38 protein-coding genes (1 of these 38 running past the window's edge) are annotated in these 57671 nt (G+C 72.0%); 11 read left to right on the top strand and 27 right to left on the bottom strand.

What is annotated here, in order from left to right; translation table 11 throughout:
- The first annotated feature begins 7 nt into the window (after positions 1 to 7).
- The 5 genes from ACTJKJ_RS13525 to ACTJKJ_RS13545 all read left to right on the top strand — a co-directional run bounded on the left by ACTJKJ_RS13525 (position 8) and on the right by ACTJKJ_RS13545 (position 4395).
- Positions 8 to 712 (top strand): alpha/beta fold hydrolase, encoded by a 705-nt coding sequence (locus ACTJKJ_RS13525; protein WP_440820763.1) that lies wholly within the window; start codon positions 8 to 10, stop codon positions 710 to 712.
- A gap of 468 nt (positions 713 to 1180) precedes the next feature.
- Positions 1181 to 1861 (top strand): choice-of-anchor J domain-containing protein, encoded by a 681-nt coding sequence (locus tag ACTJKJ_RS13530; protein WP_440820764.1) that lies wholly within the window; start codon positions 1181 to 1183, stop codon positions 1859 to 1861.
- A gap of 61 nt (positions 1862 to 1922) precedes the next feature.
- Positions 1923 to 2378 carry a post-PEP-CTERM-1 domain-containing protein gene (locus ACTJKJ_RS13535; RefSeq protein ID WP_091724695.1) on the top strand — a complete coding sequence of 152 codons (456 nt, stop codon included), beginning with the start codon at positions 1923 to 1925 and terminating at the stop codon, positions 2376 to 2378.
- Positions 2379 to 2381: 3 nt separating this feature from the next.
- Positions 2382 to 3869 (top strand): PA domain-containing protein, encoded by a 1488-nt coding sequence (locus ACTJKJ_RS13540; protein ID WP_091724694.1) that lies wholly within the window; start codon positions 2382 to 2384, stop codon positions 3867 to 3869.
- 250 nt (positions 3870 to 4119) lie between these two features.
- Positions 4120 to 4395: an HU family DNA-binding protein gene (locus ACTJKJ_RS13545; protein WP_091724693.1), complete on the top strand. Its 276-nt coding sequence runs from the start codon at positions 4120 to 4122 to the stop codon at positions 4393 to 4395.
- A gap of 184 nt (positions 4396 to 4579) precedes the next feature.
- Here the strand turns inward: ACTJKJ_RS13545 and ACTJKJ_RS13550 are convergent, their stop codons facing one another.
- Both ACTJKJ_RS13550 and hmpA read right to left on the bottom strand, forming a co-directional pair.
- Positions 4580 to 5413: an enoyl-CoA hydratase-related protein gene (locus tag ACTJKJ_RS13550; protein WP_440820765.1), complete on the bottom strand. Its 834-nt coding sequence runs from the start codon at positions 5411 to 5413 to the stop codon at positions 4580 to 4582.
- A gap of 78 nt (positions 5414 to 5491) precedes the next feature.
- Complete coding sequence (hmpA, locus tag ACTJKJ_RS13555) at positions 5492 to 6685, bottom strand: NO-inducible flavohemoprotein (RefSeq protein WP_297382231.1); 1194 nt, start codon at positions 6683 to 6685, stop codon at positions 5492 to 5494.
- Positions 6686 to 6868: 183 nt separating this feature from the next.
- Between hmpA and norR the strand changes: the two genes are divergently transcribed.
- Complete coding sequence (norR, locus tag ACTJKJ_RS13560) at positions 6869 to 8443, top strand: nitric oxide reductase transcriptional regulator NorR (protein ID WP_440820766.1); 1575 nt, start codon at positions 6869 to 6871, stop codon at positions 8441 to 8443.
- A gap of 59 nt (positions 8444 to 8502) precedes the next feature.
- The gene (locus ACTJKJ_RS13565) at positions 8503 to 9714 is read left to right on the top strand and encodes a PAS domain-containing sensor histidine kinase (RefSeq protein ID WP_440820767.1); all 1212 of its coding nucleotides are present in this window, start codon (positions 8503 to 8505) and stop codon (positions 9712 to 9714) included.
- Between the two features lie 72 nt (positions 9715 to 9786).
- On the opposite strand, the gene ACTJKJ_RS13570 is transcribed toward ACTJKJ_RS13565, so the two are convergent.
- Positions 9787 to 10599, bottom strand: a complete 813-nt coding sequence (locus ACTJKJ_RS13570) for an NPP1 family protein (RefSeq protein WP_440820768.1) — start codon at positions 10597 to 10599, stop codon at positions 9787 to 9789.
- A gap of 26 nt (positions 10600 to 10625) precedes the next feature.
- A complete protein-coding gene (locus ACTJKJ_RS13575; protein WP_440820769.1) occupies positions 10626 to 12602 on the bottom strand; it encodes a phosphatase PAP2 family protein in 1977 nt (658 codons plus the stop codon).
- 192 nt (positions 12603 to 12794) lie between these two features.
- Here ACTJKJ_RS13575 and ACTJKJ_RS13580 point away from each other — a divergent pair, with 192 nt between their 5' ends.
- Positions 12795 to 13814: an expansin EXLX1 family cellulose-binding protein gene (locus tag ACTJKJ_RS13580; RefSeq protein WP_440820770.1), complete on the top strand. Its 1020-nt coding sequence runs from the start codon at positions 12795 to 12797 to the stop codon at positions 13812 to 13814.
- A gap of 43 nt (positions 13815 to 13857) precedes the next feature.
- Here the strand turns inward: ACTJKJ_RS13580 and ACTJKJ_RS13585 are convergent, their stop codons facing one another.
- From ACTJKJ_RS13585 to ACTJKJ_RS13625, 9 genes are all read right to left on the bottom strand, one after another.
- Positions 13858 to 15552 (bottom strand): ShlB/FhaC/HecB family hemolysin secretion/activation protein, encoded by a 1695-nt coding sequence (locus ACTJKJ_RS13585; RefSeq protein ID WP_440820771.1) that lies wholly within the window; start codon positions 15550 to 15552, stop codon positions 13858 to 13860.
- 28 nt (positions 15553 to 15580) lie between these two features.
- Positions 15581 to 22639, bottom strand: coding sequence for a two-partner secretion domain-containing protein (locus ACTJKJ_RS13590; protein WP_440820772.1), 7059 nt, complete (start codon positions 22637 to 22639; stop codon positions 15581 to 15583).
- Between the two features lie 49 nt (positions 22640 to 22688).
- On the bottom strand, positions 22689 to 25310 hold the full coding sequence (locus ACTJKJ_RS13595) for a 2-oxoglutarate dehydrogenase E1 component (protein ID WP_440820773.1): 2622 nt from the start codon (positions 25308 to 25310) through the stop codon (positions 22689 to 22691).
- A 22-nt stretch (positions 25311 to 25332) separates the two neighbouring features.
- A complete protein-coding gene (locus ACTJKJ_RS13600) occupies positions 25333 to 25656 on the bottom strand; it encodes a winged helix-turn-helix domain-containing protein (RefSeq protein WP_440820774.1) in 324 nt (107 codons plus the stop codon).
- Between the two features lie 200 nt (positions 25657 to 25856).
- Positions 25857 to 29090, bottom strand: a complete 3234-nt coding sequence (locus tag ACTJKJ_RS13605; protein ID WP_440820775.1) for a sensor histidine kinase — start codon at positions 29088 to 29090, stop codon at positions 25857 to 25859.
- On the bottom strand, positions 29074 to 29721 hold the full coding sequence (locus ACTJKJ_RS13610; RefSeq protein ID WP_440820776.1) for a response regulator: 648 nt from the start codon (positions 29719 to 29721) through the stop codon (positions 29074 to 29076). The genes ACTJKJ_RS13605 and ACTJKJ_RS13610 overlap by 17 nt, the downstream gene beginning before the upstream one ends.
- A 112-nt stretch (positions 29722 to 29833) precedes the next feature.
- Complete coding sequence (locus tag ACTJKJ_RS13615; RefSeq protein WP_297382258.1) at positions 29834 to 30967, bottom strand: ABC transporter substrate-binding protein; 1134 nt, start codon at positions 30965 to 30967, stop codon at positions 29834 to 29836.
- Between the two features lie 128 nt (positions 30968 to 31095).
- Positions 31096 to 32652 carry a methyl-accepting chemotaxis protein gene (locus tag ACTJKJ_RS13620; RefSeq protein WP_440820777.1) on the bottom strand — a complete coding sequence of 519 codons (1557 nt, stop codon included), beginning with the start codon at positions 32650 to 32652 and terminating at the stop codon, positions 31096 to 31098.
- A gap of 72 nt (positions 32653 to 32724) precedes the next feature.
- Positions 32725 to 34308, bottom strand: coding sequence for a glycoside hydrolase family 28 protein (locus ACTJKJ_RS13625; RefSeq protein ID WP_440820778.1), 1584 nt, complete (start codon positions 34306 to 34308; stop codon positions 32725 to 32727).
- Between the two features lie 217 nt (positions 34309 to 34525).
- Here ACTJKJ_RS13625 and ACTJKJ_RS13630 point away from each other — a divergent pair, with 217 nt between their 5' ends.
- Positions 34526 to 35329 (top strand): polysaccharide deacetylase family protein, encoded by an 804-nt coding sequence (locus ACTJKJ_RS13630; RefSeq protein WP_440820779.1) that lies wholly within the window; start codon positions 34526 to 34528, stop codon positions 35327 to 35329.
- A gap of 28 nt (positions 35330 to 35357) precedes the next feature.
- On the opposite strand, the gene ACTJKJ_RS13635 is transcribed toward ACTJKJ_RS13630, so the two are convergent.
- The 6 genes from ACTJKJ_RS13635 to ACTJKJ_RS13660 form a co-directional block, all read right to left on the bottom strand.
- A complete protein-coding gene (locus ACTJKJ_RS13635; RefSeq protein WP_440820780.1) occupies positions 35358 to 36323 on the bottom strand; it encodes a hypothetical protein in 966 nt (321 codons plus the stop codon).
- 626 nt (positions 36324 to 36949) lie between these two features.
- Entirely contained in the window at positions 36950 to 37921 is a 972-nt protein-coding gene (locus tag ACTJKJ_RS13640) for a hypothetical protein (protein ID WP_440820781.1), read from the bottom strand.
- Positions 37922 to 38016: 95 nt separating this feature from the next.
- Positions 38017 to 40698: a glycoside hydrolase family 3 C-terminal domain-containing protein gene (locus ACTJKJ_RS13645; protein WP_440820782.1), complete on the bottom strand. Its 2682-nt coding sequence runs from the start codon at positions 40696 to 40698 to the stop codon at positions 38017 to 38019.
- Between the two features lie 78 nt (positions 40699 to 40776).
- Positions 40777 to 43638: a beta-galactosidase GalA gene (gene galA, locus ACTJKJ_RS13650; RefSeq protein WP_440820783.1), complete on the bottom strand. Its 2862-nt coding sequence runs from the start codon at positions 43636 to 43638 to the stop codon at positions 40777 to 40779.
- Between the two features lie 72 nt (positions 43639 to 43710).
- The gene (locus tag ACTJKJ_RS13655) at positions 43711 to 46368 is read right to left on the bottom strand and encodes a glycoside hydrolase family 2 TIM barrel-domain containing protein (RefSeq protein ID WP_440820784.1); all 2658 of its coding nucleotides are present in this window, start codon (positions 46366 to 46368) and stop codon (positions 43711 to 43713) included.
- A 26-nt stretch (positions 46369 to 46394) separates the two neighbouring features.
- Entirely contained in the window at positions 46395 to 47900 is a 1506-nt protein-coding gene (locus ACTJKJ_RS13660) for a tryptophan halogenase family protein (protein WP_440820785.1), read from the bottom strand.
- A 216-nt stretch (positions 47901 to 48116) separates the two neighbouring features.
- Here ACTJKJ_RS13660 and ACTJKJ_RS13665 point away from each other — a divergent pair, with 216 nt between their 5' ends.
- Positions 48117 to 48815, top strand: a complete 699-nt coding sequence (locus ACTJKJ_RS13665) for a FadR/GntR family transcriptional regulator (RefSeq protein WP_440820786.1) — start codon at positions 48117 to 48119, stop codon at positions 48813 to 48815.
- A gap of 127 nt (positions 48816 to 48942) precedes the next feature.
- Here the strand turns inward: ACTJKJ_RS13665 and ACTJKJ_RS13670 are convergent, their stop codons facing one another.
- Positions 48943 to 50418: an alpha-N-arabinofuranosidase gene (locus ACTJKJ_RS13670; RefSeq protein WP_440820787.1), complete on the bottom strand. Its 1476-nt coding sequence runs from the start codon at positions 50416 to 50418 to the stop codon at positions 48943 to 48945.
- Between the two features lie 116 nt (positions 50419 to 50534).
- Here ACTJKJ_RS13670 and ACTJKJ_RS13675 point away from each other — a divergent pair, with 116 nt between their 5' ends.
- Positions 50535 to 51257, top strand: coding sequence for a FadR/GntR family transcriptional regulator (locus ACTJKJ_RS13675; RefSeq protein ID WP_440820788.1), 723 nt, complete (start codon positions 50535 to 50537; stop codon positions 51255 to 51257).
- A 10-nt stretch (positions 51258 to 51267) separates the two neighbouring features.
- On the opposite strand, the gene ACTJKJ_RS13680 is transcribed toward ACTJKJ_RS13675, so the two are convergent.
- The 7 genes in view from ACTJKJ_RS13680 to ACTJKJ_RS13710 are tightly spaced (at most 59 nt apart) and all read right to left on the bottom strand, a layout consistent with a single transcriptional unit that may run on beyond the window.
- Positions 51268 to 52845: a UxaA family hydrolase gene (locus ACTJKJ_RS13680; protein WP_440820789.1), complete on the bottom strand. Its 1578-nt coding sequence runs from the start codon at positions 52843 to 52845 to the stop codon at positions 51268 to 51270.
- Positions 52835 to 53164 (bottom strand): L-rhamnose mutarotase, encoded by a 330-nt coding sequence (locus ACTJKJ_RS13685; RefSeq protein ID WP_183479628.1) that lies wholly within the window; start codon positions 53162 to 53164, stop codon positions 52835 to 52837. The genes ACTJKJ_RS13680 and ACTJKJ_RS13685 overlap by 11 nt, the downstream gene beginning before the upstream one ends.
- A gap of 14 nt (positions 53165 to 53178) precedes the next feature.
- Positions 53179 to 54324: a mannitol dehydrogenase family protein gene (locus ACTJKJ_RS13690; RefSeq protein WP_440820790.1), complete on the bottom strand. Its 1146-nt coding sequence runs from the start codon at positions 54322 to 54324 to the stop codon at positions 53179 to 53181.
- Positions 54318 to 55328, bottom strand: a complete 1011-nt coding sequence (locus tag ACTJKJ_RS13695) for a zinc-binding alcohol dehydrogenase family protein (protein ID WP_343607449.1) — start codon at positions 55326 to 55328, stop codon at positions 54318 to 54320. The genes ACTJKJ_RS13690 and ACTJKJ_RS13695 overlap by 7 nt, the downstream gene beginning before the upstream one ends.
- Positions 55322 to 56167: an amidohydrolase family protein gene (locus tag ACTJKJ_RS13700; protein WP_440820791.1), complete on the bottom strand. Its 846-nt coding sequence runs from the start codon at positions 56165 to 56167 to the stop codon at positions 55322 to 55324. Before ACTJKJ_RS13700 ends, ACTJKJ_RS13695 begins: the two co-directional genes overlap by 7 nt.
- A gap of 1 nt (position 56168) precedes the next feature.
- The gene (locus ACTJKJ_RS13705) at positions 56169 to 57182 is read right to left on the bottom strand and encodes an aldo/keto reductase (protein ID WP_440820815.1); all 1014 of its coding nucleotides are present in this window, start codon (positions 57180 to 57182) and stop codon (positions 56169 to 56171) included.
- 59 nt (positions 57183 to 57241) lie between these two features.
- Positions 57242 to 57671: the 3' portion of an ABC transporter substrate-binding protein gene (locus ACTJKJ_RS13710; RefSeq protein ID WP_440820792.1), read on the bottom strand. It continues 545 nt past the right edge of the window; only the last 430 of its 975 coding nucleotides appear in the window; the start codon falls outside the window, past its right edge; the stop codon is at positions 57242 to 57244.

A 57671-nucleotide genomic window follows, 5' to 3' on the forward strand; every position in this document is an offset into this window, starting at 1 on the left:
CCCGGTGATGGTGTTCCTGCACGAGGGGCTCGGGTCGATCGCGATGTGGCGCGACTTCCCGGCCCGCCTGTGCGAGGCCCTGGGCCTGCGCGGCCTGGTGTACTCGCGGCCCGGCTACGGCCGCTCGACGATGCGGGCCCCCGATGAGCGCTGGACCCCGGACTATCTCCACCGCCAGGCGCATGAGGTGCTGCCCGCGGTGCTGGCCGGGCTGGGCATCGACTCGCCGCCCTGGCTCTTCGGCCACAGCGACGGCGGCTCCATCGCGCTGCTGCATGCGGCCCGGCGGCCCACCGCGGGCGCGATCGTCGCGGCGCCGCACATCGTCGTGGAGTCGCTCTCCATCGACGGCATCCGGGACACCGTCGCGGCCTATGAGCGCGGCCCGCTGCGCGAGCGCCTGGCGCGCTTCCATGACGATCCCGACTCGCCCTTCCACGGCTGGAGCGACTGCTGGCTCAGCCCCGCGTTCCGCGACTGGTCGATCGTCGAGGAGACCCGCGCGATCCGCTGCCCGCTGCTGGCGATGCAGGGCGTCGACGATGAATACGGCACGCTCGAGCAGATCCGCGGCATCGCCCGCGCGGTGCCGCGGACCCGCCTCTTCGAGATCCCGGCCTGCGGACACTCGCCGCACAAGGACCGGCCCGCGGAGGTGATCGCCGCGGTCCGCGAGTGGCTGGCCGAGGTCGGCCCCGGCGCGCCGCGCTGAGCGGTGTCGCGGTGCCCCATGCACGCGCACTGCCCATCCGGATTTACACGGAGGTCGCCACACTCGTTGGCGAGCGAAGTGAAGGGCGCGTGAGTCGCCCATCGCGCGCCTCGGGCGGCTGGCGCCACGTCGGACCGCCACGCGCGCGGTGGCCCGCCGCCGGCACTTCCCGTGACGATGCGTTTGCGCGGCCGTTTGCGCCCGCGTGCGCGCCCGGACCGCGCAAGTCCTGGCCCCGTCATGCCGACCCGCGTCCCCACGCGCCTTAGGGAAACAACCACCCCCGCACCGGGGGGGAGGCACGGCCCGACCCCCTCCTGCGAACCGTGACGGGAGTCACAGAATCGACCCGCCCGAAGGCCGCCCTCCCGCCGGCCGACAGCAGTCGCGGCGACGTCCGTCATCCCGGTGCGCCGCCGCTCGAGTCCAGGTGGTCATCCCACCTTCATCCCGAAGAAGGACGCAGCAATGTTCAAGAAAGTCTGTTTGGTCGCGGCGGTGTTCGGCGCGATGGCGTCGGCCCATGCCGAGCAATACACCCTCATCAACGAAGGCTTCGACACCACGGTCGTCAACGGCGGCACGGTGCTGGCGCCCGACCGCCTGGGCGCCGCCGACTGGCGCTTCATCAACCTGAATTCGCCGTCGGGCGCGGTGCCGGGCTGGACGCAGGGCCTGGAGTCCAACTTCCCAGCACAGGCCGGCGCCGGTGAATCCTTCCTGCAGGCGCGCTGGGCGGCCGGTCCGGACGGCGGCTCGCTGGGCAGCTGGCTGATCACTTCCGCCTTCTCGACGGCCTTCGACACGCAGGTCTCCTTCTGGGCCCGTGGCGGCGTCGACGGCAACTACGCCGACGACCTGACCTATGGCCTGGTGGACGCCGCCGGCGACCTGGCCAGCCTGCTGCCGGTCGCCACGATCACCGCCACCCTCGGCGAGTGGAGCCGATACACCTTCACGATCGCGGGCCAGGGCACGGGATCGAGCGCGCGCTTCGCCCTCGGCCACGTCGGCGCCGTCGACACCTCCGACATCGCCGCGGTCGACAGCCTGGTGGTGGCGCAGGTGCCCGAGCCCTCGAGCTGGGCGCTGGCCGGCGTCAGCCTGCTGGGCCTGATGGCCGCCCGCCGCCGTCGCGCCGCGCGTTGAGCGCCGACGCGCGCTTCCCGTTTCCCGATCCCTTCGAGTCATCTCCGCAAGGACAACGACCATGATCACCCGCATCTCCCTGGGCCTGGCGATCGCCGCGGCCCTGCCGCTGGCGGCGCAGGCTCACGAAGCCGCCGCGCCGGCGACCGCCGCTCCCGCCGCCCCGTCGGCGCCCTCCGCCGCGCCCGTCATGGCGCAGGAGTCCCTCGTCGTCGTGCGCGACGCCGAGACCGGCAAGCTCCGCCCGGCCACGGCCGAGGAACATGCCGCGCTGCAGGCGCAGCTGCCGGCCGCCAAGGCCCGCGTCGCGCTGCGCGCGGTGGCGCTCTCGCCGCAGATGAAGCTGCACAGCAGCGGTGCCACCGGCATCCGCGCGACCGACGAGATGGCGAGCCAGTCCGTCGTCGTGCGCGGTCCCGACGGCAAGCTGATCGAAGCCTGCTTCGCCAGCAAGGAAGAGGCCGAGGCCTTCATGAAGAGCGCCGCCGCCGCCAAGTCGGCCCTGCCCACGGAGTAAGCCATGCCCAAGACCTTCAGCTTCAAGCAGACCCTGCTGCGCTCGGCCGTCGTGGCCGCCCTGTGCGGCGCCGGCCTGGCGCAGGCCGCCACCATCGTCATCCAGAGCCGCGATCCGGCCGGCGTCGGCTTCAACGACACCACGCCGGTCGCGCCGGTGGGCGGCAACCCGGGCACCACGCTCGGCGAGCAGCGCATGTTCATCTACCGCTACGTCGCCGACGTCTGGGAACAGGCGCTGGAAAGCGACGTGACCATCACCGTCAGCGCCGCCTGGGAACCGCTGGCCTGCACCGCCTCGTCGGCGACGCTGGGCAGCGCCAGCGCCTGGAACTTCTGGTACGGCTTCCAGGGCGGCGCGCCCGACACCTGGTACCCGCAGGCCCTGGCCAACAAGCTGGCCAAGGTCAACCTGAGCGAGGGCCAGCCCGACACCACCGGCTTCAACAACGTCGACATCAAGACCCAGTTCAACATCAACCTGGGCAAGGAAGGCTGCCTGACCGGCTCGCCGTTCTACCTGGGCATCGACGGCAACTTCGGCAATGGCGTGAACTTCGTCGAGACGCTGCTGCATGAGCTGGGCCATGGCCTGGGCTTCAGCGTGCTGTCGGTGCAGACCTCGACCGGCAAGCGCATCAACCGCGCCGGCACCGCCTACACCGACGACGGGCTGCCCAGCATCTGGGAGCGCTTCATGTTCGACAACACCCAGGGCAAGACCTGGCTGAACATGACGAGCGCGGAGCGCAAGGCCTCGGCGGTGAACCCGCTGGGCCTGGCCTGGGTCGGGCCCAACGTGGTCGCCGGCGCCGGCATGCTGGCCGCCACGCCGGTGCTGAAGGTCGCGACCGCGGCGCCGGGTTATTCGGGCCAGTACCCCTACGGCACCGCCTCCTTCGGGCCGGCGGTCGGCAGCGGGATGACGCTGGGGTCGATCTCGACGATCGCGCCGGACACGGTCGGCGCGGGCCAGGGCTGCCTGCCGTTCAACGGCGCCGACACGGCCGCCAGCGCCGGCAAGGTGGTGGTGATCGATCGCGGCACCTGCGGTTTCGCGGTCAAGGCCAAGAACGCGCAGAACGCCGGCGCGATCGGCGTGATCATCGCCAACAACGTCGCGGGCGCGGCGCCGGGCCTGGGTGGCAGCGATCCGACGGTCACCATCCCGACGATCAGCGTGTCGCAGGCCGACGGCGTGAAGCTGCGCGCCGCCATCACCGCCTCGGTGCCCTACGGCATGCGCGGCAAGGTGGGCTACGCGACCGGCTCGCTGACGACCGACCCGAGCCGCCGCGCCGGTGCCGACGCGCTGGGCCGGCCCCTGCTGTACACGCCCAACCCGCTGGTGGGCGGCTCGTCGGTGTCGCACTGGGATGTCTCGGCCTCGCCCAACCTGCTGATGGAACCCAACATCAGCCCGGACCTGGGCCTGGTGCTGGTGCCGCCGAAGGACCTGACCAAGTCGCTGCTGAAGGACCTGGGCTGGTAAGCCTGCGGGCGACCTGACGCCCCCAGAAGCCCGGCGCTCGCGCCGGGCTTCGTCGTTCAGGGAGACTGAATGGCTGGGAGGGCCGTCTTCAGGGGGACGATGTCGCCCGAAAAGGCGATGCCATCCGCGATGCGGACGCCTGACGGCCCTGGCGTCGAGGCGGTTGCGTCTTCAAACAAGCGGGGGTGCCGGACTGGCTGATAATCGCGGCCCCGGCTCGCCGGACCCTGGTTTTTTACTGGAAGCATTGATGAACAAGAGTGAACTGATCGAAGGCATCGCCACCAAGGCGGGCGTCACCCGTGCCGTGGCCGCGACCGCCCTGGACGCGACCCTGGAAACCATCACCGAAGCCCTGGCCGCCGGCGACCAGATCGCCCTGGTGGGCTTCGGCACCTTCAAGGTGAGCGAGCGCGCCGCCCGCACCGGCAAGAACCCGGCCACCGGCGAAGCGCTGGACATCCCGGCCTCCAAGGTCGCCAAGTTCACCGCCGGCAAGGCGCTGAAGGATGCGGTGAACAAGTAAGCCTCCCGGCGCTTGTCTCGCGACAACGCCCGCTCCTGCGAGATGCAGGGCGGGCGTTTCTGTTTTCTGGACCGCCGCGTTGGGCTTGACCTCGGCCTGGAGCTACGACGCCGGGGCGTCTGGGGGCCTTGAGGCGGAGCCGCCTTTTCCGATGAAGATCAAGGGCGGGCTGGCAGCGAGGACCTCAGCCTTCGCGGAAGAACTTCAGCGCCGCCAAATCCGGAAACGCCGTGGGCCGCTTGGCCTGCGTCGCCGCGAACGCCTCCATCAAGTTCCTGTTCTGCCAGATCGCCGCCTGCAGCCAGCCCATCTGCTGCAGGCTGTCCTTGACGCCGTGATCGCGCGCGTAGTGGATCGCCTGCTTGCTGCCCCACACCGCCACCGGTGGCTTCTGCGCGATCTCGCGCGCGCACTGCAGCGCGGCCTCGACGCACTCGGCCGGCGTCGGCAGCACGTCGTTCACCAGTCCGACCGCCAGTGCCCGCGCCGCCGGCAGGCGGCGGCCGGTGTAGGCCATTTCCTTGACCACCCCCAGCGGGATCAGCTTGGGCAGGCGCTGCAGCGTGCCCAGGTCGGCCGCCATGCCGATGTTGATCTCCTGGATGCAGAAGAAGGCGCCGGCCTCCGCATAGCGGATGTCGCAGGCCGCCACCAGGTCCACCGCGCCGCCGATGCAGCCGCCCTGGATCGCGGCGATCGTCGGCACGCGCAGGTCGTCCAGGCGGTTGAAGGCCTGCTGCATGTCGGCCAGCAGGTCGACGATCGCGGCACGCCCTTCGGCGCTGCGGTCGTCGAGCTGGATGCCGCCGTTCTGGAACACGTCCAGTGACATGCCTGCGCTGAAATGCCGGCCCGTCGACGAGATCACCAGCGCCCGCAGCGTCGGGCTGCGATGCAGCTGGTCCAGCACCGTCTCCAGCTCGCGCCACAGCTGCGGCGACATCGTGTTCATCGCGTCGGGCCGGTTCAGCACCAGGTGGCCGACGCCGGCGTCTTCGGTCAGGGTGAGGCATTCCATTCGGGTCTCCTTGTTCCGTCCCTGCCGCCGGGCGGGCAGGGGACGGGCCATGCTAGCGGCAGACCCCGCCGCACCGCGTCATCGAGGCGACGCGACCAGCTCCTGCGTCGGGCCGAAGAACTCGTAGCGCAGCTGCGCCTCGGGCACGCCGAGCTGGCGGCCGGCGCGGTAGACCGCCTGCATGAACGGCTTCGGTCCGAGCAGGTACAGGTCGACGTCGCGGTCCTCGGGCAGGTGGCGCGCCAGCAGCGCGTCCGTCACCTGGCCGACCTCGTGCGGCTCGTCGCCTTCGCGCGGCGCGTCGTAGACGTACATGGCCTCGACGTTGCGGTGCGCCGCGGCCAGCAGGTCCACGCGCTCGCGGAAGGCGTGCACGCCGCCGTGGCGCGCCGCGTGGATGAAGCGGATCGGCCGGCCGCTGGGGGCCGCCGACTCCAGCATCGCCATCGCCGGCGTGATGCCGACGCCGCCCGTCACCAGCAGCAGCGGCCGGGTGGCTTGCGGGTCGAGCGTGAACTCGCCCGCCGGCGCCTGCACCTCCAGGCGCGCGCCGACCTCGACGCGGTCGTGCATCCAGCCCGACACCAGGCCGCCGTCCTCCCGCTTGATGCTGACGCGGTACCAGGGCTTGCCCGGCGCGTCCGACAGCGAGTAGTTGCGGCGCACCGTGCGGCCGTCGATGTCCAGCACCAGCGTCAGGTATTGCCCGGGCTGGAACGGCGGGAGCGGCTGGCCGTCGACCGGCTCCAGGTAGAACGAGGTGATCAGCTCGCTCTCGCGCTCCTTGCGCGCGACGACCATCGTGCGTTGGCCGCGCCAGCCGCCCGGCAGCGCGGCGGTGGCGGCGTAGACCTGCTCCTCGGCATCGATCAGCAGCTGCGCCAGCGCGCCGTAGGCCTCGGCCCAGGCGTCGATGATCGCGTCGGTGGCCACCTCGGCGCCCAGCACCTCGCGGATCGCGCGCAGCAGGCATTGGCCGACGATCGGGTAATGCGCCGGCTGCACGCCCAGCGCCACATGCTTCTGGACGATGCGGGGCAGGGCCGGGGCCAGTTCATGGACGCGGTCGATGTGGCTCGCGTAGGCCAGCACCGCACCGGCCAGCGCGCGCGCCTGCGTGCCCTCGGCCTGGTGCGCCTCGTTGAAGAAGGCCTTCAGCTCGGGATGCTCGGACAGCATCACGCGATAGAAGTGGCGCGTGATCTCCTCGCCGCGCGACTTCAGCAGCGGCACCGTGGCCTGGATCAGGGCGATGGTCTGGGGCTTGAACATGAGCGTCGGAACTCCGGATTCGTTGAGGATGACCGTCAGCAATCAGGAATCGTGCCAAGCATGCGGCGTTGGCAGCGGCGCTGCAAGTCATTGAGCCGGCTGGGGTTTCCGCGCTGCACGGTGGACGTGTGGTCGGAATGACCGAGAATCCGCCGCTGTCGAACGGACAACGGAAGTGTCGAAATGACAACGGAAGCGAGGTTTCGCCAATTGCTCGCCGCGGTGCGCGGTCTGGTCCGCTGCGACGCGGCCGCGTTGCTGCGCCTGTTGCCCGAAGAGGGCGAGCCGGTGCTGCAACCGGTGGCCGTGGACGGACTGGCCGAGGAAGCGCTGGGCCGGCGCTTTCCCGCGGCTGCCCATCCGCGCCTGGCCCGCCTGCTGGCCAGCGGCGAGGGCCTGCGCTTCGCCGCCGACGCGGGCCTGCCCGATCCCTATGACGGCCTGCTCGAGCACCAGCAGGAACTGGAGGCCGTCCACGACTGCATGGGCGCGCCGCTGCGCGTCGACGGCCGCGTCTGGGGCCTGGTGACGCTGGATGCGCTCGATCCCCACGCGTTCGACGAGGTGGGTCCGCAACGGCTGGCGGCGGTCGTGCGGCTGCTCGAGGCGGGCCTCGCGGCCGAGGACACGATCGCGACGCTGGCCCTGCGCGCCGCGCGCGAACAGGCGCTGGCGCGGGCGGTGCGGCGCGACAGTCCGCGCGAGCTGCTCGGACGCAGCGCCGCGATGGTCCGCCTGCGCGGCGAGATCGACACCGTCGCGGCCTCCGACCTGACGGTGCTGATCCTGGGCGAGACCGGCGTCGGCAAGGAACTCGTCGCGGAGCGCCTGCATGCCCGCTCGACGCGCCAGGACCGGCCGCTGGTGCAGATCAACTGCGCCGCCTTGCCCGAGACCCTGGCCGACAGCGAGCTCTTCGGCCACAAGCGCGGCGCCTTCACCGGCGCGGTGGCGGACCGGGTCGGCAAGTTCGAGCTGGCCGACGGCGGCACGCTGCTGCTGGACGAGGTCGGCGAGCTGCCGCTGCCGGTGCAGGCCAAGCTGCTGCGCGTGCTGCAGAGCGGCGACGTACAGCGTCCCGGCAGCGATCGCGTGCAGCGGGTCGACGTGCGGGTCCTGGCCGCGACCAACCGCGACCTGCGCGAGGAGGTCGCGCGCGGTCGCTTCCGCGCCGATCTCTATCACCGGCTGTCGGTCTATCCGCTGCGGGTGCCGGCGCTGCGCGAGCGCGGCCGCGACGTGCTGGCGCTGGCCGGCAGTTTCCTGGAGGAGAACCAGCACCGGCTCGGCGCCCGCAACCTGCGGCTGTCGCCGGCGGCGTCGCAGGCGCTGCTCGCCCACGACTGGCCGGGCAATGTCCGCGAACTCGAGCATCTGATCAGCCGCGCCGCGCTGCGCGCGCTGGCGACGGCGGGACGCGGCGGGCGATGGATCGCGATCGAGCCGGAGCACCTCGGCCTGGGCGAGGGCGCATCGACAGCGCGCCCTGCGCCCACCGAGGCCGTCGCCGGGGCCGGCCGGGAACCCGGAATGCCCCGTGATCCGGTTGCGCCGGCGGGCGATTCGGCGCCGGGAGTTGAAGCGCATGCCACGGGGCCGGGCCTGCGCGCGGCGACCGAGCAGTTCCAGCGCCGCTGGATCGAGGAGGCGCTGCGGCGCCACGGTGGCGCGATGGCCGCCGCGGCCCGCGAGGCCGGCATGGATCGCAGCAATTTCCTGCGGCTGTTGAAACGGCTCGGCGTGGCCGTGCCGCGATAGAGTCGCCCGCTCAGGGCAGGTCACGGACTCACGGGACAGTGAGGCGGACGAGGTACGAGATGACGGCTGACAAGCCAGCAAACGACGGTCAGGACCGAGAGCACGACGACGTCGCCCGCTTGCGCGAGGCAGGCGACGAGGCCTATCGGCGCCTGGTGGAGGGCGTGCTGGACTACGCGATCTTCCTGCTCACGCCGTCCGGCCGGATCGCGACCTGGAACGCGGGCGCGCGGCGCATCAAGGGGTATGAGGCGGACGAGATCATCGGCCGGCATTTCTCGGTCTTCTACACCCAGCCGGACATCGACGCGGCCTGGCCCGACGAGGAGCTGAAGCTCGCGCGCGAGCACGGCCGCTTCGAGGACGAGGGCTGGCGCGTGCGGCGCGACGGGTCGACCTTCTGGGCCAATGTCGTGATCACGGCGATCAAGCATGCAGACGGCGACCTGCTCGGTTACGCCAAGGTCACCCGCGACCTCACCGCGCGCATGGAGCAGGAGCGCGAGCGCCGCCGCATGGCGGAGTTGGTCGAGGAAAGCCGCCGCATGACCGAATTCATCGCGGTGCTGTCGCACGAGATCCGCAATCCGCTGGCGCCGCTGACCAACGTGCTGTCCCTGCTGGACCGCGAGACGCTGAGCCCACGCGCCACCTGGTGCGTCGAGGTCGCGAGCAAGCAGGTGCGGCAGATCAACCGGCTGGTCGAGGACCTGCTCGACGTCAGCCGCGTCACCACCGGGAAGGTGCGGCTGACCATGACACCGCTGGAGCTGGGCGAGGTGGTGCGGGAGGCCGTCGAGGGCATGCGTCCGGCGGCCGAGGCCCGCGAGCATCGCCTGCAGGCCACCTGGCCGACGCAGCCGCTGGCGGTCACGGGCGACCGCACGCGCTTGATCCAGCTGGTGAGCAACCTGCTCAGCAACGCGATCAAGTTCACGCCGCCGGGCGGCACGATCGCGCTGACGCTGCGGCGCGACGACGATGCGGCGGTGATCACCGTCGTCGACAACGGCATCGGCATGACCGCGCAGACGCTGGCCCATGCGTTCGAGCCCTTCTCGCAGGGCGAGGAGCATGCGCGCGGTCACGGCGCGCATGGGGCGCACGGCGGCCTGGGCCTGGGGCTCGCGCTGGTGCGCAGCATCGCGGAACTGCATGGCGGCGGCGCGGCCGCCCACAGCGCGGGCAGCGGGCAGGGCGCGTCGGTGTCGGTCCGGCTGCCGCTGAGCGCCGACGCGCTGGCGGACGAGGCGGCGCACGCGATGAAATGACAAGGGCCGCGGCATCGCGCCGCGGCCCTGGGTCGCGCCCGGCGCCCGAGGCGCCGAACCGATCGCGGCGACTCAGCGCGCCGCGTCGATGCTGGCCGACGTGAACGCCGGATAACCGGCCGGGCGGCCGTTGTTGAGGTTGGTCAGGAAGTTGCCGTCCTTGACCGGCACGTTGGCCGAGCCGTAGTCGAAGCCGTTGAGCAGGCCGCGCATCGTCGCGTTGCTCACGCCGTCGCCGGTCATCGCGGTCCAGCTGACGATCGCCGGCGTGAGCCACTGGCCATACGGGTTCTCGGCGGCGATCTCGTCGGTGCCGGCGAAGCGCATCGCATGCGTCAGCGCGCCGTCCTTGTGATAGACGAAGCGCACGTGCCCGTTCTGCACGGCCAGCGTGCCGACCGCCGCGTTGGTCAGGTCGCCATGCGCGCTGTAGCCGGCATGGGTGACCACGCCATTCGTGGTCCAGATCGCCGCGTGCTCCCAGTCGTGGCGATGACCGCCACCGAGCGCCGTCACCTGGTCCTTCAGGAAATACAGCGCGTAGAAATGGCCGCAATAGACGTTGCCGCCGCTGGTGATGCAGGCGTGGCGATGCAGCGTGTTCGCGTAGTCCAGGAAGTCCGCGCGGCGGCAGCCGGCGGTGATGCCGCCCGAGGTCTTCAGCCCGCCGTTCTGCTGCCCGCTACGGCTGATGCCGGCGCTCGGCAGGCAGCCGTCGGTGTCGAAGTCGAACAGCGGATAGGTCGCTGCGATCGACACGTTCGCCGGCCAGGCCGCCGACAGGGCGGGGAAGTCGTCGGCCCATGCCGACGGCGCGGCGACGACGGTCGACAGGACCAGCGCGGCGGCGGCGCTCAAGCGGCTCAAGCGCTTCGTGTGGTTCATGCGGTTCATGCGATGTCCCCTGGTGCTCAGTTGATGCGGATCTGCAGGCCCGTCGCCGTGTAGGTCGGCGTCGCGGTGAAGCCCTCGACCACCACCTTGTCGAACTTGCCCTTCAGCGTCGCCGCCTGGATCGCCACCACGGTGTCGCCACTGCGCGGCACCGTGCCGGCCTGGAACTTCACCGTCAGCGTGCCGCCGGCGATCACCACGTTGCCCGCCGCGGCCAGGCTGCCGGCGTTGGCGGCGCCCAGGTGCAGCTCCAGCGCGCCGGTCGCGAGCTGGGTGTAGTTCACCACCGCCACCGGCGTGGCCGCCTGCGTCATCAGCGTGCCGGTGTCGACGTAGACATCGCCGGTGCCCAGCGCCTTGGCGCTGTCGGCGCGCAGCACGCCGCCCGAAACCTGCGTGCCGCCGGTGAAGGCATTCGCGCCCGCCAGGGCCAGCGTGCCGCTGCCCAGCTTGGTCAGCTTGCCGGCGCCGCGGATGTCGTTGCGCCACGCGTCCAAGGCCTGGAAGCCGCCTCGGGCCGCATCCATCGTGACGCTGACGTCGCCATCGAAGGCGCCGTAGCCATCGGCCGCGGCGAACAGGTTCAGCCGGCCCCAGCCCTCGGCATCGTCCATGACCGGTGTGCCGGAGGCCAGCGCGGTCGTCTTCAGCACCACGCGGCGCTGGTCGGCGCTGAGGTAGGGCAGGCGCGTCTCCAGCAGCACCTCCGCGCCCTTGGGCACGACCGCCGCCTTGGTGGTGGCGGCGATCGGCGCCAGGCCGAAGGTCATCAGGCGCAACACCGTCGCCTTGTTGGTGGCGTAGTCGGCGTAGGGGTCCTGCGCCAGCGGCAGCGAATGCGCATAGGCCTGCAGCGCTGCGGCGTCCTTCGCGCCGACGGCGCCCATCAGCGCCGTGCGTGCCTGGTCGTAGGCGGCCTGGCGGCCGGACTTGTTGGGATCGGTGGCCAGGTTGGCCGCCGCGGCCGCCACGCCCTGGATGCGACCGCCGATCACGTCCAGCGGCGAATGCATGCCCGCGTAGATGCGGTTCTCGCCCAGCACCAGGGCGCGGGTGACCATCTCCTGGTAGCGCTCGGGCACGAGGTAGGCCATCGCCAGCGCCTTGCGCACGGCTTCCGCGCTGTGGCCGCTGACGAAGCCGCCATCGGTCGTCGGCGTGCCGCTCTTGGCCGGCTCCAGCGCCGGCACCACCTTGACGCTGGCGCTCCAGCGCCAGGGGCGGGCGTACTTGTAGAAGCGCTTGGCCGGCTCCGTCGACGCGTTGTTGCCGATGTTGGACACCAGGTCGATCGCCGCGCCGAAGCCGTGGCTGTTGGCGCTGCCCGCGTTGCCGATGTCGTTGCCCTTGTCGTTGTAGAGCACCGTGGTCGCGTCGGCCCCGATGTCCGTGATGGTGGTGCTCTGCTCGCTGAGCGTGCGCCAGGCCGTCGTCAACGGACCCATGCCGTCGCTGATGCTGTAGCCCTTGCCGCGGCGATCGTCGAGGTAGGCGGCCAGCTCCTGCGCCGGGGTGCGGCGCGCGGTGGCATCGACGACATACTGCACGTTGGCGGCATGGACCGCCGCGTTGAGCACCTTGCCGTCGGTCGCGTCGCCGGGCAGGCCGCTCCAGCTCGATGCGGCCACGGCCGCGAAGCCGTCGCGTGCCGGGGCGCTCGCGCCCGCGTCGACAAGCAGCGTGCTCGGCTGCCAGATGTCCAGGAAGCCCGACACCACGCGCACGCCGGCGTTGGTCTGCAAGGTGGCGTAGCGCGCGTCGCCGCGCTGGTTGCTCGCGATGTTGTCGATGAAGGGCGGGACCTGCGTCTCGTCCTGCACCGCGGCGCTGTCGGTCGTGCCCAGGCCCTGGGGCGCGGCGGGGATGACCAGGGGCTGGTCCTGGCTGTCGTCGTCGTCGGAGGAGCAGGCGCCGAGCAGCAGCGCGGGCACGAACACGGGGAGCAGGGCGAGCAGCAGCGGGCGGCGCTTGGCCGGGAAGGCGGAGAGGGACATCGGTGGTGAGACAAGCGGGTGGGGACGGCGGCGGACTCTAGGGGGGCTCGATGTCGTGCCGATGACAACGCAGTCATATGGCGTTACCCATTCTCACCAGGGCTTGCGGACGAAGCCGGGACACTGCGGCGGTCCAGTGGGGCAGACCACGGATTCACCAGTGTTCATCGAGGTCAAACGGGGGAAATCGTCATGACATCACGGCTTGCGGCGCATCGCCGCGTGTTCCTGTCGCTGCTGGCCGGCGGCTTGCTAGCGGGCTTGCAGCTCACCGCCGCGGCGCAGGGCAACTACCAGCAGACCCACACCGGGCAGGGTACCTTCTACGGCTACGGCGGAGGCGGCAACTGCTCCTTGCCCAAGCCCACCGACATCCTGACCGCGGCGATGAACACCGCCGACTACAACACCGCGCAGGCCTGCGGCGCCTGCATCGAGGTGACCAACCTCAACACGCAACAGAAGGTGGTGGCACGCGTCGATGACCGCTGCCCCGAGTGCGCGCCCGGTGACGTGGACCTGTCGCAGGAAGCGTTCGCGAAGATCTCGCCGATCGAGGCCGGACGCATCCCCATCAGCTGGCGCTACGTGTCGTGCAACGCGCGCTCGGCCAAGCTGTTCTTCAAGGAGGGATCGAGCCAGTGGTGGGCGGGGGTGCAGGTCCGCGATCACGCCGGCCCGGTGGCCTCGCTCGAATACCGGCCCAGCAGCGGCGGCGCGTTCACGACGCTCGGCCGCGAGATGTACAACTACTTCATCGCCCCGAGCGGCATGGGCCCCGGCCCCTACGACATCCGGATCACCGACGTCTTCGGCCAGCAGATGCTGGCCCCGAACGTGACGCTGGCGGTGACGACGGAGATCGACCTCGGCCAGCAGTTCCCGCTGGTCCTGCCGGCGGCGGGCTCGGGCGGATCGTCCGGCGGCGGCGGCACGCCGACGACGCCGACGACACCCGCGCAGCCGGCCACGGTCAGCATCAGCGTGGCCAACGACTGGGGCCAGGGCTACTGCAACAACGTCACCGTGGGCAATCCCAACGCGACGCCGCTGAACTGGACGGTGTCCTTCCCGGTCGTCGGCGCGGTCTACACCGCCTGGAACGCGACGGTGTCGCAGAGCGGCACCAGCGCGAGCGCGGTGGGCGTCAGCTGGAACCAGACGCTGCAAGCCGGCGCGACCACCTCGTTCGGCTTCTGCGCCAATCGCTGAGCGGGACGGGCACGGGCCGGTCCGACGCGACGACCCTGACCGGTCAGAACGCCCAGCCGGCCTGGACCCAGACGCGCACGGCGCGGTCCGGCTCGGACTGCGCCCGCTCCGCGCCGTGTCCGGCGATCGAGAGCGTCCAGTCCATCGTCCGCCAGGTGCCGCGCAGGGCGGCGCCGTAGCTGTGCAGCGTGCGGCGGTTGTCCGTCGGGAGGAAAGGCGCCTCGTTGAGCCGCACGCCGCCGGCGCCCAGGAACACGCTGGGAATGAAGGCCGGATTCGCCGCGTAGTAGAGCTCGCCGGACGCGAGCCAGCCCTCGTCGCCGACGGCCTCGCCCGAGGGGTAGCCGCGCAGGCCCTGCACGCCGCCGAGGACGAACTTCTGGTACGAGTCCAGGTTGCGCGAGGCGAGCTGCCCGCTGGCCGCCATCAGCACGCCCCAGCCGCCGCCGAGTCGCTGGTTGCGCTGCAGGTCGAGGTTGAGCGTGCCGTAGCGCCCCGCGGTGCGCGCGCTCAGGCTGTCGATGAGCGCCGCGTCCGGCGAGCTGAAGCCCAGGTGCCCGCGGCCCACGCGCAGCGCGATCCGTGTATCCGCGCCGGCGGCGACATCGTCCCGCAGGCCGAGCATCAGCTGCAGCGTGCCATGCGTCGCACGCTTGCCGGTGGCGGTCCCGGTGGCGCGGATCTCGTCGTTCAGGCGACGACGCTCGAGGCTGGCCTGCGCGGTGAGGTTGAGGGCGGTGCCGCGGATCAGCGGATAGCTGAGCTGCCATTCCGCCACGTTGGCCTGTCCGCGCGCGTCGAGTTCGGCGAAGGACGAGCCCAGCGCGTACTGGGTGCGTGTCACGCTCAGCCCCGTGCTCCATCCGCCGTTGCCGAGGGGGAGCTGCGCCGCCAGGCGGCCGTAGTAGAGGTCGCCCTCGCTCGCGAGCAGGCGGGCGCTGATCGATTCACCGTGCCCGGTCGGGCTGTCCAGCACGATGGACCCGCCGGCGCGGCGCTGGCCGGTGTAGCGCGAGCCATGGTTGTCCGCCTCGATCCGGCCGCTGAGCAGCGGCGCGGGTTCGGACTCGAGCGAGATCGTCGTGTCCCCGGGCTGCGCGCCGGCCTGCAGCCGCGCCTTCAACCGGGCGCCGGGCAGGTCGGACAGCAGCAGCAGCGTGCGGTCCACCTGCGCCTGGTTCAGCGGCTCGCCGAGCGGGATCGCGGCCATGCGGGCCTCGAGGACCGAGGCGTCGATGCGGCTGCCCGGGGCCACCTGGACACGCACCTCGGCGAGCCGGCCTTCGATCACGCGGATCTCGACCTCGCCATCGCGGATCGTCTGCGGCGGCAGGACCGCGCGTGCCAGGAACCAGCCGTGATCGCGGTAGTGCTCGGTGATGCGGGCCGCGCCGCGCGCGAGCTCGTCCAGCGTCCGCGTGCCGTCGTTCAGGTCGGCGACCAGGGCCTCCAGGGCCTCGGCCGTGAACAGCCGCGCGCCGGTGACGCGGACGCGGCGCACGGGAATGGGAGTCTCGTCCGCGGAGGCCGAGGCCTGGGCGGGATCGTCCGGGCGACGGGGCAAGGCGATGTCGCGCGAGGGGGCGGTGAGCTGGCTGGGCGGCGCGCTGGCGCGATTGGCGGCCTCCGCCACCATGGGAAGGGCGTCCGCCTGGGCCTGCTGTGCCATCAGGAGCAGCAGCGAGGCCTGGACGAGGGTTCGATGAACTGGGGGTGTGTCGCGCGGGCGGCGGATCATGAGGGGTTCGTCGTCGGGCCCGCCGACTCTATCGCACCGACTCCGGCGGCAGATCGCGGGTCTCGACCGAGAGCGTCCCGGTCCACCAGTGGCCGATGTCCACCTTCGCTGGCTCGAGGTGGTCCAGCGGTGCGGAGGTCATGGCCCGGGTCTTCCAGAACAGGTCGGCGAGCGCCGAGAGGTAACGCGATGCGGCCTGCTCCGAGCCGGTCGCGATCAGGCCGGCGCTGGCCGGGAAGACGGTCAGGACGCCCGGCGCATAGCGGATGTCGTAGTTGCGGCTGGACAGGCCCGTGGCCGACACCGCGTAACGTCCGGGCGGGGACGATGCCGTCGCGCCGGTGAGGTAGCGCAGCGTGCCGGACAGGTCGCTGGTCGCGGCCGTCTGACCCGCGACCAAGCCGGCATAGGTCACCGAGAACGCCGGGTCGGGCCGGCCGATGAGGCGACTGGCGTCCGTGACCGAGACGAGCAGCGGTGCGGGCGTGATCTCGTAGCTGTGCCCGGGCGACACGGTGACGAGGTAGCCGAGGCGGTCGGCCAGCGTGCCCGGCTGGACCGCGTAGCGGCCGCGGTCCTGGCCGGGCGCGCGGTCCAGGCGGCCGGTGAGGATCATCGCGGCGCTGTCGCCGTGCCGCTGGCCCGCCACCGTGTAGGCGATGCCGGGATCGCTCAGGCCGCCGTCGTAGACCTTGGTGTTGGCGCCGTCGGTGGGCGTGACCGTCAGCACGGGGCGCTCGCGGTACAGGACGTAGGAGCTGCCGTCGCCGACGCCGATCGCGCCGGGCGCGTCGCCGGCCTGCCGTCCATAGCGGAAATTGCCGCTGCCGTCGGGCGCGCGCTCGGCGAGCGTGCCCGCCAGCCCGGTGCCGTCGAGGCTGCCGGTGTAGACGGAGAGCAGGCGGCCGGGGTCCAGGCTCAGCGTGGCGGTGCTGATCACGTCGCCACCGGCCGCATCGCCGCGCGCGCGAGTGGCGCCGGCCGACAGGAGGAGGTCGCCACCGGTGACGCGCCAGGTCCCGGTGGCGGTCAGGTCGCCGGCGGTCGTCGTCAACGAGACATTCCCCGTGGCACCGACGCCATCGACGGTCATCGCCTGGCCGTTCACGACGGCGAGGTTGCCGGCGTCGACGACGCGCAGCGTGTGCAGGGCATTGAGCGGGTCCTGCAGCAGGACGGCCGTGCCGCCGGCGTTCAGCGTCGTGGTGCCACCCACGGCCAGCGCGCCGAGCTGCGAGACACCGGACGCGGTCAGGTCCAGGTTGCCGCTCACGGCCGAAGCGCCGAGGACCAGGGGTCCGGCGGCGGCAACGCTGGCGTCGGCGGCGGTCAGGCTCAGCGTGCCGCCGAAGTGGTTGTCCGGGCGGGGCAGGGCGATGTCGGCGCCACCGGCGTCCAGCGTGGCGGGACCGGTGACCGAGACGGCGCCGACCTGCTGGATGCCAGGGGCGCTCACGCGCAGCGCGCCGCCCGCGGACGAGGGCGCGAAGACCAGCGGGACGCTGGTGTTGAGCAGCACGTCGCCGCTGGTGAGGCTCACGGCGCCGGTGAACACGTTGCCGGCGTCGGCCAGCGTGATCGCCGAGGTGCCGCTGTTCAGCGTCGAATTCCCGGCGACCGACAGCGCTCCGGTCTGCTGCAGCCCGGGCGCGCTGGCCGTCAGCGAGCCGCTGAGCGTCGATGCGGCGAAGGTCAGCGGCGTGTGGGCCACGATCGTCGCGTCGCCGCCGGTGAGGCTCAGCGCGCCGCCGAAGGTGTTGCCGACGTTGGCGAGCGTGACGGCCGAAGTGCCGCTGTCGAGCGTGGACGGACCCGCGACCGACAAGGCGCCCGTTTGAAGCAGACCCGACGCGCTCGCGGTCAGTGAGCCGGTCAGCGTCGACGCTCCAAACGTGAGAGGCGCGTTGGCGGCCAACGTCGCATCGCCGCCCGTGAGACTCATCGCGCCACCAAACACGTTGGCGCCGTTGACGAGCGTGATAGCCGAGCTGCCGCTGTTGAGCGCGCTCGGGCCGGCGATCGAGAGGACGCCGCTCTGTGAAATTCCCGGCGCGGTGGCAATGAGGCCACCGCTCAAGGTCGAGGCCGCGAGGAGCAGCGGCGTGCTGGAGTTGATCGTTGCGTCGCCGCTGATGAGGCTCACAGCGCCGGTGAACACGTTGCCGCTGTTGGCCAGGGTGGTTGCCGACGCGCCGCTGTTCAGCGTGGTCGTGCCTGCGACCGAGAGCGCACCCGTCTGCAACAGCCCCGGCGCGCTCGCGTTCAACGAGCCGGTGAGCGTCGATGCTCCAAACGTCAGCGGCGCATTCGCGGCCACCGTCGCATTGCCAGCCGTGAGACTCATCGCGCCGCCAAACACGTTGGCGCCGTTGGTCAGCGTGATGGCCGAGCTGCCGCTGTTGAGCGCGCTCGGGCCGGCGATCGAGAGGACGCCGCTCTGCGAGATGCCCGGTGCGGTGGCGCTGAGGCCGCCGCTCAAGGTCGAGGCCGCGAGGAGCAGCGTGCTGCTTGAACTGACCGTCACATCGCCGCCGATGAGGCCCACAGCGCCGGTGAAGACGTTGCCGCTGTTGGCCAGCGTGATCGCAGACGTGCCGCTGTTGAGCGCGCTCGTGCCTGCGACCGAAAGAGCGCCTGTCTGCAACAGCCCGGGCGCGCTCGCAGTCAACGAGCCGGTCAGCGTCGATGCTCCAAACGTCAACGGCGCATTCGCGACCACCGTCGCATCGCCAGCGGTTAGGCTCAGCGCGCCGCCAAACGCATTGGCGCTGTTGGCCAGCGAGATGGCCGAGCTGCCGCTGTTGAGCGCGCTCGGGCCGGCGATGGAGAGGACGCCGCTCTGAGAGATGCCCGGCGCGGTGGCGCTGAGGCCGCCGCTCAAGGTCGAGGCCGCGAGGAGCAGCGGCGTGCTTGAGCCGATCGTCGCATCGCCGCCGATGAGGCTCACGGCGCCGGTGAACACGTTGCCGGTGTTGGCTAGCGTGGTCGTCGACGTTCCGCTGTTGAGCGCGGTCGTGCCTGCGACCGAGAGTGCACCCGTCTGCATCAGCCCGGGCGCGCTCGCAGTCAACGAGCCGGTCAGCGTCGATGCTCCAAAGGTCAGCGGCGCATTGGCGGCCACGGTTGCACTGCCAGCGTTAAGACTCATCGCGCCGCCAAACACGTTGCCGCTGTTGGCCAGCGTGATCGTCGATGTGCCGCTGTTGAGCGCGGTCGTGCCCGCGACCGAGAGCGCGCCCGTCTGCAGCAGACCCGGCGCGGTCGCGTTCAGCGAGCCGGTCAACGTCGATGCTCCAAAGGTCAGAGGCGCACTCGCTGCCACCGTCGCATTGCCAGCGGTAAGACTCATCGCGCCGCCAAACACATTGGCGCCGTTGGCCAGCGTGATGGCCGAGCTGCCGCTATTGAGCGCGCTCGGGCCGGCGATCGAGAGGACGCCGCTCTGTGAGATTCCCGGCGCGGCGGCGCTGAGGCCGCCGCTCAAGGTCGAGGCCGCGAGTAGCAGCGGCGTGCTGGAGTTGATCGCTGCGTCGCCACTGATGAGGCTCACGGCGCCGGTGAACACGTTGCCGCTGTTGGCCAGCGTGATGGTCGACGTGCCGCTGTTGAGCGTCGTCGTGCCTGTGACCGAGAGCGGGCCCGTCTGCAGCAGCCCCGGCGCGCTCGCGTTCAACGAGCCGGTGAGCGTCGAAGCGCCAAAGGTCAGCGGCGCATTCGCTGCCACCGTCGCATCGCCGCCCGTGAGACTCATCGCGCCGCCAAACACGTTGGCGCCGTTGGCCAGCGTGATGGCTGAGCTGCCGCTGTTGAGCGCGCTCGGGCCGGCGATGGACAGGACGCCGCTCTGAGAGATGCCCGGCGCGGTGGCGCTGATGCCGCCGCTCAAGGTTGAGGCCGCGAGCAGCAGCGGCGTGCTTGAGCCGATCGTCACATCGCCGCCGATGAGGCTCACAGCGCCGGTGAACACGTTGCCGCTGTTGGCCAGCGTGATCGCCGAGGTGCCGCTGTTGAGCGCGGTCGTGCCTGCGATCGAGAGCGCGCCTGTCTGCAGCAGTCCGGGCGCGCTCGCAGTCAACGAGCCGGTCAGCGTCGATGCTCCAAAGGTCAGCGGCGCATTCGCGGCCACCGTCGCATTACCGGCGGTGAGACTCATCGCGCCGCCGAACGCGTTGGCGCCATTGGCCAGCGTGATGGCCGAGCTGCCGCTGTTCAGCGTGCTCGCGCCGGAGACCGACACCGAGCCGCTCTGCGAGATCCCGGGCGCCGTGACCGTCAGCGTGCCGGTGATGCTGGAAGCGCCCAAGGTCAGCGCCGCGCTGTTGCGCAAGGTCGTGTCCGCCGCCGTCACCGCGACCGCGCCCGAGAAGGCATTGCCGGGGTTGACCAGGCTCACCGTGTTGCCCGCGCCAGCCGCCGTCATCGAGGTCGCGCCGCCGATGTGGAAGTAGCCGCCGAAGGTGGTGTCGTCGGCCACCATGCCGGCGGCCGTGGTGATGCTCAGCGCGCCGGGCACGATCAGCCCGCCCTTGTTCCACAGCGCGCGCCGCGTGGCGACCTGGCTCTCGGCGCTGATCTGCAAGGGCGCCAGCGTCAGCACCGACAGCGTCGCCGGGCCGCCGATGTAGAAGCCGGTGTAGCCGCTGACCGTGTCCAGCGCCTGCGCGGAGATCTGGATCGGGATCGCCGCCGGCGCGCTGAGCCGGACGGCGGCGCTGCCGGATCCCCAGACGCCGTCGCCCCCCGCGTTGCTGCCCGCGATGTGCAGCGCGCCGGTCGAGGCGGTGATGTCGACCTTGCCGTCGAGCTTCACCGCCGCGTTCCCGTTGCTGGTGCTGGCGGCGCCGCCGACCGTCGTGTTCGTGCCGGTGATCGTCACCGACCCGCCCGTCAGCGTGACCGCGTTCGAGCTGCTGCCGATCAGCGCCACCGTGGATTGCTGGTTCCGGTAGGTGCTCGCCGACGGATTGGAGGCCGTACCGGTGATCGTCAGCGCCCCGGCGGTCGACAGCGCGTCCAGCGCGCCGAGCGTGACCGCGCTGCCGGACCAGGTGGCCGTGTTGCCGGTCGCGGTCCCGGCCAGGGTGATCGCGCCGCCGCCACTGCTGCTCAGGGTGTTGCCCCCGTTGAGGTAGACGCCGATGTTGCCGGTCGAGAACAGCGGCGCGCCACTGGCGTTCGTGCCGGTGACCGTCGCGGTGCCGCCGCTGGTGCCGCTCACGGAGATCGACCCGGCGGCGGTGCTGAAGCTGTTCGAACGCAACCAGACGCCGATCCCGTTGCCGCTGCTGGCCTGCGTCCCGGTGATCGAGATGCTGCCCGCGCCGGTGGTGGTCCAGACGTTGCTGTTCAGGTCCACCGCCGCGGCCGTGGCCGCCGTGGCGCGGTTGGCGGTGACCGTGATGTTGCCGCCGTTGGCGTTGATGTCCAGGAAGCGCAGGCTGATCGGGCTGTTGCCCGAGGTGGTGGTCGTCGCCGCCGCGCTCATCGACACGTTCAGCGCGCCGCTGGTGCTGGTGATCGTGCGATGCGTGCCCGCGCTGGCATTGGTGGTGATCCGGCCGTCGGCCTCCAGGCTGAGCGTGGCGGCCCCGCCCGCGGTCTTGGCGATGTTGCCGTTGATCGCGATGTTGCCTTCCTGCGCGCCCGCGCCGACGGTGCGGATGGTGACGTTGCTGCCGCTGTTGAGCAGCGTCTGGATGCTGTTGACGCTGACCAGCGAGCCGCTCGCGCTCGGCGTCCAGATGCCGCCGGAGAAGCCGCCCCCGGTCTGCGTGCCGGTGGAGATGGTGACGTTGTACGGGTCCAGCAGCCACAGGCCGCCGCTGGAGACCTCGACATCGATGCCGGTGGTGTCCAGCACATGGCCGGAGGTCTCGATGCGACCGCCGGCGCCGCCTTGCGGTCCGCCGACGGACTTCAGTCGGCCGAAGACGTTCGCGACCTCGGTGCCCCAGACGACGATCTCGCCGCCGTCGCCCCGCGTGGTGGCGCTCGCGTCGATGGCGGCCGTGGGCGCGACAAAGGCGGCGGTCGCATTCGGCGACGGTCCCGCGCCCTGGAAGTTGCCGCCGACCAGCACCTGGCCGCCGCCGGCGGCGCCGCGCGCGTCCAGCCGCGCGCCGTCGAAGACGCCGACCTTGTCGCCCAGCACGCGGATCGTGCCGCCGACGCCGCCGGCCTCCGGCGCGCTGGCGTCGAGTCGCCCCTCGACCCGCGCGACGCCGGTGGCCGGGTCGGCGATCAACTCGATCACGCCGCGGTCCTGGCGCACCGTCCTGGCCTGCACGACGCCCGACGCGTTGACGACGGACTCGGCCAGCCCGTCCAGCCCCTTGGCGGTGAGCACGACATGGCCCCCATCGGCGACGATCAGCCCGCCGTTGGCGGCCAACGCCTGCGCCGCGCCGCGGCTGATGGTGTAGCCCAGCGGTCGGCCATCGGCCAGCGTCAGCGAGACCGCGGACGCGCCCGCGAGCAGCACGCTGCCGCCGTCCGCGTTCAGCGTGCCCGCGTTCTCGACCTTGGCGGCGATCAGCGCCAGCTTGCCGCCGGCGCCCGCCTGGATCGTGCCGCGGTTGACGACGCTCGCGGCGCTGTCGCCGGAGAACGCATGCCGCCCGGCCTCGAAGTCCGCGTTGCTCAGCTGCAGCGTGCTGGCGACCAGGCTGCCGACGTCGACCCGCGCGCCGCGGCCGAACAGCACACCGTTCGGATTGAGCAGGAACACGGTGCCGTTGGCGCTGAGCTCGCCCAGGATGCTGCTGGGTTCACGACCGGTGACGCGGTTCAGCGCGATCGCGCCGGGGCCGGGCTGGATGAAGCGGACCGATTCGCCGGCGGCGATGCCGAAGCTCGTCCAGTCGATCGCCAGCCGGGGCGATTGCTGCGTGATGGTGGTGGTGCCGTTGCCCTGGACGATGCGGCCGTTGCCCGCGGTCACCTGGCCGCCGCCCGGCGCGGCCGCCGCGGACGGCGCCAGGGCCGCGCCCGCCAGCAGGATCGCCGCGGCGCAGGCGACCGGCAGCGGGGCCGGCAGCGCAGCCGGCGGGGCACTTCGATGCGGAACGCGCGGAACGTGCTTGTTCATGGGCGGGCCTGCAGACGTGACGTCGCATTCTTACGCAAGTGCGGCGGAATCAGCCATCCAGGGCCTGCCGCACCAGGTCCGCCTGCTGCTCGCGATGCAACACGGCCGACGCGGTCGCCCCCGCCGCGGAGGGCGGCCGCGAGACCTCGCGCAGCGTGACGCCGGCCGGCAGCAGCGCCGACAACTCGTCGCGCACGAAGTGCCACGCGCCTTGATGCCGGGTTTCCTCCTGCGCCCAGACCGCGGTCTCCAGGCCCGGATAACGCCGCAGCACGGCGCCCAGTTCATCGCTCGGGAACGGGTAGAGCCGCTCGACGCGCACCAGCGCGATCTCGGCCGCCCGCTCGGGGGCGTACACCGACATCGCGTCCCGTCCGTCGCGCAACTCGTAATGCAGCTTGCCGCTGCACAGCACGACGCGCCGCACGACGGCCGGATCGGCCGCGACCTCGTCCAGCACGGGCTCGAAGCGACCGTCGGCGAGCATCCGGACCGGCGTCTGGCTGCGCGCGTCGCTCATCAAACGGGTCTTGGGCGTGAGCACGATCAGCGGCTTGCGCCGCGGCGTCATCGCCTGGTCCAGCAGCAGGTGCGCGTACTGGGCCGAGGTCGACGGGCAGGCGACGCGCAGGTTGTCCGCGCCGCACAGCTGCAGCATGCGGCCCAGGAAGGCGTTGGACTGCTCCGGCCCCGCGCCCTCGTGCCCATGCGGCAGCAGCAGGGTGAGGCCGCTGGGCAGGCCCCATTTCTCCTCGCCGCAGCTGATGTAGTGGTCCAGGAAGATCTGCGCCCCGTTGACGAAGTCGCCGAACTGCGCTTCCCACACGGTCAGCGTGTCGCGAGCCTGCACGCTGTGGCCGTACTCGAAGCCGAGCACCGCCTCCTCGGACAGGAGGGAGTTGTGGATCTCCAGCCGCGCGCCGCGCCGCGCCGCGGGTGCGAGCGGTGTCCAGCTCGACGGCGCGGTGTCGGCCTGGTTGTGCCAGACCGCGTGGCGATGCATGAAGGTGCCCCGCTGCACGTCCAGCCCGGACAGGCGCAGCGACACGCCGGCGCGCAAGGCCGTCGCACAGGCGAGCGCCTCGGCCGTGCACCAGTCGACGCCCAGGTGCTCGTCCGCCGCGAGGGCGCGTCGACGCACCAGCAGCGCGGCCAGCATCGGATGCGGCTCGAAGCGCGGCGGCGGCGTCGTCAGCAGCGTCAGGGCGAAGCGCACGGCGGCCGTCGTCAGCGCGGCCGTGGGCTCGCTGTCCACGAGCGAGGGCACGGCGACGCTCCAGGTCCGTTCGTTTTCCCGCACGGCGTGCGCGGCCGCGTCGTGGCCGAGCGGCCGGGCCATCGCGGCGGGACGGTCGCGCATCGGCCGGCCCGGCGCCGCGTCGGGATCGAAACGGTCCCCGGCGGCCGCCAAGGCGCGTCCCTCGGCGACCGACAAGCGGCCATCGGCCACCAGCCGGTCGGCGTAGAGCGCGGTCACGCTGGCGCGACGCGCCAGGCGTCGATACAGGGCGGGGCTGGTCAGCGCGGGCACGTCGTGCTCGGAATTGCCGTGGCGCCGATAACCCACCAGGTCCAGCACGACGTCGGCGGCGAAGCGGGCGCGATAGTCCACCGCCAGGCGCGCGGCCTGCAGCACCGCCTCGGGATCGTCGGCGCCGACGCGCAGCACCGGCGCATCGATCATCCGGACCGGATCGGTGCAGAAGCGCCCGGCCATCGGGTCCATCCGGTTGGGTTCGGTGAAGCCCAGCTGGTTGTTGATGACGATGTGCAGCACGCCGCCGACCTCGTAACCCGGCCGCAGGCCGAGCGCCAGCGTCTCCATCACCACGCCCTGGCCCGCGAAGGCGGCGTCGCCATGCAGCACGACGGCGATGCTGCGCTCACGCCCCGGGCCGTCGGCGCTGCGCGCCGCGCGGGTCCGCCCGAGCACCACCGGATAGACGCTCTGCAGGTGGGACGCGTTGCTCGCGAGCGCGACCCGCAATTCCCCACGCGGGGTGTGCAGCCAATAGTCGCCGCCCAGCTGGTGGACCAGCTCGCGCTGGCGCTCCGGATGGACCGGCTCGGTCGCGAAATGGTCCAGCAACTCGGCGACCGGATGCCCCAGCAGGGTGGCGAGCAGGTTGACGCGCCCGCGATGCGGCATGCCCATGAAGACCTGGTCCACGCCCTGCGCGGCCGCCGTCTCCAGCACCTGCTCGAGCAGCGGCAGCAGCGCCTCGCAGCCTTCGAGCGAAAAGCGCTTGGCCTGCGGATGCAGGCGCGCGACATGCCGTTCCCAGGCCTGCGCATTGGCCAGGCGGCGCAGCAGCGTGGCCGCCTCCGGACCGGTCAGCACCGGCCGGTCCGACTCCATCCGGCGCTGCAGCCAGTCGCGTCGCTCGGCGCTGCGCACGGCCGAGGCGTCCAGCGTGAGGGTGTCGCAGTAGATCGCCCGCAGCCGGGCGAACAGCGCTTCGACATGGGTCGCACCCATCACCGAACCGCCATCGCCGGTCAGCGCATCGCCCGGCGCCAGGCCGAAGTCGGCAGGGCGGGGCGGCCGCACCCGCGAGTTCGTCGCCAACGGGTCGAGCAGCGCATGGCGGTGGCCGTCGCGTCGGAAGGCCTCGATCAGGGCCGTGACGGCGGGGCGGGGCGCGTCCGTGCCCACACGGAAGGAACTCATGGGAGGTTCGCGCCGGGTCTGCTCACTCCAGCGCGGCGACGAAGCGGTAACCGACGCGGTGGTAGGTGCGGATGATCTCGACCGAGGGCGGCAGCGCCCCCTGCAGCACGGCGCGGATCCGCGCGATCGCCATCGCCAGCGCGCCGGGCTGCACGTCCTGCTCGCCCCAGACCACGTCCAGCAGCTCGTCGGCGCTGACCACGCGGTCGCGGTGCTCGATCAGGTGGACCAGCAGGTCGAAGGGGCGCGGTTGCAGGTGACGCGACTGGCCGCTGACAACGATGTCACGACAGGCCGGACGAACCAGGCATTCACCGAAACGCCAGCTGGCGTCGGAGAAGGGCACCGAGGGTCGAAGAGGGGGTTCCGCGCGGCTGTCCGCCTCAAGGCCCGTCGGGTGGAAAGCCGCATGACGCGGTGGCACGGCAATGAACATCGTGGGATCCTGAAGAGCTACTGCGAGCGTGTAGGTGAAACTCTACAGGACGATGCAATGAAAAACCTGTGCAGGAATCCGCACTTTTGCCACTTCGTGTAGTCGAACAACTACGTACCGTAGGGGGACGGTGGCGCGGCCGGCGTGCCGGGCACGACGCGCAGTTCGACCACCGTGCCCTGACCGGGCGCGCTGTGGATCGACAGCGTCCCGCCCAGCAGGCGGGCCCGCTCATGCATGCCCATCACGCCGTACCCGGCGGGCCGGCCACCGGGGTCGAAGCCGCGACCGTCGTCGCGCACCGTGAGGATCCACAGGCCGTCGACGAAGGACAGCGACAGGGCCGCCCGGGTCGCGTCGGCATGACGGCGCACGTTGTTGAGCGATTCCTGCGCGACGCGGAACAGCTGTGTGGCGGCCTCGGAGCCCAGCTGGCCGGCGCCCGCCGCGACGGCCACGTCGCAGGGCAGGCCGGTGTCGCGGCTGAACTCGGTGCCGAGCCAGCGGAAGGCCGCTTCCAGGCCGCCATCGAGCGCCGGCGGACGCAGTTGCGAGACCACCGCGCGCACGGCGGCGACGAGCCGGTCGACCCGCTCATGCAGCAGGTCCAACTGGCCGGCGTCGATCGAGGCGGTGGCCCGTGCGGCGCGCGCGCGCATGACGGCGATCTCCAGGCGCAGCGCCGCCAGCTGCTGGCCCAGCTCGTCGTGCAGTTCGCGGGACACCCGGGTGCGCTCCTGCTCGAGCGCCAGCGCGTTGTGCTCGCTCAGCCGGTGCAGCGCCTCGCGCGAGGCCTGCAGCTCGGCCGTGCGCTCGTCGATGGCCCGTTCGAGCGTGCGCCGGCGCGCCCGCGCGCGGCGCTGCGTCCACAGCGTCAGCGCCCACCAGAGCGCGCCGAGCAGCGCGAGGTAGGTCAGCCGCATGCCGGGCGAGTTCCACCACGGGGGCGCGATGGTGAAGGGCAGCACCAGCTCCGGCCCCGGTGGCTCCAGCGGCACGCGGCCGGCGGCCCGCAGCGTCAGCAGGTGCCGGCCCTCGTCCATGGCGCCGACGTCGATGGACGCGCCCTCGACCGTGCGCCACGGCGCCTGCGGCGACAGCCGGTATTCGATGCGGCGGTCGCGCGGCAGCGAGAGCGTCGGCGTGCCCAGCGTGATGCGCAGTTGGCGGTCGGTCCAGGGCACCGGCGCGGTCGGCGGCCCGCTGAACTGGTGGGTGCCGAATTCCAGCCGGTCCACCCGCAACACGGCGGGCGCGCCCGGCGGCGGCGGCCGCCGGCGCACCCGCGTCGCGCCGCCGCTGGTGCCGATCCAGGCGTCGCCGGCGGCGTCCAGCAGGAAGCTGTCGTCATTGACGTCGTTCCACACCAGGCCGCTGTCGCGGTCCAGCAGGCCCAGCCACTCGCCCTGCGGGCCGAGGCGGAAGACGCCTCGTCCGGTGCCCAGCCAGATCTCGTTCCCCGGGCCGCGGACCACCCACATCGGATCGGCCCCGCCGAAGGACGCCTTGGGGATCCGCCGCCGCAGCTGCGCGCGGTCGCCGGACAAGGTGTAGGTGGCCACGCCCCGGTCGTCCGACGCCCACAGCGCGCCCTCCGCGACCGTCGCGGTGTAGGCCGTGAGCACCCGGCCCTGGTCGTCGCGCAGCGGCACCCAGGCGTCGCCTTGCGCGCGGAAGACCTGCCACCGGACGTTGATGAACCAGTCCGTCGTGCCGTCGCTGAAGACGGCGACGGCCGGCTCGCCGCCGGGCAGGTCGGCGGCGACCGGCTCGCGCTTCACGCCGCCCCGGGGCTGGGGGATCAGCCGCTCGATCCGCGAGCGGCTCGTGATGTAGAGCTTTCCGCCATGCCCGGCCAGCAGGCCCAGCAGCGCAGGCTCGGTGAGCACGCGGCGGGCCGTCGTGCCGCCCGCCTTGATCGTGTTGAGCTGGCCGCGGTCCAGCCACCAGAGGTCGCCCGCGGCATCGATGGCCGCGCCCGCCACGATGCCGGCGACGCGGGGCGCCGTGGCGGCGGAAGGGGGCAGCGGCTGGAAGCGGCGGGCCGCGGCGTCGAACCAGGCCAGGCCCTCGCGGGTGATGGCCCAGTGGCGGCCACTGCGGTCCTGCAGCAGGCGGAAGACGACGTCGGACGGCAGGCCCGAGGCGCGGCTCCAGTGGTCCACGTCGCCGTAGCCGATCCAGCGATGGAAACCCTGGCCGGACGCGCCCAGCCACAGCGCGCCGTCGCCGTCCACCAGCAGGCTGCGCACGGCCGAGTCGGGCAGGCCGTCGTCGCGGGACCAGGTCTGCCAGGCCCGGCCGTCCCAGCGGGCGATCCCGGTCGCCGCGGCCATCAGGATGCCGCCGCGGGGATCCTCGATGAGGGGACTGCTGGCCTCCCACTCCCGGTTCACCATCGGCGCCTCGACGGTCTCGAAGCGCTGGGCGCCGGGCGCCAGGCGGGCCAGGTGGCTGCGACCGCGCGCCCACAGGCTGCCGTCCCGGCCGACCAGCAGCGTCGCCCAGGCCTCCGGCGGCAGGCCCTGCGCGGCGGACCACAGCGTCACCGCCGCCTGGCGTCGGTCCCAGGCGCACAGGCCGTCGCCGCAACCGAACCAGAGGCGGTCGCCGAGCTGCCGCAGCGGGGTCGTCTCGACGTAGCCGGCCGACGGCGGGCGGTCGAGGGCGGCCACGGGGAGGGGCTCGGCGCGGACCGTGGACGGCCCGGCCTCGCCGACGGTGGCTGTCCAGAACCGGTGGTCGCGATCGACCGCCACCAGCACGCCGCGCTCGTCGACGTCGAACTGGCCGTCGAAGGCCACGTCCAGCGGCTGGCCGTCGGCGCGCCGGATCTCCACCCAGTCCGCGGCCTCGCCGCCCTCCGGGCGCGCCGCGTCGCTCGACGGGCGCCGCAGGAACAGCCCCTGGTCGGTGGTCAGCCAGAGCCGGCCGAGCCCGTCGACACGGCCGCCCCAGATGCCGTTGCCGACCGCGACCGGCAACGGCTCGCGATGGACCCGGAAACCGTCGAAACGGAACAGGCCGTTCTCGGTGCAGATCCACAGCACCGCGCGCCGGTCCTGCGTGAGGCAGGTGGGGGTGAGGTTCTGCAGGCCCTCGCGCTCCTGGTAGGAGGCCAGCACGATGCGCTCGGCGCGCGCGGGCAGGGGCGCAAGTATCGCCAGCAGCGCCAGGGCGAGGGCGGCGACGACGGTGAGGAGCGGAAGACGCGCCCGGCGTGAGCGAGCCGGCAGGCTGCGCGAGTCGGCGGGTGGGCCGCTTGAGGGGAGCAGGTTGAGCAGGCACCGCGCCGGCGACACGACCGGGGCGAGCCCGGTCGCGTGCTCAGTCGACGATGCCATGGCGCACGGCGTATCGCACCAGGTCGCTCAACGAGGCCTGGTCCAGCTTGTCCATCAGGCGGGTCTTGTAGGTGCTCACCGTGTTCGGCGCGACCTGGAGCGCGGCGGCGATGTCCACCAGCGACTGGCCGCGCACCAGCGCGACCAGCACCTGGCGCTCGCGCGGGGACAGCGACTCCAGCGGCTCCGGCGCCTTCGGTTCCTGGCGGATCAGCGCGGCGCTGAGCGAGGGGTCGACGTAGCTGCGGCCGGCGGCCACGTGGTGCATGGCGTCGATCAGCAGCTCGGTGGAGATGTCCTTGGTCAGGTAGCCGCCCGCGCCGGCCTCCAGCGCGCGGCGCGCGATGTGCGGATCGGCATGCATGGTCAGCACCAGCACCGGCAGCTCGGCATGGGCGGCGTGGATGCGCTGGATCAGCTCGACATCGGTGCAGCCCGGCATCAGCAGGTCCAGCAGCAGCAGGTCGACGCCCCCCTGCGCCAGGCGGGCCATCACCTCGTCGGCGTTGGCGGCCTCGCCGGCCAGCTCGATGCTGTCGTCGAGCTCCAGGACCTTGCGCAGACCCTCGCGCACCAGCGCATGATCGTCCGCGATCACCACGCGGGTCTTGACGGCGGGGCTCACCGCCACGACCCCCGGTCGCGCGCGGCGGGGCCGCGGGGACGCAGGGCGGATCGCGGGAAAAGAACCGCCCGCGCAGGGCGCGGGCAGGGGCGGTCGCTGGATATGCTGGGTGTCATCGTCAATGCACGAACTTGCCTCCGGGGCCGATCATTGTCATCTCAACCCGATGGGTGCCGGCGTGGTCGGTGGGCGAGTAGGAGATCCGGTAGCCGCCCGCGTCCCAACCCTGCATCGACTCGAGGGCGGCGATGAGCCGGGCGCGGTTCGGTTCCTTGCCGGCGCGGCGCAGTCCCTCGGTGAAGACCTTGGCGGCCAGGAAGCCCTCCATCGACCCGAAGCTGCGATGCGGCACGCCGGCGCGCTGCAGCGCCTGGTTGTACTCGCGCTGCAGCGCGGTGCCTTCGCCCCAGGGGAAGGGCACGACCTCGGAGATCCACACGCCGCTGCCCTCGCCGCCGAGCTCATCGGCCAGCGACTTGCCGCCGACGTAGGAGGTCGCGACGAACTGGCCGGCGTAGCCCTGCTTCTTCATCGTCTTGATGAGGGCGGCACTCGAGGTGTAGGAGGCGATCAGGATCACCGCCTGCGGATGACCGGCGGCCAGCTTGCGGGCGACGTCGGACACCTCGGTGGCGTCGCGCTCGACGGCGGCCATGCCCACGTTCTTCACGCCGCGCTGCGTCAGCGCGCGTGTCACCGCCTCCAGCGCCGCCTTGCCGAAGGCGTCGTCCTGGTGGAGCACCGCGACGCTGCGCAGGCCGCTGGTCGAGAGCTGCTCGACGATGTAATCGGCCTCCTGGTTATAGCCGGCGCGCACATGGAAGATCTGCCGGTTCAGCGGCGTGCGCAGCGCCTCGGCGCCGGTGGACGGCGCGAACAGCGGTACGCCCGCCGCGGTGGCGACCGGCACGGCCGCCAGCGTCGTGCCGGTGCCGACGGTGCCGAACAGCGCGAACACGCCGTCCTGCTCGATCAGCGCCTTGGCCTGGCGGGCGGTCTCGGCGGGGTCGTAGCGATCGTCGCGGGTGCGCAGCTCGACGCGGTGGCCGTTGACGCCGCCGCGCTCGTTGAGCGCCTGGAAGTAGGTCCGTGCGCCCAGGTTGTATTCCTCGGCCAGCTTGACCGACGGGCCGCTGAACGGCGCGACCTGGCCGAGCAGGATGGTCCCGGTGACCGAAGGATCGGCCGCGGCGGCGGCACCGGCCACCGCCATGGCGGAGAAGAAGGTACCCAGTGTGGAGAACATGCGCATGGCAAGACTGCTGGTTGGAAGGGGTGGGCGCAGCTTACGGAGGGACTGCGCCGCAGACATCACCGAGCGCTGACGCCGCGTTCACCGGTGTGGAAATTTGCCCGGAAGGCCGCGGGTCGCGCTGCCGCTCAGCGTCCGAGGTGCAGCTTGAAGGCGCCGACGAGTTCGGTCAACCGGCGCGCCTGCTGGCTCAGGCTGTCCGCGGCGGCGGCGGATTCCTCGACCAGCGCGGCGTTCTGCTGCGTCACCTGGTCGAGCACGTGCACCGCCTTGCTGACCTCGCCGATGCCCAGGCTCTGCTGGCCGGTCGCGGTGCCGATCTCGGTGATCAGCTCGGCCACCTGCCGGATCTGCCGCACGATCTCGTCCATCGTGGTGCCGGCGCCCTCGACCAGGCGCGACCCGGTCTCGACGCGGCTGACGTTCTCGCCGATCAGCGCGCGGATCTCCTTGGCGGCGGTGGCCGCGCGCTGGGCCAGCGTGCGCACCTCGCCGGCCACCACCGCGAAGCCGCGGCCCTGCTCGCCGGCGCGCGCCGCCTCCACGGCCGCGTTGAGCGCCAGGATGTTGGTCTGGAAGGCGATGCCGTCGATGACGCCGGTGATGTCGGCGATCCGGGTCGAGCTGGCGCTGATGTCGCGCATCGTCGCGACGATCTCGGCCACGGCCGAGCCGCCGCGGGTGGCGACCTCGCTGGCGGTGGCCGCGAGCGCCGTGGCGTTGCGCGCCGAGTCGGCGCTGCGCTGCACGGTGGACGCGACTTCCTCCATCGCCGCGGCCGTCTGCTCGAGGCTGGAGGCCTGCTCCTCGGTCCGGTGCGACAGGTCCATGCTGCCGGTGGCGATCTGGGTCGAGCCGGTGGCGATGGACTCGCTGCTCAGCCGCACCTCGCCGACGATGCGCACCAGGCTGTCGTTCATCGAGCGCAGCGCGGCCAGCAACTGGCCGGTCTCGTCGCGGGCGCCCACCGCGATGGTGGAGGTGAGGTCGCCGGCGGCGACCGTCTCGGCCACCCGCACCGCCTGGGCGATCGGCCGGGTGATCGAGCGCGTCAGCAGCACGGCGATGCCCACCGCCAGCAGCACCGCGATCACCGACAGCACGATCATCAGCGTGCGGGCGCCGCGGGCCAGCGCCGAGGCCTGCGCGCCGAACTCCTCCATGCTGTCCGCCTGGGTGTCCACGAAGCCCTCGACGGCCCCCAGGTAGACGGTCTGCAGCGGCAGGATGTCCGTCACCAGGAGCGTGCGGCCCTCGTCGATCTTGCCGGCCTTGATCAGGTCGACCAGCTGCCGCTCCTTCTCCTTGAACTTCGCCCGCCCATCGATCAGCGCCTGCAGCGCCGCCTTGCCGCGGTCGCTGCGCACCGTCACGCCGAGTTGGTCGATCGCGCGACCCACTACCGGCAGCGAGGTTTCGATCTTGGCCAGCTCGCCCTCGACGATCGCGCGGTCGGACACGATCAGCGCGGTGCGCATCGCGCGCAGCTGCTTGTTGACCTCGTTCTCGACGGTCTGGGCCAGCTGCACCTTGACGAAGCGGTCATGCAGGATGACCTCGGTGTTGGCGTCCACCGCGCTGATCTTGGTGACGCCGATCACCGCCAGCACGATCAGCAGCGCGATCACTGCCGCGAAGCCGCCGGTCAGGCGGGCACCGATCTTCAGGTTGGCGAATGCGGTCACGATGATCTCCCTCGTCGGATGGACGGGTTGTAGCGCATCGGCAGGCCACCGCGCCAGCGCGGTGGCCCCCGTTCAGATCGGCGCTTCGGCCAGGGGGAAGGGCGGGAAGGCGCTGTCGCAGGCCCGCGGTGCCTGGGCGCCGCCGCGCTGGTCGATCAGCTTGAAGGTCGACGACGCCGCGAAGGGGATCGTCACCGGCCCGGGGCCCAGCGTCAAGGTCGCATCCTCCGGTTGAGTGGGTCCGCCCTTCTTGCCGTCGGCGGTGAGGAAGCTCGTCGAGTCGAAGACGACGTTGTCCAGCGTCATCTTCAGCGGGTTGACGACGCTGCCGTTGCGATAGCCGCGGAAGACCAGCTTGCCGGCGCCGAACTTCGCGCTGCTCAGCACATGGATGTTCTGCAGCAGGATGTCGTTGATGTTGGGCGCGGTGCTGTGGTTGCCCGAACTGTAGTAGGGCGTGAAAATCAGCGGCTGCTTCACGTTGCGCATGCAGACGTTGGCGAAGATCACGTTGCTGACCGTGCCGCCGACGCTGTCGTAGGTCTTGATGCGCAGGCCGTTGACCTGCGCGTCGTCGAAGCCGTCGATGCTGAGGTCGTCGACCCGCACCTGGCTCACGCCCTGCTTGGTCTCGCTGCCGATCGACATGCCATGGCCGTGGTAGAAGTCGTTGTTGGCGATGTAGATGTCGGAGGCCGGCGCGTCGGCGGCCTTGATCGCGATGTGGTCGTCGCCGGTGCTGATCGACGAGTGCGCGATCCTCACCTTCGAGCTCTCGACCACGTCGATGCCGTCGGTGTTGGCGGCCGTGGCCGGGGTGAAGCAGGTGCTGGGCTGGGTGGCGGCGACGTCGGGGTTGGGTGTCGTGCCGGCGGAGCAGGCGTAGTTGGGCTTGGAGTAGGCCAGCGACGGTGCCAGCACCTTGGTGCCCCAGACCACGAAGCCGGTGAGCCCGCTGACGACGACGTGCGAGTTCGGCGAGTTGAGCAGCGAGATGCGATAGAGCGTGAAGTTGCTGCCGCCGATCAGGTTGACCAGGCGCGGATTGTTCTGCTTCTTGCCGGTCGCCTCCAGCAGGTTGGCGACGTCCCACCAGGTCATCTTCCCGGCGTTGGGGCCGGAGGTGAGCACCGCGCCGCCGCGGCCGTCGATGCGGCCGTCGCCGACGATGCGGCTGTTCGCGGCATTCTTCAGGCGGATCAGCGCGTTGCACGACTTGCCGTCACCGCCGGCGGTGCCGCAGCGGCCGCCGCCGTTGTCGAAGTCCTTGGGGCTGCGGGACGCGAAGAGCGTCACGTTGCTGTCGACCCACAGCGTGACGTTGCTGTTCAGCACCAGCGGTCCCGACAGGAAGGCGTTGGCGTTGCCGCTGGCGACCAGGCGCACCGCCTGGCCGGCAGGGCAGCGATTGATGGCGTCCTGGATCTGGGCGGTGTCCGGCTGCGAGTTCGCGGGATCCGCGTCGACCGAGCTCGGCAGCAGGCCGCCGGTCTGCGTCAGCGAGGCGGTCAGGGTCTTGCAGACCTCGGTGGCGGTGGGCAGCCGCGGTTCGGCCGGCAGCGTCGGATTGAACGAGGCGGCGTGCGCCGCCGGCAGGGCGGCCGCGCCGAGCGCGGTGACGGTCGCGAGGTGGCGGATCGAGCAGGACAGGGACATGGGATCCTTGAAGTCGGTGCGCCGGCCGCGGCGGGGCCGAGGCGGGCGCGAAGCATTGATCGGGGGTCGCAGCTTACGGAGGAGCCGCCACGCAGACATCACCGAATGACCACCGCGTTGCCACCGGAATGGAAACAGCCGGTATCGGTGGATGCACCGCTGTGGGTGGCACGCCCCTTCGCTAAGCTCGCCGGCGACCATGACCGCAGGAGACGACATGAGGAATGCGTGGGACGACGTCCCCGAGGCTGACCAGGCGCGGGCCTCGGCCCGGACGTCGCGCCGGCTGCGGCTGCGCACGGCGCGTGCGGCGCTGACGGTGCTCGCCCTGGGCCAGGCGCTGGGCGCGGCGGCCGATTGCGGCCCGGCCGCGCTGGGCACCTCGCGCGTGCTGACGCTGCCGCGCGAAGCCGCGGCCTACGGTCGCGCGCAGCACGGGCCACTGCCGCTGCAGCCGGGCGAGGTGGTGATCACCTTCGACGACGGGCCGCGGCCGGCCTCCACCCCGCTCGTGCTCCAGGCGCTGAAGGCCGAGTGCGCGCGCGCGACCTTCTTCATGAACGGCGAGCCGATGCTGGCCGATGCGGCGCTCGCCAGGGAGGTGAAGGCGCAAGGGCACAGCGTCGGCCTGCACGGCTTCCGCCATCCCCACTTCGCGTCACTGCCCGCATCGGAGCAGCTCGGCGACCTGCGGGCGGCCGAGGCCGCGTACCGCGAGGTCTTCGGCGGCCGGGCGGCGGCCTACCGCTTTCCCTTCCTCGAGGAAACACCGGTCCTGCGCGAGGCGCTCGCGGCGTCGCGCTACACCGTGATGTCGGTCGACCTGGGCGTCGAGGACTGGGAGCCCCAGAGCGCCCAGCAGATGGCCGACAAGCTCGCGCAGCGCCTGGCCGCCTCGAGCGGCGGCATCGTGCTGCTGCACGATGCGCAGGACCGCACCGCCGCGGCGCTGCCGCTGCTGCTGCGCACGATCAAGGCCCAGGGTCTGCGCGTGGTGCACCTGCAGTGGCGCGAGGAGTAGGGCCGCTGCGCTTCGAGCGGCCTGCCGCTCAGCGCAGCGGTGCCGGATTCGCCAGGTAGGCCTTGAACAGGCGGGCGAACTGGCCGCCGTCCGTCGTGATGTTGACCGAGCCGCTGCCGCCGCCGCTGAACACGATCGCGAACACGCCGTTGGCGGTGTACTCGGTCGGATGGGTCAGCATGTACTGGACGTGGTTGTCGCGGTAATGCCCCCAGGTGCCGCCTGGCGTGGACGAGGGTACGCCCATCGGCGTCTGCCAGAACAGGATGGGCAGCTTGCCGAGCTTGCCCTGCACGGCGACCCATTGGGCGAGGTCCTGATGGAAGTTGGGCGTCGCCACGTTGTTCTCGTCCCAGTAGAACGGCCCGTTGCCACGACCGGCGCATTCGGACGGAGGCGGCGAGACCTCGAAGCAGCCGGCATCGCGGTCGCTGGTCTGGGCCACCATGAAGTCGGCCTTGTCGGCGCCCAGCTTCAGCATGAAGTTGCCGACGGTGGTGGCGTCGCGGCCCCAGAAGGACGGCGGGAAACCGATCCGGGCCTTGGGCGCGTAGGTCCGTCCCAGCGCCAGCAGGCAGCCCGCCATGCCGACGGCGTTGTCCGGCTGGTTCGCGCATTCGGCCACCTGGCTCACGCGCGCCGGCACCTTCGTCGGGTCGCCGCCCGGGGCGCCGGTCAGCACGAAGCCCCAGAAGTCCGGCTCCAGGTTGACCAGCGTGGGCAGGTTGGTCGCGCCGATCTTCTGGTACATGAGCTTGACCTGGGCCCAGTAGGGGGTCATGAAGCTCGCGTCGTTGATCGCGGCCAGGTTGCCCTCGCCCCGGCTCGCCATCTGGTAGAGCGTGAACATCGGCACCGCGCCGACGGCCGACACGTTCGCGGCCGTGTAAGTCACGTAGGCCCCGTCCGGGCTGTTCCAGGTGGGCCACGCGCCAGCGCCGACACCGACCAGGTAGGTGTCGATGATGTCGGGACGGATCTGCTGCGTCGTCATCTCCGCGATCGGGTTGCCGGCGCCCAGGCCGCCCAGCAGCCGGTTGGCCGTCCCCAGGGCCGTGGTGATCGAAGCCGCAGGCGAAGGTGCGGGCGCTGGAGCAGGCGCCGGAGCGGGTGCAGGCGAAGGCGAAGGCGCGGGCGAAGGTGCGGGCGCCGGAGTGGGTGCTGGTGCCGGCGCAGGGGAAGGTGCCGGGGCCGGGGCCGGCGCTGGAGCGGGCGAGGGCGAAGGCGAAGGCGAAGGCGAAGGTGCCGGTGCGGCACCAAGCGGCGGTGCCGGCGCGTCGGTCGCTGGCGACGAGGCCGATCCGCCGCCACCGCAGGCGGCGAGGCCTGCCGTCAGGAGGGCGAGCGCGAGCCGCTGGACCGCGGGCGTTGCGTTCGGGATGGACGACATGGGTTCCTTTGGAATGATGTGAAGCGTCATGCACGCGAGGTGGTGACAAGTCCGTTGCAAGTCGGTGACCTCGCGCGGACGAAATTTGTCAGCGTTGTCAGCCAGCGCTGCCAAGGAATGTCAGACGCGGCTCAGACGGGCCGCGTTGCGGGCGCCTCGCGCGTCGTGCGCGCGAAGGACTGCAATTCGTGGGCCAGCACTTGCCCATCGACAGCGAGGGCCCGCGCGACTCACCCCGGCTTGCCTTGACGCTTGCGCCAGGCCTCGATCACCCGCGCGGCGAGCGCGTCGGCCTCGCGCTGCTGGTCGGCCGTCAATGGCGGCGGCACCGCGCCCCACTGGGCCATCATCTTTTCCGTGTCCGCCATCGCATCGCGGCTGGCCTTTTCCATCTCCGCGCCCGACATCAAACCCTGGATGCGAAATTGCGCTTCCTTGTAGGCCTGCCGCTGGACCTCGGTGATGCCCATCGCGCCTGGACTGAAGGCGAAGCTGAAGGTCACCAGCGCCATGAAATCGCCGTCCTCGGCCGTCTGGCGCGCCTCGCGCTGCAGTTGCCCGCGCAGCGCCGGATCGATCGGCTGCCGGTTCGCGTCCAGCCATTGCAGGTAGGGCAACGCGGCGTCCTTGACGCCGCCGTCGTGGGCGCGCTTGAGCAGCGCGCCCTGGCGCGCGAGCGTGGCGGCATCGAAGACCTGGCAGTGACGCTGGAAGTCCTGCGAGCGGCGGATCCAGTCCTGGTTGGACAGGCCCGTGATCCGCTCGAGCTGCCGACCCGTCGCGGACGGCTGGTCGCGCTCCCGGTACTGGTGGTCCACCATCGCGTCCGCCCCCTGACAGGCGGAGAGCGTCATGGCCGCCTCCAGCATGTCCTTCGGCGTTCCATGGCCGTCCAGCGCCAGCTGGACCCGACGCAGCGCGTCCTCTGGCCAGCCGGGCGCAGGAGGCGGGGCGCTCGTCGAGCCGGGCGCCGACGCGGCGACCGCCATCACGGCCGATGCCGCCTCGACCTTCGCCGCGGGAAGCGGCGAGCCGGGTTCATTCGTGGGCGAGCCCGTCGCCGTTGCCTTGGCGGGGCCAGCGGCATCACTGGGCCGGCTCGACAGCCACCCGCCGGCCGCCAGCAGCAATGCGCCGACGACCATGGCCAACGCCATGCGGCGACGCGACCGATCCGCTCGCGAGACCTGATTCAATGCCATGCCGATGTGTCCTTCCTTCGTTCGAGCCTGCCCGGGCCGCGCCCAGGCGATGGCGGCCGGACAGCGTAACGCCGCGGACCGGTGCGATGTCCCGCTCAGAACGCCGGCAGTCGCGCGCGGCCGGAGACCTGCAAGGTCAAGGCCCGACCCGGCGCGCGCACGCCGGTGATCGCCGGCACCGGTTGTCCTCCGCCGATCCACAGCCACACCGGCCCGTCCTCCACGACGCGCTGTCCATCGGCCCGCACGACGCTCATCGCCTTGGCGTCCAGATCGACGCTGAGCCGGCGCGATTCGCCGCCGCGCAGCACGACCCGCCGGAAGGCCACCAGCGTGCGTTCCGGCGCGAGGGCACCGGGGCGCCGGGCATAGACCTGGACGACCTCGGCCGCCTCGCGTCCGCTCTCGTTCTTCAACAGCACCGACAGTCGCGTGCCTTGCCCGGCCCGGACCCGGGGGCTCGCGAGCCGGGCCTGTGCATAGCTGAAGCGCGCGTAGCCCAGCCCATGGCCGAAGGGGAACAGCGGCTCGCCCTTGAACCAGCGGTAGGTGCGCCCCTGCATGCCGTACTCCTTGAAGGGCGGCAGTTGCTCGGCGGACCGGTAGAAGGTGACCGGCAGCCGGCCGGACGGACTGAAGTCGCCGGCCAGCAGCTCCGCCACCGCCTGGCCGCCTTCGCCGCCCGGATACCAGGCCTGCACGATGGCCGCGGCCTGCGATGTCGCGGCGCCGAAGGCCATGGCGCTGCCGCTGAAGTTCACCAGCACCAGCGGGCGGCCCAGGCCGGCCAGGCGCTCCAGCAGCTTCTGCTGCGGCGCCGGCAGATCGATGCGGGTGCGGTCCCCGCCCGCGAAACCGGGCGCCAGCACCGTCATCTCCTCGCCTTCGAACTCCCAGGTCAAGCCGCTGGCGAAGACCACCAGGTCGGCCTCGCGCGCGGCGGCCAGGGCGGCCTCGTCGCTGGCGCCGGGCCGGCTCCACTGCAGGCGCTGCTCGCCTTCCCAGCCGGTCTGCAGCGCCTCCACGCGCAGGGCGTAGGTCCGCCCCGCCTCGAGCTGCACGCCGCGGGTGCTGGTGGGCCAGGCGATGTCCCACAGGTCCACCACCCGTTCGCCGTCGATCCAGACGCGGTAGCCCCGGTTCCCCTTCAGCCGGAACAGATGCTCGCCACTCTCGGCGGCGCGCACGAAGCCGCTCCAGCGCGCCGATTCCTGGCGGTCATGCGCGTCCGGCCAGCCCCATCGGAAGCGGGCTTGCGCCTCGACCGTCGACGAGATCGGCGGGCCCTCGAGCTGGAGATTGGCGAAGCGCTCGAAGCTCAGCCCGGGGCGGGTGCAGGCGGCGTCGGCACACAGCCGCTCGGCCGGCAGGTCTTCCAGCGGCGGCGCCACCCAGCCCGTGCCTTCGACGAAGTCGATCCGGGCGTCCGGATAGCGGGCCTTCAGGCCGGCCAGCAGCGTGACCGGCCGGGACGGCGTCCCGTTGTAGTTGCCCACCAGCGCGTCGACGCTGTCGGCGTTGGGGCCGATCACCGCGATGCGCCGGGGCGGCGTCTTCAATGGCAGCAGCCCATCGTTCTTCAGCAGGACCAGCGAGCGACGAGCCGTCTCCAGGTTGAGCGCGCGATGCGCGGGCGTGTCGAACTCGTCCGCCGTAATCCCGGCGAAAGGCCCTTGCGTGGGCGAGTCGAGCAGGCCCAGTCGCAGGCGCACGTCGAACAGCCGATGCAGCGCCCGGTCGAGGTCGGCCTCGGCCAGCAGGCCCTGCCGCACGGCCGCCACGGTGGCGGCGGGCGAGGCGGTGCTGTTGCCGCCGAAGTCGCAGATCAGGTCGGTGCCGGCGCGCACCGCCAGGGCCACGGCGGCCTCGGGCGTCTTCACATGGTGGTGGGCGCTGTCCTGGTGGATGTCGGCCACCGCGCCGCAGTCCGACACCACATGCCCCTGGAACTTCCATTCCTCGCGCAGCCGCTGCCGCAGCAGCGGCTCGCTGGCGCACGCGGGCACGCCGTCGACCGCGTTGTAGGCGCACATCACCGATTCCGCGCGGCCTTCGGTGACCGCCGCATGGAAGGCCGGCAGGTAGGTGTCCACCAGGTCGCGCGGCGAGACCCGCACGTCCTCCTTGTGGCGATCGGCCTCGGGGCCGCTGTGCACCGCGAAGTGCTTCACCGCCGCGGACACGCGCGGATGCCGCGGGTCCGGTCCCTGCAGCCCCTGGATGAAGGCCACGCCCATGCGAGCGGTCAGCGCGGGGTCCTCGCCATAGGTTTCCTGGCCGCGGCCCCAGCGGGGGTCCCGGAAGATGTTGACGTTGGGCGACCACACCGTCAGGCCGCGGTACAGGCCGGACGAGCCGTCGGCACCGACGGTGCCCCGGAACTTGGCGCGGAACTCGATGCCGATGACTTCGCCCACGCGCTGCACGAGCGGCGTGTCCCAGGTCGCCGCCAGGCCGATGGCCTGCGGGAACACCGTCGCCACGTCGGCGCGCGCGACGCCGTGCAGGCCTTCGCTCCACCAGTTGTAGGCCGGGATGCCGAGCCGCGGAATGCCCGGCGACTCGTGCTGCAGCTGGCTCGCCTTCTCGGCCAGCGTCATCCGCGCCACCAGCGCCCGCGCCCGTTGCATCGAGGGGCTCGGCGGCGCACCGGTGGCGGCGGGCGGCGGTGCGTCCGCGAGCGGGGACGCGGTGGGGGCGGCCGCGGCGCCGGTGGTCGACGCGCACGCCAGCGACGTCGCCAGCACCGTGGTCAGGGGCGAGGCCAGGACCGACATCGCGCGCCGACGCCAATCCGTCGAGGCTGCGGGCAGGGGTGTTTCAGCAGGCATGGGTGTTTCAGCAGGCATGTCGTTTCAGAAGGCGTCGATCGTCAAGGTCGTGGTCGGCAGCCCCTCGCCGCGCGCGCGCAGCGTGGCTGGGCCGCTCGCGCCGGTGGATTGCAGGATCACCTGCGCCTGCCCGTTGAAGACCCGGCGCTGCCACGGCGCGGCCGGCGTCGTCGCCCGCAAGGTGACCCAGCGCTTGCCGCCTTGCGCGTTGTCGGTCATCGCGCGCAGGCCGCCGGCCGGCGTGGGGAAGACCAGGGCGAGCGTGTTGCGGTCCCGCAGCTGCGCTGGATCCAGGTCCACCACGCCGAGGCCTTGCTCGAGCCTCGGTGTCACCGCCTGGCCGTTCACGTAGACCAGTTGGCCCGGGCCAAGGTCGCCGATGAACAGCGTCGACCGCTCACCCGCCGCCGTGGTCGGGCGCGGGAAACTGGCGCGCACGAGGTTCCAGGCGCTGTCGGCGGGTTGCTGCTCGGGCGGCACCCATCCGAAGGGCTCGCGCCAGCCCGTCGCGCCGGTGTCGGCGATCAGCGCGGCGGCGTCCTCCGGCCGCTCGATGCCGCGATGCCGCCATTCGGTGAGCGGCACGAAGCGGTGGCGCTCGGCCGACTTGTCGGCCTCGTGCGAACCCGGATCGCCGTTGCCCATCCCGATCAGGCGCGCGGCGCCGTCGACTTCGAACTCGATCCGCTGCCCGGCCGTAGGCACGACCCGGCCCTCCCGGTCGACCACGTTGACCGTGACCAGCGCCACGTCGGTGCCATCGGCGCGGATCCTGGCGCGGTCCACCGTCAAGCGCACCGCCGAGCCATCGCCGGTGGTGGCCACCGTGTCGGAGGCGACCCATTCGCCGCGCCTGTAGCCGCGCGCCACCAGCGTGCCCGGCTCGTAGGGGACGCTCCACTGCAGGTGCCCGTAGCGCTGCAGCGTCTTGCGGCCCAGCGAGCGACCGTTGAGCAGCAGCTCCACGTCCTCGGTGTTCCCGTAGACACGCACGTCGATCGGCTGGCCTTCGCGGCCCGGCCAGTTCCAGTGCGGCAGCAGGTGGACCATCGGCTCGGTGGTCCAGGCGGCCTTCAGGTAGTAGCCGCTGTCCTTCAGCGCCCCGGTCGTGTCCATCATCCCGAACTGGGACGACACGGCCGGCCAGCCGAAGGGCGTGGTCTCGCCGCGGTAGTCGAAGCCGGTCCAGACGAACATGCCGGCCAGGAAGGGCCGCTCGGCATTGAAGCGCCAGGCCTCCTCGATGGTCGAGGTCGACGCGCCGCCCGATCGCCGGTCGTAGGCGGCGACCTGCACCCGCGCCGCGTCGTCGGCGTAGACGCCGCGGGTGGCGTAGGTCAGGCCTTCCTCGGTCACGACCATCGGCCGCTGCGGGAAGCGGCGGTGCATCGCGTCGATGTCGTGCTGGCCCTTGTAGTTGAAGCCGATCACCTGCGAGCCGACCGAGGTGCCCTCCGGCTGGCCCGAGCTGGACGCCGCCAGCGTCGCCGGGCGGGTGGGATCCAGGCCCGCCACGATGGCCTGCATCTCCCGCGCCAGGCGCGTGCCGATCTCGGTGTTCTCGATCGCCCATTCCTCGTTGCCCACCGACCACAGGATGACGGACGGATGGTTGCGGTCGCGCCGCACCATGCGCTCGAGCTCGTCGCGGATCTGCGGCGCGGTGCCCATCATGCGGTGCTCGTCGATGACGAGGATGCCCAGGCGGTCGCAGGCGTCCAGCAGCTCCGGCGTGGCCGGATGGTGGGCCGAGCGGATGGCGTTGACGCCCATGGCCTTGAGCATCCGCAGCCGCGCGTCGTGCATGGCGTCCGGCAGCGCGATGCCGATGCCGGCATGGTCCTGGTGGTTGTTGGCGCCATGCAGCTTGACGGGGCGGCCGTTGAGAAAGAAGCCCTGATCGGCGTCGAAGCGGATCGAGCGGATGCCGAAGGGCGTGTCGTAGCGATCGACGACGCGGCCTTCGCGGCGCACCCGCGTCGTCAGGGTGTAGCGCTGCGGCGTCTCCAGCGACCACAGCCGCGGCATGGCCACGCGCAGCGTCGCGCCGCTCGTGACGGCGGCATCGGCGGCCACCTGGCGCGCCGGCACGGCGGTGCGCGCGACGACGCGGCCGTCCGGGTCGTGCAGTTCATGCTCCAGCGTGAACGAGGCCGCGGCCTTGCCGTCGTTGCGCACGGTGGTGTCGACGGCGACTTCGGCCCGCTGTCCCGCGACGGTCGAGCGCACGAAGGTGCCCCAGTGGTCCACATGCAGCGGGTCGGTCTGGGTGAGCCAGACATGGCGATAGAGGCCCGCACCCTCGTACCACCAGCCCTCCTGCGTGGTGGCGTCCACCCGCACGGCGACGACATTGCGGCCGCCGTAGTTCAGGTAGTCGGTGAGGTCCACCCGGAAGCTCGAGTAGCCGCTGGCCTCGCGCCGCAGGTAGTGACCGTTGATCCAGACGACGCTGTCGCGGAAGACGCCGTCGAACTCCAGCGCGATGCGCCGACCCTGCGCCGATGCCGGGATGGCCAGCTCGCGCCGGTACCAGCCGATGCTGTTCTCCGGGAACGCGCGGCCGATCGCCTTCGAGCCATGAGGCGAGCTGCCGCGCTCGCTGAACGGCAGTTCCACCGCCCAGTCGTGCGGCAGGTCGATGCGGCGCCACGGCCGGTCGTCGAAGTCCGCCGCGGCGGGCCCGTCGCCGAAGCCGGCCTTGGCGAAGAAGAAGGCCCGCGTGCCGTGGTCGAAGTCCTGGGCCGGGTCCCAGGCGTGGCCCAGCGCGAAGCGCCAGCCGTCATCGATGCGCACGCGTTGCCGGACGTCGTCGGCCGCGGCGGGGCCGGCGATCACGAGCATCGCCAGCGCGAGCAGCCAGGAGGTGAGCAGTTGTCGTCTCATGAGGAGGAAGGGCTCGGGCGGCGCGCTCGATCGCGCCGTCCGGTGGTGGGACCTCGNGCGAGGGCTCGATCGTCAGTTGGCCGGCTTGCCGATCACCCGCACTTCGCTGAGCGCGGCGGGATGGTCGGGCGTGACGGCGGGGAAGCGGATGCGCAGGAAGCGCGCGGCGACCACCGGCTCGAACAGTGCGAACTCGTAGCTCTTGCGACCGGCCTTGGCCTCGCCGACCTGGCGCCAGTCGCTGGCGTTGTTGCTGATCTCGACGACGAAGTCGGGCGCCCGGTCATCGGGTAGGATCACCGACAGCCAGTGCAGCGTGTACAGGTTCTCCAGGTCCACGGCCCAGAACGCCGGACCGTCCTTCGCGGCCGCGCGCCACGCGGTCTGCAGCTGGTCGTCGTTGGCCAGCGGCGCCTCGTGGCCGGGCGCGGAGCCGCTGGTCGAGGTCGGCCGGCTGATGGTCACGTTGATCGGGTCGCCCTCGAAGGCCTTGCGGGTGACCGGTGGATAGGCGATGACCGGCTGGTCCGGCGCCAGCGGCGATTGCCCCGGGATGAAGGGATCGGGTCCGGTGGTCGTGATCTCGATGCGCGCCGGCTTCAGGCCGGGCGAGCTCGCTTCGATGACGCTGCGCCCGGCGAAGTAGGACCGGAAGCTGATCGCGGCCTGGCCGTCGCGGATGGCGACCAGGGACTGGTGGCTGAAGCGGATGCTGCGGCCCGTCGGGAACTTGCCCGGACCGCTCACGATGGTCAACGTCACGTCCGGTGAATTGCTCAGCGCGCGGCCCGCCTCGTCCTGCACCGACACCACCAGCTGCGCGTCGTCCAGGCCTTGGGTGCCGTGGATGACGGTCTGGCTGGCCGCCAGGTGCAGTTGCGCGGGCTTGCCGTCGACCGGCCAGACCGGCGGCGGCACGCCGGCGTAGGCGTTGCGATACCAGTGGTACTGCCGCTTGGGCAGGCGGAAGTAGTCGATGAAGCCCATCGAGCCGAACTCGATGGAGGCGATGGAGCCATGGTCGAAGCCGGCCCACAGCGCCTCGCCCGAGCGCCACGGGTAGCGCCAGGCGTAGGTGGGCGAGGCCGGGGCGCTCGGCGCGGCGTCGGCCTTGGCTTTCTGGTCCGGCGTCTCGGGCATCAGGCCGAAGCCGGGCTCGTACGCCCCGGGGCGGTCGACCATCGTGGAGCCGTACTCCGACACGATGGACGGCACGCCCGGATCGAGGAAGAGCGTGGCGCCGTCACCGTTGTAGCCGGCCACGTCGCCGAGCTTGTCGATCTCGCCGCGCTGGGCGCCGCCGATGGCCACGGGGCGCGTCGGATCGATGCGGTGGAAGAAGGCCACCTCGCGCCGCAGGAAGTCGCGCATCGCCGGCATCGCCTCGCCCTTGGTGAAGAAGGGCTCGTTGCTGGCGCTCCAGAGGAAGACCGACGGCCGGTTGCGGTGGATGCGCACCATCTCCTGGACCTGCTGCAGCACGCTGGCCTCGAAGGCGGGCCGGTCGGCCGGATCCGGCGGATAGGCGCTGGACAGCCAGTTGCCATCGGCGCCGAAGCCGCCGATGCCCCAGAAGGGCGCCTCCGACCAGAACAGCAGGCCCAGTTCGTCGGTCGCCTGCGTGAAGGCCGGCGAATGCGGGTAATGCGAGCCGCGGATGAAGTTGAAGCCGGCGTCCTTGATCATCCGGACGTCGCGGCGCGCGGCGCCGTCGGTCACGCCGTCGCCCCAGCCGGCCTGGTCCTGGTGCACGTTGGCGCCGACCAGGTAGAGATGCTTGCCGTTGAGGAAGAAGCCGCGGTCGGCGGTGAACCTGAGGCTGCGGATGCCGAAGGGCGTCTCGAAGCGATCGACGGGCCGACCGTCGACGTACAGGCGGCTGACCATCCGGTAGAGATGCGGCTGGTCGGGGGACCACAGCCGCGGGGCCGGGATCGCGGGCATCGTCTGGTCGTAGGTGACGGTGGTGGTGGCGGGCACGCTGCGCTCGCTGCGCCGCGAGGCCACGCGCCGGCCGGTCGCGTCCAGCACCTCGGAGACCAGCGCGACCCGGGCCGCGGCGCGGGGGCGGTTGTTGCGCACCTCGGTCTGCACGCGCACGGTGGCGCGTTCGTCCGACACCTGCGGCGTGGTGACGAAGGTGCCGTACCACGCGACATGGATCGGGTCGGTGATGACCAGCCGCACGTTGCGATAGATGCCGCCGGAGAACACATGCTCGCCGGCGCGAGGCGCGACCCGCGCGTTCCACTCGTTGTTCACCCGCACGGCGACCAGGTTGGCCCCCGGTGTCGCGAAGGGGGTGATGTCGATGCTGAAGCCGGTGTAGCCGCCGACGTGGCGGCCGGCGCGCTGGCCGTTGACGAAGATTTCGGCGTCCTGGAAGACGCCGTCGAACTCCAGCGAGACCCGCCGGCCGGCGACGGAGGCGGGCAGCGTCAGCTGCTTGCGGTACCAGCCATGGCCGACATAGAAGCCGGTGCCCAGGAAGTAGGGCTCGGAGAACGAATGCGGCAGGTCCACGCGGCGCCAGTCCGCCGTGTCGCGGTCGACGGCCTGGCCATCGGCCGGGTCGCCGAGCGTGAAGGTCCAGTCGCGATTGATGAGCTCGCTGGAGCGCTCGCTCGCCGCGGCCGTGGCCGTCGCGGGGACGGCGGCGGTCGCCGCGCGCGCCAGCGGCGCGAGCAGGGCGGCGCACAGCGCGATGGCCAGGACGGGCAGCGTGGTCATGGGGCGGAAACAGGGGATCGGCGTGGTCATCGAGTGGATCTTCCGGCGCCTTGCGCCAGGTTCATGAGCCTGGCGAGGTAAGCGTGATGCGGGGGCAGCGGCGCGACGGCGCGGGCGATGGCCTCGCGACGCTGCCGCAGGATGTCGCGGGCGTGGTCCAGCGGCAGTTCCTCCAGGACCGGGTCGGTCCGCTGCGGCCAATGCCGCATGCCGGCGTGGATCGCGAGCCAGCTGGTCTCGTCGAAGCCCTCGTCCTGCTGCTGGTGCAGCACGCCGTGATGGCGCCAGAGCTCGATCTTGTAGGCCAGGGTGTCGGGTAGCTCCATCGTCGCCATGTCGCGCCAGAGCGCGCTGTCGCGGCGGGCCGTGAGGCAGTAGTGCAGGAGGATGAAGTCGCGGATGCGGCGGAACTCGCGCGTGCCGCGCGCGTTGAACGCGTCGATCGCCGCCTCGTCGATCGGCGCCTTCGCTTCGAGCAGCGTCATCAGGTGGGCCAGGTTGGTCTGGATGAGGAAGATGCTGGTGGACTCCAGCGGCTCCAGGAAACCCGAGGAGAGCCCGAGCGCGACGACATTGCGGACCCAGAAGCGCTCGCGGTGACCGGTGCTGAAGCGCAGCAGCCGCGGCTCCGCCAGCGGCTTGCCGTCGAGCTGCGCCATCAGCTGCGCGCGCGCGGCGTCCGGGTCGATGTACCGGCTGCTGAAGACGTGGCCATGGCCGGTGCGGCTCTGCAGCGGGATGCGCCAGGCCCAGCCGCCCTCCAGCGCGGTGGCGCGGGTGTAGGGCGTCAGCGCCTCGCCGACGCGCTCGCAGGGGCAGGCCCAGGCGCCGTCGACCGGCAGCCAGTGGCTGAAGTCGACGAAGGGCTCCTTCAGCGCGCGCCCCAGCAGCAGCGAGGCGAAGCCCGAGCAGTCGATGAACAGGTCGCCCTCGACCTCGTGGCCGTCGGCCAGGCGCAGCCGCTCGACGTCGCCGTCCTCGCGCCGGAGCACCTCGACGATGCGGCCCTCGATGCGCCGTGCGCCCCGGCGCATCGACCACTCGCGCAGGAAGGCCGCATACAGCATCGCGTCGAAGTGGTAGGCGTACTTGTAGGGCGCGCCGCCGTCCTCGTCGGGCACCACGAAGCGGCCCTGCATCGCCATCGCCGTGGGCAGGCATTGCTCGCCGAGCTCGCCCAGCGAGGCATCGGCCGCGCGCCGGTACTGGCCCCACAGCATGTAGGGGCCGAGCAGGCTGCCGAAGTTGCCGAAGGTGTGGAAATAGCGATCGCCGATGCTGTGCCAGTCGCGGAACTCGATGCCCAGCTTGTAGCTGCCGTGGGTGGCGTGCAGGAACTCCGCCTCGTCGATGCCGATGCGCTCGTTGAAGGCGCGGATCGAAGGGAAGGTCGCCTCGCCGACGCCGATGATGCCGATCTCCTCGGACTCGACCAGCGTCACCGACCAGCGCCCCTGCCGACTCGACGCCAGCGCGGCGGCGGTCATCCAGCCGGCGGCACCGCCGCCCACGATCACGATGCGTTGGACCATCTGCTTCTCCTCTTTCGCAAGCCGGCGCCGACGGACGCGCGCAGCCTCGCGTGGGCGATGCCAACGCCACGATGGCCTCGCTCAATCTTTTGGTATTACCACTTTGCCATGATGTTTCGTTGGTCAGACCGGTAGATACCCTGTTCCTCGGGGGCGAGGGCTCCACCTATAAAAGACCCACAACGACAGGAGTCGCGTTTTCGCGCGCAGGGAGCCATGGCACAACATCCGTACGGCGGCGAGGTCCGCCGGCAATACCAGGTCGTGGCCGACCGGGTCCGCGTGCTGATCCGGGATGGGGCCTACCTCGCCGGCGCGAGGCTGCCGGGGGAACGCGAGCTCGCCCAGCAGCTCGGCGTGTCGCGTCCTTCGTTGCGCGAGGCGCTGATCGCGCTCGAGATCGAGGGCCGGATCGAGATCCGGGGCGGCTCCGGCGTCTACGTCTGCGCCGCGCCGGAGGAGCTCGGCGCGACGCCGACGCTCGGTGAAAGCCCCGCGGAGCTGATGCATGCGCGGGTGGTGGTGGAAAGCGCCGTGGCCACGCTGGCGGCGGCGCGGGTCGACAAGGCCTCGCTGGATCGCGTCCGCGACGCGCTGGAGGCGATGCGCGCGGATGTCGCCGCGGGGCGCAAGCCGGTCGAGGCGGATCGGCGTTTTCACCTGAGCATCGCCGAGATGAGCGGCAACCTGGTCCTGGCCGGCGTGGTGGGAACCCTGTTCGACGGGCGCCACGGCGCGATCTCCACCCGCATGAGCGGCCGCATCGAGTCGGTGACCCCGCCGTGGCGGGACGCGCTGGACGAGCACGAGGCCATCCTGCGCGCGCTCGAGTCGCGCGATCCGCAGGCGGCCTCGGCGGCGATGTGCCGTCACCTGTTCGCGGCCCATGACCGCTGGGTCGGCGTGTCCGACTGAAGCGCCTTGCGGCGCGGCGACGACCGGCCCGCGCGCCAGGACCGGCGGGCGGGTCCGGCCTCCGGTGGCGGTCAGGGCGCAGCCGACAGCGTGACGACGGCGATCGAGGCCGGCGGCAGCATCAGCGTCAGGCCGTCCTTGCCGGGCTGCGCATCGAACGGGACCGGCACACCGCGCGGGGCTGCGCCACGGTGTTGTGGGCATCGATCGCGGTGGCGGTCAGCAGCCGGCCGTGCGCCGCGCGCTTCAGGCCGGTGGCGAGCTGCGCCGGCTGCTTCGGATCCAGGTTGACGAGCGCCAGGACGACCTGGCCGTCCGGCGTGCGGGCCGCGCTGACGTCCACCGCAGGCAGCTCGACATCGGCGATGCGGAAGCGGGGCGTCGTCAGCGTGGCGCGCAGCGGCGTCGCGCCGCGGAACGGCCGGTACAGGTCGAAGGCGTGATAGGTCGGCGTGAGCACCATGGACGGGCCGTCGGTCAGCACCATGGCCTGCAGCACGTTGACCATCTGCGCGATGTTGGCCATCCGGACCCGGTCGGTATGGCGATGGAAGACATTGAAGCTGAGCGCCGCGATCAGCGCGTCGCGCAGCGAGTTCTGCTGGTGCAGCGCCGGCGCGCCGGGCGGCGTGTCGTACCAGCTGCCCCATTCGTCGACATACAGGCCGATGCGACGCGTCGGGTCATGCTTGTCCATGATGCGGGAGACGGCGGCGATGCGGCCCTCGATGCCCATGGCCGACTTCAGCGTGCGCGCCCAGGCGGTGGCGTCGAATCCGGTCGCCGCGCCCTTGGCGGACCAGTCTCCGGGCATCGTGTAGTAATGCAGCGTGAACGCGTCCATGTGCTTGCCCGAACGCGCCATCAGCACCTCGACCAGCTGGTCGTTGCCTTCCCCGTCGCCGGAGGCCACGCGCACCACCTGGTTCAGGAAGGTGGCGTAGCGGTTGTGCAGGTCGGACTGGTACTCGCCGCGCATGTTGCCGCCGCAGCCCCAGCTTTCGTTGCCGACGCCGACGTACTTGACCTTCCACGGCTGCTCGCGGCCGTTGCGGCGGCGCTCCTCGGCCAGCGTGGAGGCGCCGTCGGCGGTCATGTACTCCAGCCACTGGCTCAGCGCGCGCGGCGGCATCGAGCCCATGTTGCCGGCGAGGTAGGCCTCGCTGCCGAGCTGCTCGACCAGGTCCATGAACTCGTGGGTGCCGACGCGGTTGCTTTCCGTGCCGCCCCACCAGCGGTTGACCCGGACCGGCCGTTTCGCCGGATCGCCGATGCCGTCGCGCCAGTCGTAGTCGTCGGCGAAGCAGCCGCCCGGCCAGCGCATCACCGGGATGCCGACCTGTCTCAGCGCCTGCACGACGTCATTGCGCCAGCCCCGGGTGTTGGGGATGGGGGACTCGGGGCCGACCCAGAGGCCGCCATAGACGCCGGTGCCCATGTGCTCGACGAAATGGCCGTAGACGGCGGGTTCGATCGCCGGGCCGGCGGCGTCCTGGCCGAGATCGAGGCGCGCCTGCGCCGGCGCGGTCGAGGCGGTCTGGGCCGGGGCCGCCGTGGTCAGGAGGGTGCAGCTCAGCGCCGCGAGGGAAAGCAACTGCTTCATCTGTCTCTTCTCTTGGCGCTTGACGCCTGGGTTCTTGGAGATCCGCCGAATCGGGAGGCCGCTTGAGAGCGCTACCATTGGTCAGTCCACTTGAGAGCGTTGGGAAGAGCATGGCCATGCCACACCGCGGCGGCGAGACCCGCCGGCAATACCAGTTGGTTGCCGACCGCATCCGGTCCCTCATCGAGACCGGCGGCTTTTCCGCCGGGGCTCGCCTGCCGGCGGAGCGGGAACTGGCGCTGCAGCTGGGGGTGTCGCGACCCTCGCTGCGCGAGGCGCTGATCGCGCTGGAGATCGAAGGCCGGATCGAGATCCGCGGCGGCTCCGGCGTCTATGTGACCAGCGTCCGCCCGCTGGAGGACAACGGGACGCCGTCCCTGGGCGACAGCCCGGCGGAACTGATGCACGCGCGGCTGGTGCTGGAGAGCGCCGTGATCACGCTGGCCGCGGCCCGCGTCACCAAGGCGGGACTGCAACGCGTGCAGGAAGCCCTGGACGCGATGCGCGCCGAACTGGCCGGCGGGCTCAAGCCGGTGGAGGCTGACCGCCGCTTCCACCTGAGCATCGCGGAGATGAGCGGCAATTCGGTCCTCGTCGACATGGTCGGATCGCTCTTCGATGGCCGCCACAGCCCGCTGTCGCTGCACATGAGCGGCCAGATCGAGTCGAACGACACCTGGAAGGACGCGCTGGCCGAGCACGAGGCCATCTACCAGGCGCTGGAGGCCCGCGACCCGCAGGCCGCGTCGGCGGCGATCTGCCGTCACCTGATCGCCTCGCATGCGCGCTGGACCGGCGATGCCGCGGAGATCCCGTCGCGCGGCGCCCTGATGCTCTGAGCCGCGGCGCTCACATCACCGCCCCGAGCTGCCAGGGCACGAACTCGTTGTCGCCCAGGCCGTGTTCCTCGCTGAGCGTGCGGCGGCCCGAGGCGGTCTCGCGCATCAGCTCGAAGAGCGCCTGGCCGGCCTCGGCCACGGTCTGCGTGCCGTCGACGATGCCGCCGGCATTGAAGTCCATGTCCAGGCGCATGCGCTCGAACAGCGCGGTGGTCGTGGCCAGCTTCAGCGAAGGCGTCGGCTTGCAGCCGTAGGTCGAGCCGCGGCCGGTGGTGAAGCAGATCAGCGTGGCGCCGCCGGCGACCTGACCCGTCGCCGACACCGGGTCGTAGCCCGGCGTGTCCATGAAGACCAGCCCGCGCGCGCGGACCGGCTCGGCGTACTCGATCACATCGTTCAGCGGGCTGCCGCCGCCCTTGGCGACCGCGCCCAGCGACTTCTCCAGGATGGTGGTGATGCCGCCCGCCTTGTTGCCGGGCGAGGGGTTGTTGTCCAGCCGCGCGCCATGGCGCGCCGCGTACTGCTCCCACCACTGCAGGCGGTCCAGCAGTCGCCTGGCGACCTCGGGCGACGCGGCCCGCGCGGTCAGCAGGTGTTCGGCGCCATGGATCTCCGGCGTCTCCGACAGGAGGGCGGTGCCGCCATGGCGCACCAGCAGGTCGACCGCGGCGCCCAGCGCGGGATTGGCGCTGATGCCCGAGTAACCGTCCGACCCGCCGCACTGCAGCCCCACCACCAGCGCCGACATCGGCACCGTGCTGCGACGCGCCAGCCCCGCCTGCTCGGCGAGCTCGCGCACCAGCGCCTGGCCTTGCTCGACGGCCTCCCGGGTGCCGCCGGCCTCCTGGATGGTCAGCAGGCGCAGGCGCTCGCGGGTGGCCGCCGGCAGCGCCTGGACGAGCGGCTCGATCTGGTTGACCTCGCAGCCCAGGCCGACCAGCAGCACGGCGGCGAAGTTGGGATGCGCCGCATAACCGCGCAGCGTCCGCTGCAGCAGCACCAGGCCGTCGCCCTCGGCGCTCATGCCGCAGCCGCTGCCGTGGGTGATCGCCACCACGCCGTCCACGCCCGCCGGCAGGGCCGGCCCCTGGAAGACCTGCGCGATCGCCTTGCAGACGGTCGCGGAGCAGTTCACCGACGCGATGACACCGATGTAGTTGCGGGTGCCGACGCGGCCATCCGCGCGCCGGTAGCCCTCGAAGGTCGCCGCCGAGTCGACGGGCATCACGGCAGCCGCGGCGTCCGCGGCCTGCGCCGCCGCTCGCGGCGGCATCACCTCGGCCATCTCGAGGTTGTGCCCATGCACGTGGGCGCCGGGCTCGATCGGAGCGCTGGCCAGGCCGATGGGCTGGCCGTACTTGAGCACGAGCTCGCCGCGCCCGATCGCGCGCAGCGCGACCTTGTGCCCGGCCTCGATCGGTGCCAGCACTTGCAGCGTGGGCCCGTGGGAGCGGGCGATGCGTGCGCCGGCGGGCAGCGCGAAGCGCGCGACCGCGATGTTGTCGTCCGGATGCAGGACGATCAGCGCCGAGGCCGGCAGGGGCCCCGGATCCGCGGCCGCGCCTTCGCCCGGTGATTCAGTCGACATGGAACACCTGCTCCATCGCGGCCCAGTGCTCGCCCTCGGCCCGGCTGTCCAGCGGCCGCTGGCAGGGGCCGCAGAAGGTCCACCAGCGTTGCGTCTCGGGATCCGCGGCGATGGCGGCCATGTCGGCCGCGTAGTCGCTGCCGTGGTACTCCCAGTAGCTGAACAGCAGGTGCTCCGGCTCGCGCAGGAAGATGCTGTAGTTGCGCACGTTCGACGCCGCCAGCCGGGCCAGCACCGCCGGCCAGACGGCCGCGTGCAGGCGCTTGTATTCGGCGATGTGCTCCGGCGCGATGCCGATCACCATGCCCATGCGTTCCATGTCCTGTTCCTTGATCACGAGGTTCTGAGGGCGGTCCGCAGCCGCGACTGGGACAGCGCCGGCACATGCCGCCGCGCCAGCTCGACCACCGGCAGCAGGCGGCGGGCCTTCTTGCTCGCGTGGTGCTGCGCGATGTCGGCGAGCCGGTGCTCGAGGAAGGGGTTCAGCAAGCGGTCGCGCAGGCCGTCCAGGTAGACGAGCGCCTCCTCGCCTTGCCCGAGCGCGGCCAGCACCGGCAGCACCTCCTCCTGCCAGGTGTCCTCGAGTGGCTGGCGCAGCGCGGGGTCTTCCATGGCCTGCCGCACCGTCATGTCCGGCGCCCGGTCGAGGACGCGCCAGAGCTCCGCCAGCATCGTGTGGCCCAGGTTCAGCAGGAAGAGCTTGAGCCGTTCATGGCGCGCGAGGTCCTCGGTCACGATGAGCGCCGGGTGCCGGCACGGCAGCTGCAGGCGCGGCTGGGCCTGCACGGCCCACAGCGCATAGGGCTCGGCCACCGCGCCGACCGGCTCCAGGGCCTGGGCCACGATGCGGTCGACCAGCGAGCTGGCCCAGACGACGTGGCCGAGCAGCCAGTCGATGAAGGCCGGCGGGCAGTGCCAGGACCGCGCCAGGGCCACGACCAGGTCGCCCAGGACGGCACCGTTGCGCGAGACGAGCTCGCAGGGCAGCAGCGTCAGTTCAGCGTCCGGGGCCGCCTGCCAGCGGTCGTGCAGCAGCACCAGCAGCCGGGCGGGGAAGGCCTCGGGCGCCGGCGCCGCGTCGGCCAGCAGCGTCGGGCCGTCGCGCAGCGACAGCGCCCAGCCGTCGTCGCCGGTGTTGGACACGATCACCCGCACCGGCCCGCGCACGCGCTCGCGCACCGCGGGCCAGTCGGCGGCGGCATGCAGGGCCTCGCGCACCGAGCGGCAGGTGCGCTGCATCTCCACCGGCACGCCGCCGACCAGGCCGCGCAGCACGACGGGAAACCCCTGCGCGCGGGCCAGTTCCCGCGCGCGGCGGGTGCTGGCCGGATGGTCGGTGCTCTGCACCACGGTGATGCCGCCCAGCGCCTCGCCGGTCTCCGCCGCCTCGCTGACGAGCAGGTCCACATGGGCCTGCAGGAAGCGCCCGGTGCCGAATTGAAGGATCGGCGGCGCGCCGTCCAGGCCAGGGCTCAGCATTCGACCAGCGCCTTGATCACGCCTTGCCCGGGATCGAGCAGGTCGGGGAAGCGCGCCGGCAGGTCGCCCAGCGCCAGGCGATGCGTCGCGAGCGCGGCATGCGGCACCTGGCCCGCGCGCATCGCGGCGATCACGGTGTCGAAGTCCTCCATCGTGGCGTTGCGGCTGCTGAGCAGCGTGGCCTCGCGCTTGTGGAATTCCGGATCGGAGAAGCGGATGTCGCCCTGCACGATGGACAGCAGCACGTAGCGGCCGCCATGCGCGATGAAGCGGAAGCCGCGCTCCATCGCCTGCGGATTGCCGGTGGCGTCGAACACCACGTCGAAGAACTCGCCGTCGGTCAGCCGCGCGAGTTCGGCCTCGTCGCCGTCGCCCAGCGGCACCGCGGCCGCGATGCCGGCGTGGGCGCGCGCGACCTCGAGCCGGTCCCGCCGGCTGTCCAGCGCCACCACGGTGGCGCCGCGCAGGGCGGCGAACAGCATCGCGCCCAGCCCGATCGGCCCGGCGCCCACCACCAGCACGCGCTGCCCGGCGCCGACCTCGCCGCGGCGCACCGCGTGCGCCCCGACGGCCAGGAATTCCACCATCGCGGCCTGGTCCAGCGTGAGGCCGTCCGCCCTGCCGACGAAGCGGCGCGGCAGGCAGAGGTACTCGGTGAAGGCGCCGTCGCGATGCACGCCCAGCACTTGCATCTGCACGCAGCAGTTGGACTTGCCCTGCCGGCAGGCCCGGCAGCGGCCGCAGGACAGGTAGGGCATCGCATACACGGTGTCGCCGGGCTGCAGGCCGCTGTCGGGATCCGCCTCCTCGACCACGCCGGACAGTTCATGCCCCATGACCCGCGGGTAGGCGAGGTAGGGCTGGTGGCCGGTGAAGATGTGGAGGTCGGTCCCGCACACGCCCACGCGGCGCACGCGCAGCAGCACCTCGCCGGTTTGGCGTTGCGGCTTGGGACGATGGTGGACGGCAAGGGTGCCCGGGGATTCGCAGAGGACGGTCAGCATGGCGTGAGGCGATAGAAGGCGGCGGCATTGCCGCCGAACAGGGCATCCAGGTCGGCGGCGGCCGGTGCGGGGTGGAGCTGGCTGGCCAGGCGCTGCGCCTGATGCCACCAGGGCGCATAGTCCGCGGCCAGGCGCAGCACGGGCCAGTCGCTGCCCCATAGCAGCCGGCGCGGACCGAAGAGCTCCCACAGCGCCTGCATGTAGGGCCGCAGCGCCGCGTCGTCGAGGCGGTCCCCTGCCTCGGTCAGCAAGCCGGAGACCTTGCAGTGGACCTGGGGCAGGGCGGCCAGCGCGGCGAGGTCGGTGCGCCAGGGCTCGAGCTCGCCACGCGCGATGAAGGGCTTGGCGGCATGGTCGACGACCAGGCGCAGGCCGGGATGGCGCCGGGCGAAGCGGCCCAGCGCGGGCAACTGGCGGGGCAGCACCAGCGCGTCGAAGACCAGGTCGTGCCGCTGCATCGCAGCGGCCGCGGGCGCGCAGGCGGGATCGTCGATCCAGTCGTCCCGCGGCAGGTCCTGCAGCATCGGTCGCAGGCCCTTGAGCACGGGGTCGCGCGCCAGCTCGTCGATCTGCGCGGCGGCGTCGGTCGCCTTGAAGTCGACCCAGCCGACCACGCCGCGGACCCAGGGCGTCCGCGCCGCGACGGACAGCATCCAGCGCGTGTCCTCGACGCTGGGCAGCGACTGCACCAGCACCGTCGCGTCGATGCCGCAGGCGCGCAGTTGCGGCTCGAGGTCCTCCGGGCCGAAGTCGCGGTGAATGGCCGCCAGCGACGGCGGCGGCCACTGGCCTTTGCGGTCGGCGAGGCGCCAGAAATGCTGGTGGGCATCGACCCGCATGTCAGCCCGCCCCCGGTTCGTCCGGCAGTGGCACGCCGGCATGGATCAGGCCGCGATCGCGCAAGGCGCGCCACAGCGCGCCGGGAATCGGCTGCCGCATCCAGTCGACATTGCGCCGCACCTGGTCCGGCGAGCGCATGCCCGACAGCACGTTCGCCACCGCCGGATGGGCCAGCGGGAACTGCAGCGCGGCCGCTGGCAGGGGCACCTCGAACTCGGCGCAGACGGCTGCCAGCGCCTCGGCGCGCTCGCGCACCGCCGCCGGCACGGCGCCGTAGTCGTACTTGGCCTGGCCCGCCAGCAGCCCGGAGTTGAACGGCCCGCCAATGAGGACGTCCACGCCGTCCGCCGCGCAGCGGTCCATGAAACCGAGGGCCCCCTGTTCCAGCAGCGTGTAGCGGCCGGCCAGCAGCACGCAGTCGATCGGCGCGGCCGACAGCGCGTCCCAGGCCACCTCCCATTCATTCACCCCCAGCCCGATGGCCTGCACCGCGCCCTGGTCGCGCAGCGACTCGAGCGCGCGAAAGCCCCGGCCCTGGTTGAGCGCGCGCCAGTGGCGCCCGTGCTGCTGGCCGTGGGTGGCGCGGCCGATGTCATGCACCAGCAGCAGGTCGATGCGCGCGCCGCCCAGGCGCGCCAGGCTGTCCTCGAACGAGCGCATCACGCCGTCGTAGCTGTAGTCGAAGACGGGGCGGAAGGGCAGCGGATCGGCCCAGCCGTCGCTGCCGGGCTGCACGCTCGCGTCGGGCCGGAGCAGGCGCCCCACCTTGGTCGAGAGCACCAGCCCGTCGCGCGGCCGTCCGGCCAGGAAGGCGCCGACGCGGTGCTCGCTGCGCGTGTAGCCGTAGAACGGCGCGGTGTCGATGCAGCGCAGGCCGGCGTCCCAGGCGGCCTGCAGCGTCGCGGCGGCCGTGGCCTCGTCGACCGCGTCGTAGAGCCCCGCCAGCGCGGCGGCGCCCAGGCCCAGCGGACAGCTGCGCAGGGCCTGCCGCAAGGGACGGTCCGGTGCGGGCATGACGGCGGCCGCGCGGTCGGCGAGGGGCGGGGGCGCCAGGGACGAAGGCACGACGCTCATCAGTAGAGGACCGCCCGGGCCTCGGGCGATTGCAGGTTGGTCTTGTTGACCCAGACCACGCCGGTGTCGCGGAACTTGGGCACCGGCTTGCGCTGCAGCAACTCGTCCACCGTCTTGACGCCCAGGTAGCCCATGCGGAACGAGCTCTGCACCGCGATGCCCTCCAGCGTGCCGTCCTGGACGAACTTCTGCAGGTCCTGGTTGCCGTCGAAACCGATGGCCACCACCTGACCGGCGCGACCGCTCTGCACCAGCGCGCGGCCCATGCCGACCGCGGTCGGCTCGTTCGCGCCGAACAGGGCCTTGAGGTCGCGATGGGCCGCCAGCACGTCGGTGGTCTGGTTCATCGCGGTGGCCATCTGCGACTGCGAGTAGTACGGGCCGACGATCTCCAGCTTCGAGTGGGCCTGCAGGTAGCGCTTGAAGCCG

Source organism: Roseateles sp. 22389 (genome assembly GCF_052044995.1).
In the GTDB taxonomy this organism is placed as follows: Bacteria; Pseudomonadota; Gammaproteobacteria; order Burkholderiales; family Burkholderiaceae_C; genus Roseateles.

What these genes read in the sequence shown, in the direction of transcription:
- ACTJKJ_RS13635 (WP_440820780.1), bottom strand. Translation starts at nt 36,323, where the DNA reads ATGACGACGCAGCAGATCCGTCCCGACATCATCGACACCTACCTGGTC.
- ACTJKJ_RS13595 (WP_440820773.1), bottom strand. Translation starts at nt 25,310, where the DNA reads ATGAGTTCCTTCCGTGTGGGCACGGACGCGCCCCGCCCCGCCGTCACG.
- ACTJKJ_RS13670 (WP_440820787.1), bottom strand. Translation starts at nt 50,418, where the DNA reads ATGAAGCAGTTGCTTTCCCTCGCGGCGCTGAGCTGCACCCTCCTGACC.
- hmpA (WP_297382231.1), bottom strand. Translation starts at nt 6,685, where the DNA reads ATGTTCAAGCCCCAGACCATCGCCCTGATCCAGGCCACGGTGCCGCTG.
- ACTJKJ_RS13630 (WP_440820779.1), top strand. Translation starts at nt 34,526, where the DNA reads ATGAGGAATGCGTGGGACGACGTCCCCGAGGCTGACCAGGCGCGGGCC.
- ACTJKJ_RS13545 (WP_091724693.1), top strand. Translation starts at nt 4,120, where the DNA reads ATGAACAAGAGTGAACTGATCGAAGGCATCGCCACCAAGGCGGGCGTC.
- ACTJKJ_RS13530 (WP_440820764.1), top strand. Translation starts at nt 1,181, where the DNA reads ATGTTCAAGAAAGTCTGTTTGGTCGCGGCGGTGTTCGGCGCGATGGCG.
- ACTJKJ_RS13540 (WP_091724694.1), top strand. Translation starts at nt 2,382, where the DNA reads ATGCCCAAGACCTTCAGCTTCAAGCAGACCCTGCTGCGCTCGGCCGTC.
- ACTJKJ_RS13550 (WP_440820765.1), bottom strand. Translation starts at nt 5,413, where the DNA reads ATGGAATGCCTCACCCTGACCGAAGACGCCGGCGTCGGCCACCTGGTG.
- norR (WP_440820766.1), top strand. Translation starts at nt 6,869, where the DNA reads ATGACAACGGAAGCGAGGTTTCGCCAATTGCTCGCCGCGGTGCGCGGT.
- ACTJKJ_RS13580 (WP_440820770.1), top strand. Translation starts at nt 12,795, where the DNA reads ATGACATCACGGCTTGCGGCGCATCGCCGCGTGTTCCTGTCGCTGCTG.
- ACTJKJ_RS13660 (WP_440820785.1), bottom strand. Translation starts at nt 47,900, where the DNA reads ATGGTCCAACGCATCGTGATCGTGGGCGGCGGTGCCGCCGGCTGGATG.
- ACTJKJ_RS13680 (WP_440820789.1), bottom strand. Translation starts at nt 52,845, where the DNA reads ATGTCGACTGAATCACCGGGCGAAGGCGCGGCCGCGGATCCGGGGCCC.
- ACTJKJ_RS13615 (WP_297382258.1), bottom strand. Translation starts at nt 30,967, where the DNA reads ATGCGCATGTTCTCCACACTGGGTACCTTCTTCTCCGCCATGGCGGTG.
- ACTJKJ_RS13685 (WP_183479628.1), bottom strand. Translation starts at nt 53,164, where the DNA reads ATGGAACGCATGGGCATGGTGATCGGCATCGCGCCGGAGCACATCGCC.
- ACTJKJ_RS13675 (WP_440820788.1), top strand. Translation starts at nt 50,535, where the DNA reads ATGCCACACCGCGGCGGCGAGACCCGCCGGCAATACCAGTTGGTTGCC.
- ACTJKJ_RS13645 (WP_440820782.1), bottom strand. Translation starts at nt 40,698, where the DNA reads ATGTCGGTCCTGGCCTCGCCCCTGACCACGGTGCTGGCGACGTCGCTG.
- ACTJKJ_RS13625 (WP_440820778.1), bottom strand. Translation starts at nt 34,308, where the DNA reads ATGTCCCTGTCCTGCTCGATCCGCCACCTCGCGACCGTCACCGCGCTC.
- ACTJKJ_RS13695 (WP_343607449.1), bottom strand. Translation starts at nt 55,328, where the DNA reads ATGCTGACCGTCCTCTGCGAATCCCCGGGCACCCTTGCCGTCCACCAT.
- ACTJKJ_RS13535 (WP_091724695.1), top strand. Translation starts at nt 1,923, where the DNA reads ATGATCACCCGCATCTCCCTGGGCCTGGCGATCGCCGCGGCCCTGCCG.
- ACTJKJ_RS13525 (WP_440820763.1), top strand. Translation starts at nt 8, where the DNA reads ATGGTGTTCCTGCACGAGGGGCTCGGGTCGATCGCGATGTGGCGCGAC.
- ACTJKJ_RS13570 (WP_440820768.1), bottom strand. Translation starts at nt 10,599, where the DNA reads ATGAACCACACGAAGCGCTTGAGCCGCTTGAGCGCCGCCGCCGCGCTG.
- ACTJKJ_RS13640 (WP_440820781.1), bottom strand. Translation starts at nt 37,921, where the DNA reads ATGGCATTGAATCAGGTCTCGCGAGCGGATCGGTCGCGTCGCCGCATG.
- ACTJKJ_RS13705 (WP_440820815.1), bottom strand. Translation starts at nt 57,182, where the DNA reads ATGCCCGCACCGGACCGTCCCTTGCGGCAGGCCCTGCGCAGCTGTCCG.
- ACTJKJ_RS13700 (WP_440820791.1), bottom strand. Translation starts at nt 56,167, where the DNA reads ATGCGGGTCGATGCCCACCAGCATTTCTGGCGCCTCGCCGACCGCAAA.
- ACTJKJ_RS13605 (WP_440820775.1), bottom strand. Translation starts at nt 29,090, where the DNA reads ATGGCATCGTCGACTGAGCACGCGACCGGGCTCGCCCCGGTCGTGTCG.
- ACTJKJ_RS13665 (WP_440820786.1), top strand. Translation starts at nt 48,117, where the DNA reads ATGGCACAACATCCGTACGGCGGCGAGGTCCGCCGGCAATACCAGGTC.
- ACTJKJ_RS13690 (WP_440820790.1), bottom strand. Translation starts at nt 54,324, where the DNA reads ATGCTGAGCCCTGGCCTGGACGGCGCGCCGCCGATCCTTCAATTCGGC.
- ACTJKJ_RS13585 (WP_440820771.1), bottom strand. Translation starts at nt 15,552, where the DNA reads ATGATCCGCCGCCCGCGCGACACACCCCCAGTTCATCGAACCCTCGTC.
- ACTJKJ_RS13565 (WP_440820767.1), top strand. Translation starts at nt 8,503, where the DNA reads ATGACGGCTGACAAGCCAGCAAACGACGGTCAGGACCGAGAGCACGAC.
- galA (WP_440820783.1), bottom strand. Translation starts at nt 43,638, where the DNA reads ATGAGACGACAACTGCTCACCTCCTGGCTGCTCGCGCTGGCGATGCTC.
- ACTJKJ_RS13655 (WP_440820784.1), bottom strand. Translation starts at nt 46,368, where the DNA reads ATGACCACGCTGCCCGTCCTGGCCATCGCGCTGTGCGCCGCCCTGCTC.
- ACTJKJ_RS13590 (WP_440820772.1), bottom strand. Translation starts at nt 22,639, where the DNA reads ATGAACAAGCACGTTCCGCGCGTTCCGCATCGAAGTGCCCCGCCGGCT.
- ACTJKJ_RS13575 (WP_440820769.1), bottom strand. Translation starts at nt 12,602, where the DNA reads ATGTCCCTCTCCGCCTTCCCGGCCAAGCGCCGCCCGCTGCTGCTCGCC.